This is a genomic window from Pirellulales bacterium, from assembly GCA_019636335.1.
Lineage (GTDB): Bacteria > Planctomycetota > Planctomycetia > Pirellulales > JAEUIK01 > JAHBXR01.
Genome location: JAHBXR010000028.1, coordinates 1 through 57,671, shown reverse-complemented (window position 1 = coordinate 57,671; position 57,671 = coordinate 1). Strand labels below are relative to the sequence as shown.

The following is a 57,671-nucleotide window of genomic DNA, read 5'->3' as shown; positions in this document are numbered from 1 at the left end:
GAGCGCATCGCGCCGACTCTGACGATTTCGCTCACGTCGCTCGTGCTCGCGTACCTGCTGTCGATCCCCCTGGGCCTCTACGCCACGGTGCGCAACGGCAAGACCGACGAACGCGCGTTCAGTCTCTTCTTGTACATGCTCTACTCGTTTCCGGCCTTCGTCGCCGCGCTGTTTCTCCAAATCATCTTCGCCGTGAAGCTCGGCTGGCTGCCGTTGTTCGGCATGGTCTCTGACGACTATGCACACATGTCGACTCTCGACAAGTCCTGGGATCTCTTCCGGCACGCACTGCTGCCCGTCATCTGCTACACCTACGGCGGATTGGCGATGGAAAGCCGCTTCATCCGCTCGAACATGATGGAGGTGATGAAGCAGGACTACATCCGCACCGCCCGGGCCAAAGGGGTCTCTCCCTTGCGCATCGTCGTGCATCACGCCTTCCGCAATACGCTCATCCCCTTCGTCACGCTGCTCGGGCTGACGTTGCCATCCCTCTTGAGCGGCTCGGTGATCCTGGAGCAGATCTTTTCCTGGCCCGGCATGGGCCGCCTCTTCTTCGAGTCGATCCGCGAGCGCGATTACCCGACGATCATGGGCCTGACGCTCATCTTTTCGTTGCTCACCCTCGTCGCGCAACTGCTGGCCGACATGCTCTACGCCATCGTCGATCCGCGCGTCCGCTACTCGTAAACCGTCTCTGGATCCTTCACGTTACGCTCGATGTCACCCCCCGCCACGACCCTCGAACCGCCTGCTCCCGCGCCCGCCCCCAGTGCGGCGCCGGTCGTGCGTTCGCGCGGCTTCTGGGCCGAGGCCTGGCTCCGCTTTCGTCGCCGCAAGCTGGCGATGATCGCGCTGGGCTATGTGATTTTTCTCACCATCGTAGCCATCTTCGCCCCCGCCATCGCCGGCACGAAGCCGATCGTCTGCAAATACAAGGGCCAGCTCTACTTCCCCGCTCTCGGCTACTTCAACCGCAACTGGGAAGACCCCGATGGCATCTTCTACAAGGACAAATTCCGCAAGATTTACCCCGAGAACCTGAAGAAGAACGATCCCGACAGTTGGGCCATCTGGCCACTCGTCTACCAGGATCCCTACCGCCGCGTGCGCGAGGGGGAATGGCCCGACCAACCGGGCAATCCCACCGGCGATCAGGGGCGGCCGAATCGCCACAACATGTTCGGCGCCGACCAGCAGGGCTTCGACGTCTTCGCCCAGATGGTGCATGGCACCACGATCGCCCTCTCCGTCGGCTTCGTCTCGATGGGCATCGCCGCCGCCATCGGCATTACCGTCGGTGCCATCGCCGGCTACTTCGGCGGCTGGGCCGATATGGCCCTGAGCCGCGTGATCGAGCTGGTGATGTGCATTCCGTCGCTGGTGCTGATCCTGGCGCTGATCGCCATCCTCGAGCGCCCCTCGATCTGGCACCTGATGGCCATCCTCGGCTGCACCGGCTGGACCTCGATCGCGCGCCTGACGCGCGCCGAGTTCATGAAGTTGCGCGACGCCGACTTTGTCATCGCCGCGCAGTCGATCGGCGTCTCGCGCTTGCGCATCATGCTCCGCTACATCCTGCCCAACGCGCTGGCGCCGATTCTGGTGCCGATCAGCTTCGGCATCGCGTCGGCCATTCTGACCGAGGCCGCCCTCAGCTTTCTCGGCTTCGGCGCCCCGCCGCCGAACCCCAGTTGGGGCACGCTGCTCAGCGCCGGTCGATCGAACTACCAGCTCTGGTGGCTGATCGTCTTTCCCGGCACCGCCATCTTCCTCGCCGTGTTGGCTTACAACCTGATCGGCGAAGGCATCCAAGACGCCACCGACCCAAGAATCCAAGACCCCGGCCGGTAGAGCCTTCTTCTCACCGCGAAACTAACGTGGCCGCGCAAACCCAGGGTGGCAACGATCATGTTGCGGAGTGACCTCCAAACTTGGCCGATCAAGAGTCGCAACATGGTCGGTGCCACCCTCGTCGTGCCATGCCCCTCGGCGTTGTCTTGGCTGCTACAATGGCGCTATGACCGGCGACCAAATCTATCTCGATCACAACGCCACGACCCCCCTCTTGCCCCAGGTGGCAGAGGCGATGGCCGAGTGTGCCGCCGCCGGCTATGGCAACCCGGCCAGTCAACATGCCGCCGGACGCCACGCGCGCCAAACGATCGAAGCCGCGCGGGAAACGATCGGGCGAATCCTGGGGGTCGACGTCGACACGCATCGCGGCGACCGCATCCTCTTCACCAGCGGCGCCACCGAGGCCAACAATCTCGCCCTGCGAGGGCTCAACCCCAACGTGACTGGGGCGATCTACGTTTCCGCCATCGAGCACCCAAGCGTCGCCGGAGTGGCCGAGCAACTGCGGCGGCGGGGCGAGCAGGTCGTCACGTTGCCCGTCACGCGCGACGGTATTCTCGATCTCGCGGCGGCCGCTGAGTTGATTCAGCCTGGCGGTCGCCTGGTGGCCGTCATGCTGGGCAACAACGACACCGGCATCCTGCAACCGATCGCCGAGCTCTCCGCACTCTGCCGTGCGCGGAACGTGCCGCTGTTCACCGACGCCGTCCAAGGGGTGGGCAAGATCGACGTCGACTTCCGCGCCTTGGGCGTGGCCGCCCTTTCGGCCAGTGCCCACAAGTTTCACGGCCCCCCCGGCGTCGGCGTGCTTGTCGTGCGGCCCGAGGTCTCGCTCGAGCCGCTGCTCTTCGGTGGTTTCCAGCAGGGGGGTCTTCGCCCTGGTACGGAATCGGTGGCGCTGGCGGTGGGGATGCGGTGCGCCCTGGAAGGCTGGCAACAGGAGCGATCCGCGCGGCAACAGCGCCTCAGCGAGCTGCGCCAGCGGTTGGAAGCAGGCCTGCGCCAGATTTGGCCCCAGGCCGTCATTCACGGCGAGCAGGTTGCCCGGCTCCCCCATACAACGTGCGTCAGCCTGGTGGGGCTCGATCGCCAGGCCCTGCTGCTGGCACTGGACCTAGCCGGGGTTGCTGTTTCGACCGGTTCGGCCTGTGCGAGCGGGTCGAGTGAACCCGCGCCGGCGCTCGTGGCGGCGGGCTGCGCAGAACCCCTCCTCGAGAGCGCCCTGCGGCTGAGCCTGGGGGGGACGACGACGGCTGCCGAGGTCGAGCAGGCGCTCGAGAAAATCGCCCAGGTTTGCCGCCATCTGCAAGGGGCGAAACGGGCTCGAAATTCAGCCGGCGCGGCTCGCCGGACGACCCACCATTCGCTATAATGCGGCGGCCTTTTTGAAGCGGTTTTTGTGGGTTCGCAGGGGGCTTCGAAAGACACCCAACGCGCGGTCGCGGTGGGGTGCCTTTCGCCGGTCAATCCAGGCATGCGAATCCTGTCGAAATTGGCGCCTGAACCAAGGCGCGTGGGACGGACCCGCAGTGACGAACGGTGTGCTTCGGATCCCCTTGTCGGGACGCGCCTCGGGCGCGGCTGCTGCGCGCGGCCGTTCTCGCGACGCCGCGATGCGCCCCTTCGTCGTCGGGAACGAGAACCGCGTCGCCGCCGTCGCCGTGCTGGCGGCGTTGCCTCCCGCGCGACAACCTTACAACCCGCTCGTCTTTTGCGGCGCGCCTGGACTGGGCAAGTCGCACCTGCTGTCGGGGCTCGTGGCCGAGCATCGCCGGCTGTTGCCCGCGACGCAAGTCGTGCAGATCGTGGCCGTCGACTTCGCCCGCGAATATGCCGAGGCGATCGACGTGCAATCGCTCGACGAATTTCGGCCGCGCGTGCGTGACGTGCGCGTGCTGGCCATCGAAGACGTACACCTGATCGCCGGCAAAAACATGGCCCAAGAAGAGCTTTGCCGCACGATCGACGCTGTGCGCGATGCGGGGGGGCTGGTATTAGTCTCGCTCCGTCATGCTCCGGCGGAGACACGGGGCCTCATCCCGGCGCTGGCCGCGCGGCTCGACGCGGGATTGGTCGTGACGCTGGCCCCACCTGACGAACCCTCGCGTCGCGAGTTGCTCGACGATCTGGCGGCCGAACGCGGCGTGCAGCTTTCGCCCGCTGCGCGTGATCTGCTGGCGCGGCAACTCGCTGCCTCGCCGCGCGAGCTCGAAGCGGCCCTCGTGCAACTTTCGGCCATCCAGCAAGAGCATGCGGTGGACGAAGGCGCGCCGATCGAAGAATCGCTCGCCCACACCTTGCTCGATTCGCGCGCCGAGACGGTTCCTTTGGCAATCGACTCGCTGGCGCGTGCCAGCGCGAAATACTTTGCCGAGCATCTCGAGCAGGTACGCGGCCCTTCCCGCCGGCGAGGGGTGACCTTGGCTCGCAGCATGGGCATGTACCTGGCTCGTCGCTGGAGCGGGGCGAGCTTGAGCGAGATCGGCCGCTACTACGGCGGGCGCGATCATACGACCGTGCTCCATGCCTGCGGTCGCATCGCGTCCGAGCTCGCCCAGGATCGATCGCTGGCCGAGGCAGCTCACGAGATCTGCAAGCTTGCCCGTCGCGATCAGTGGCACAAGCAAAATCGAAAGAATCCTCCCAGGGAATGACAATCGTTGTGGAAAACCTGTCGATCGATCGTCGACAAATGGCGGAAACCAACATCGAGATTCACCGATCGACCCCCAGCCTCGAAAAGCATCTTCACCATCGACGAACGACTGACAACCCAATCGACTCTCGACCAACAGGTTTTCCACCGGCGAGCAATTGGCTCAACACCTTGCGGATCAAAGAGTTTGCCTGCGGATGACGAGAACCATCAACAGTCGCTTGCCGCGGATCCTAAACACTGCTGTTTCTTAAAAAGAGTTTTTAGACAAGAGACCCCGACACCACGAGCCTCGCTCGAAGCGTGTCCCTGGCAAAGGCCTACCCAAGATGAAGATCACCTGCGAACGCGATCGACTGCTGAGTGCTTTCCAAGCGGCCGCTTCGGTAGCCCCTGCCCGCAGTCCCAAGCCGATCCTGCAAAACGTCAAGCTCGAAGTGCAGGGGGATAGTGCCACGCTGCTGGCGACCGATCTCGAAATCGGTATTCGTGTCGAATTGCCTGGTATCGAGGTCACGACCCCCGGGGCCACGGTGCTGCCGACCGGCCGCTTCCAGTCGATCTTGCGCGAATCGACCGATGCGAAGCTGCACCTCGAGGCGGACGACAGCGGCACGGTCGTGCGTGGCGAGCGGAGCGAGTTCAAGCTGCCGGGCGAGAACCCGACGGAGTTCCCGGCCGTGCAGTCCTTTGGCGAAGCCAAGTACCACGAGATTCCTGCCCGGCTGCTGCGCGAGATGATTCGCCGTACCGTCTTTGCCACCGACAATGAGAGCACGCGTTATGCCTTGGGGGGCGTGCTGCTCGAAATGGAAGAGAACAAGCTCACGGCGGTTGGGACCGATGGACGCCGTTTGGCCAAGATGGAAGGCCCCGCTCAGTCCGTGGGGGGGCATCGCACGGGCGATAACGCCACGATTGTGCCGACCAAGGCCATGACGCTCATCGAACGGGTACTCAGCGATGCCGAGACCGAGGTGGCCATCGCCGCCGGGCCGAACAGCGTGCTGGTGCGCAACGAGCGCACCACGATCTACAGCCGGCTGGTCGAAGGCCGTTTCCCGAAATGGCGCGACGTCTTTCCCCAGCGCGACAACGTCACCAAGCTCGATCTCGTTGTCGGCACGATGCACTCGGCGGTCCGCCAGGCGATGATCGTGACGAACGAGGCCAGCCGCGGCGTCGACTTCAGCTTCGCTGGCGGCGTGGCGACCCTCAGTGCCCGCAGCGCCGAGTTGGGGCAATCGCGGGTCGAGATACCGGTCGCTTACGATGGCCCGGAGATCGGCGTCACGCTCGACCCGCGCTATGTGAACGATTTTCTGCGCGTCCTCGATGCCGAGAAGAACTTCGCGCTCGAGTTGAAAGATGCCGACAGCGCGGCCGTCTGCCGCACCGAAGATGGCTACGGCTACGTGATCATGCCCCTGGCCCGCGAGAGATAGAAGCGGCGTAACAAACCTCGACACAAGCCCCCCCACCCTCGATGGACCGACCCAAAGCCCGACGACCGCAGGCGATCGGCGACGTGCTGGCCGAATTGATGGCCCGCCGCGGCTTTGCGCGGATCCACGGCAATCAGGCCCTCGCCGCGGCCTGGCGCGAGGCGGCGGGAGAGTTGCTCGCGCGTCACACGCGGCCGTCCGCCGTCCGCCGTGGGGTGCTTGAAGTGGTCGCCGCCAATTCCACGATCATGCAGGAGCTTACGTTTCAAAAGACGCAGTTGCTGGCCTCGTTGGCCCGACTGTTGCCCGAACAATCGATTACGAATCTGCGATTCCGCGTTGGGCCGGTGACCTGAGCGAACGACGCTCGCGGTCATCGCGTCGGCGCTCTCGAAGATCGAGATCGCAGCCACTGAACCAAGGACGCAGCCCGCTCCACGGAGGAGTTTGAACACCCGATGTCCGCACAGCCCGCCGAACAAGAGCCCACCAAGTCCACTCCGCGCGATCCCTCGTCGTCTGGAGCCGAACCGCAGCTTCCCACCGCGGCCGACGCTCCGCGCACGCCCGACATGCTCGATTACCGTCGCGTCGAAGGGGAATACGGCGCCGATCAGCTCGAGCATCTTTCGGACCTCGAGCACGTGCGCGAACGGCCGAGCATGTACATCGGCGATACCGGCCTGCGCGGCTTGCATCACCTAGTGTACGAAGTCGTCGACAATTCGATCGACGAATCAATGGCCGGCCACGCCAAGAACGTTGGTGTGACCATCAACAACGACGGCTCGGTCACGATCGAGGACGACGGGCGCGGCATCCCGGTCGAAGACCACCCCGACCTGGGTTTCTCCACGCTGCAAGGCGTGATGACGGTGCTCAAGTTCGGCGGCAAGTTCAGCAAGGGGGCGTACCAGACCTCGGGCGGTCTGCACGGCGTCGGCGTCACCGTGGTGAACTTTCTCTCGGAATGGGCCGAGGTGGAAGTCTGCCGCGGCGGGCACGTTTACCAGCAGGAGTACGCCCGCGGCATTCCCACGTCCGAGGTGCGCCGCATCGGCAGCACCGACAAGGTGGGAACGAAGACCACTTTCAAGCCCGACCCCGAGATCTTCCCCATCACCAAGTTCGTCTACAACACCCTCTACCGCCGCCTGCAAGAGCTGGCCTTCTTGAATCGCGGCGTGCGGATCAATTTCCGCGACGAGCGCACCGGCGACGGCGACACGTTCCACTACGAGCGCGGCATTCTGCAGTTCATCGAGTATCTGAACCGCGCCACCGAAGCGGCCCATCCCGACATCCTCTACCTGGCGGGCGAGTACGAAGGCATCGCGCTCGAGCTCGCCATGCAGTACAGCACCGACTACACCGAGAACGTTCACAGCTACGTCAACAACATCAACACGATCGAAGGGGGCACCCACGTCTCGGGCTTCCGCAACGCGCTCACGCGCACGCTGAACAACTACGGCAAGAAGATGAACCTCTTCAAGGATCTCGTCCCCACGGGAGACGACTTTCGCGAAGGACTCACCGCCGTCATCGCCCTGCGCGTGCCAGAGCCGCAGTTCGAAGGCCAGACCAAGACCAAGCTCGGCAACAGCGAGATCGAAGGCATCGTCACCTCGGCGGTGGTCGACTTTCTGAATCGCTACCTGGAAGAAAACCCCAAGAGCGCCAAGACGATCGTGCAAAAGGGCCTGCTCGCCGCCGAAGCCCGCGAAAGCGCCCGCAAGGCCCGGCAGCTCATCCGCGAGCGCAAGGGGGCCCTCTCCAGCGGCGGCCTCCCCGGCAAGCTCCGCGACTGCACCAGCCGCGAGGTCGATCGCTGCGAACTGTACCTGGTCGAAGGCGATTCGGCCGGTGGCAGCGCCGAAGGAGGCCGCCTGCGCGAGTACCAGGCCATCCTCCCCCTCCGCGGCAAGATTATCAACGCCTACAAGTCGCGCGACGACAAGGTGCTCGCCAACGAGGAAGTCCGCAGCATCATCTCCGCCATCGGCATCGGCATCGGCGAAGAGACCGACCTCTCGAAGCGGCGCTACGGCAAGATCGTCATCATGACCGACGCCGACGTCGACGGGTCGCACATCCGCACCCTGCTGCTCACCTTCTTCTATCGACAGATGTACGACCTCATGCAGGCGGGGCACGTCTACCTCGCCCAGCCCCCCTTGTTCCGCGTGAAGAGCAAGCGTGAGACCTACTACGTCCAGACCGACGAGGAAATGAAGGCGCAGCTCCTCGAGCTTGGCCTGGGAGACGGCGTCTTCCTCCCCGGCGACGGTCGCGAAATCGCCGGCGCCGACATGAACCGCCTCTGCCGCCTGCTGGCCGATCTCGAAGAACCGCTCATCGCCCTCGAACGGCGCGGCATCAGCCTCCGCGAGCACGCTACGCGACAAGACGCGGCCACGGGCCGCTTGCCGATCTACCACGTCTTCCTCGGCGCGCACGACCACTGGTTCAGCTCGCGCGAGGATCTCGATCGCTTCGTCGCGCAGGAAGAACAGGCCGCCGGCAGCGAGCTCCGCGTCACCGACCACGACGCGCAGTCCAACGGCAACGGCCAACCCGCCCCACGCATCCACATCGTCGAACTGCACGAGGTCCGCACCATCAACCGCGTGCTGGCCGAACTGGCCAGCATGGGCTTCGACATCCAAAGCCTGATCCCCCAGGAACGCACCGGCACCGAAGAGCCGCGCTATGTCCTCCGCCGCGGCGAGAACGAGATCGGCCTCGAGGATCTCCGCGGACTGCTCACCGCCGTCCGCAACGCCGGCGGCAAGGGACTTACCATCACCCGCTTCAAGGGTCTCGGCGAAATGAACGCGGAAGAGCTGCGCGACACCACGCTCGATCCCAACAACCGCACCCTCCTGCAGGTCCGCATGGAAGACGCCGGCGCCGCCGACGAGATGTTCCGCGTCCTCATGGGCGAAAAGGTCGAACCCCGCCGCGAGTTCATCGAAAAGCACGCCCTCGAGGTGCGCAACCTCGACGTGTAGCACGCGCTGCACAGGCGGTTTTTTCGCGTACCGTGTAACAACCCGGCAATGCCTGCGCTTATCGGAACAAGGTTCTCCATTCCTTGTGGCAAGCGCAGGTGCGAACATGTTCCTTCAATCGAAGCGTTGGAAGCTGATTGCGGCGTTCGGCTATGGCGTGATCTTTGCCTTGGCCTTCACGGGTGCCGTGCGCATCGGTGCTTACGTCTTCGGCACACCCTTGCCCAATGATACCGCCAACTCCATCTTTGCTTCCACGGCCGCCGTGGCGGGCACACTTTCGGTGTTGGTCTACGCTCGGTCTTTGAAGCAGAGGCAGCAAACGAATCCGCGCGGTCAGTAGCAAGCTCGTGTGCTTCGCTGGAGTTTCGACGTGGTGTGACCTTCCGGTCCCTCCGTCTCGAAGGGACTCTTCGTGGCTGTCGCCGACAAAGTTCGCCGAATTGCTCGCGCACGAGCTTTGCCAGTGCCACCCCAAGAGATCGACTGCTGGAGCAGCCAGCGGAGACGTGGCTTCGGCGCGGATATTAGCCACCCGCCGCATCGACGGCCTGTTTCGCGTCCAACACGTGCGTGATAATCGAACGCATGCGGTCGTCGTCTGAGAAGGGGGACAGCACGTAGCTCTTGAGCGCCACGATCGGTTCGCCGTAATCGGTTTTGCGGTAGCAGTCGGTCAGCGAGATGGCCACGCCATGTCCGGCCAGCGCCGCCTCGTTCACGCGCTCGAAGATACGGCGGTTGTAGTCGTTATGGGCGCGTAACGGCGCGGCGAAGCCGGCTTCGCTCCGCTCGCGGTCCTTGATGGTGAACGTATCGGTCCCGTGCGGATAGGCGCGAAACAACGTCACCGGGCCGACGTTCTCGCCATTGAGCACGACGAGATCAGGATGGGCCTCGATCCGCTCGCGTAGCACCTCGGCCATTTCCACCGCATGCCCCAGCAGCACGCGCAATCCTTCGCGGCCGAGCAAGAGCAGGTTAGCGAGCGCGGCCATCACGCCGGTGCCGCTACGTGTCGTTTCCAGCGTATACATGCCGGGATGATGTTCGCCCGACTGGAACAGGTAGGGCATCGACTCGCGCGGCCGCGCGATCCGCGCGAAGTCGTTGCCGTCGCGCACCAGCACGAGCGACGAGACATAGGGCACATAGCCCGTCTTGTGAAAGTCGATGCCGATCGAATCGGCGAGTCCCAGGTGCTGCACGCGGTAATGCGTGGCGGCCAGCGCCCGGACGGTGCGATCGCGAAAGCCCAGCTCGTTGGCGTCGAAATCGTAGTCGTTGAAGACCGACCAGGCCCAGCCGATCACGGCATCGGCGTGGATGTGCGGGTGGTAGTCGAGCGCATATTCTTCCACCAGCCGATCGCGCAGGGCGACGACGCCGGCGAGATCGTCGAGCCCGAAGGCGTCGGTGGTGCCGAGCGTGGCCACGATCGCGGCGATCGACTTGCCCGCGGCCAGCGATTCGCGCAGGGCGGCCTCGAGCAGATCGAGCCGCAGGGCGTTGTCAGTATTGGTCGGAATACGCACCACCTGGTCGGCGCCGATCCCCAGCCAGGACGACACGTTGAGCACGCTATAGTGGCTTTGCTCCGAGGCAAAGAGCACCGCGCCGTGCTCGACGCCGGCGCGCATCGAACCGGGCTGCGCCTTCTCGAGCCCGATCTTTACCGCATAGAGCAACGCGCCCGTGCCGCCGAACGTGAAGACGCCGGCCGACGTCGCGGCGTCGTAGCCCACCAGGTCGGCGGCCATCGCCGCGACGCGCACCTCGGCCTCGGACAAGCGCCGGCTTCCTTCGTCGCTCACCAGGTTGGGGTTGAACGTGGCCGGCAGCAGCACGCCGATGATGCTGGCGATCGACGGCGGCGGCACCACGTTCACCTGCGTGCGCGGATGTCCCCAGACGAACATCCCCTCGAGATAGCGCACCAGTTGCGGAATCACCAGCTCGATCGGCAGGCCCTGCGCGGCGATTGTTTCCGCCCGGGCATGCTGCCAGTCGGGCTCGACCGGGCTGCCCAGGATCGGGCTTTGCGATTTCAACGCGTCGACCTGGTCAAGCGCGCGGCTGATCGAATACACAACGTAGGCATCGTGAACCGGATCGGAGACCGGCGGCGGGAAGGCCTTGCGCAAGTCGTCGAGCAGTTGCTGGCAACGCGGACGCATCGAGCGTTCTCCGGGCGTCAATCGAGCTTGAAGACCCGCGCCGCGTTGCCGCCGAAGAAATCGGCCGCCACCTTGTCGGGCAGCTCCAGCTCGCGGGCCTGTTCCATGCAGCGCTCGAAGCCCAACATGGGAAAGTTCGTGCCGAAGAGTACTTTATGCCGCCCCTGTGTCCGCATGAACTGCACGAGCTGCGGCGGATAATAGCGGGGCAGATAAGCCGAGGTGTCGATGTAGACGTTGTCGTGCTTCCACACCTGGCCGATCATCTCGTCGGTCCAGGGGTAACCGATGTGACCCCCCACGATGCGCAGCTCGGGAAAGTCGAGGGCGACCCGTTCGAGATAGGGCACCGGACGGCCCGGCTCCGAGGGCATGCGCGGCCCCGTGTGACCCACCTGCGTGCAGAAAGGGATATCGAGCTCGATGCACTTCACGTAGAGGGGGTAATAGAGCGCATCGCTGGGAGGACGGTTCCACAGCCAGGGGAGCAGGCGCAAGCCCTTGAAGCCGAGCTCGTTCACGGCGCGATCGAGTTCGGCGATGGCCCGCATAGGGCGTTCGAGATCGACCGAGGCGATGCCGACGAAGCGGCCGGGATAGTCGCGGACGATCGTTGCGACCTCGTCGTTCGAGATGGCGAAGCCCCCCGGACGGTGCCAGGCCGAGAGCAACACGACGTCGATGCCCGCGGCGTCCATCTGCCGCAGCATGTCTTCGGGCGAGATGCCGGTTTCCCACAGGGCGCCGGAACGCTGCATCAGGGGAGCCACCTCGGGCAGGCGCGCGCCCATGTGCGACAAGGCGGGTTGCGCCCAGGCATCGATGACACGCGTCGCGGCGGCCATGCTAGTTCCCTCGATAATCGCCCCAGATCAATCGTGATAGGTGGGTGGCACCGATGATTCTGCGGTGCGACTCACCAACCGATCAAGCGCAATTCGCAGAATCGTCGGTGTTGCGAAGCAACAAGAGGAATAGTGGAAACTCGAACGAGCCTTTTGTCGCTGCGCGACACTGACGATTCTCCGGCTGAGTCGTGCCTGCTCCCACTATTTCACGCGGGAGAATCGTCTGCTACCCAGACTTAATACCTCGACCCTACCCGCGGCGCTTGGCGAGCAGGGGTCCACCGTAGATGGCCGTATCGCCCAAGTCTTCTTCGATGCGCAGCAGTTGATTGTACTTGGCGGTGCGATCGGTGCGGCTGAGCGAGCCGGTCTTGATCTGGCCGGTCCGCAGGGCCACGGCCAAGTCGGCGATCGTGGCGTCTTCGGTCTCGCCGCTGCGATGGCTGGCAATGCTCGTATAACCGTTGCGGGCCGCCAGCTCGATGGCGTCGATCGTCTCGGTGAGCGAGCCGATCTGGTTCACCTTGATGAGAATGCTGTTGGCGATGTGGCGGTCGATGCCTTCCTGCAGGCGCTTGGTGTTGGTCACGAAGAGGTCGTCGCCGACCAACTGCACCTTGTCCCCCAGGCGCTCGGTGAGGGCCTTCCAGCCATCCCAGTCATCTTCGCTGCAGCCGTCTTCGATCGAGAGGATCGGATACTTCGCGACCCAGCCCGCCAGCAAATCGACCATAGCGCCGGCCTCGATATCGCGATCGTCGAACTTGTAGAGCTTGGTCTTGGCGTCGTAGAACTCGGTGGCGGCGACGTCCAGGGCTAGAAAGACCTGCTTGCCGGGCTGGTAGCCGGCCTTCTCGATCGCGGTGACGATCAGATCCAGCGCCTCGGCATTGCTCTTCAAGTCGGGGGCGAAACCCCCTTCATCACCGACCGAGGTGGAAAGCCCCTTCCCGTGCAGCACCTTCTTCAGGTTGTGAAAGATCTCCACGCCGCAGCGCAACGCGTCGCTGAACTGTTCGAAGCCCAGCGGAAAGACCATGAACTCCTGCACGTCGACCTTGTTGTCGGCGTGGCTGCCACCATTGACGATGTTCATCATGGGGGCGGGCAACAGTCGCGCGGTCGGGCCACCCAGGTAGCGGTACAACGGCAGTCCGCAGTAATCCGCCGCCGCGTGGGCCGCGGCCAGCGACACGCCGAGGATGGCGTTCGCACCCAGCTTCTTCTTGTTCGCGGTGCCGTCGAGATCGATCATCTGGCGATCGAGGCCCACCTGATCCAAGGCGTCGAGGCCGATCAACTCCGGGGCGATCTCTTCGTTCACGTTCTCGACCGCTTTCGAGACCCCCTTGCCGAGGAACTCGCGATCGTTGCCGTCGCGCAGCTCCCAGGCCTCGTGGCCGCCGGTGCTGGCGCCGCTGGGAACGGCCGCGCGGCCAAACGAACCGTCGGCCAGCTTGACGTCGACCTCGACCGTGGGGTTGCCGCGGCTGTCGAGGATCTGTCGGGCATGAATATCCACAATGGTCGAGTTCATCGCGCGCGGAACCTTTCCAAGAAGTTGTCGTCACCTTTCGTGACCGCTCGTGAGCGACTATGCACCACGGCTTCGTCGCATATTGTGACGGAATTGGCAGCGCTTGACTACGGGGTAGGCGACACGGATTGGGCGCGATGGAAGCCCCTTCCACGCGGGGTCTTGCCACGCCTGGCGGCGGCAGATTCTACGCAATCGCGCGTCTCGCTGGCGCGCAAGAAAATGTCGCCGGCAAATTGCTTGACAATGGCCGCCCATGAGCAAGATATTGGCTTCTTGCTTGTGTGTCGCGCCACGTTCGCTGGCGCGCGATGGCGGAATCTTTCGTCGTACTTCTCCATCTCGTGGCGACAGCTTCCTCAGGGTATTTGCCGTGAATACATCGGTCTTGGATGCGATTAAAGAAGGTGTCTGGGATTTCGAACCGGAAATGGTCGAGGACACGCAGTACGCGCCCACGCAAGCCATTCCAGGTTCGGTGCAGAAGGTGATGGTCCTGGCCGAGCGTCTCGAGCGCGGCCTTCCCCTGTGGCATCCGGCGGATCGCATCCATCATGCCGATCCGGCGCTTTTAGCCCTGGCCGACATAGGGTAATGCGCCCCGCGGCGTTCCTGTGTCTCGCCTTGAGCGGGCGGAAGCTTCCATTCGGGCGCTTGCATGCTTGGCAACCGGAGTGCAACAAAATCGAATTGCTGCAACCGTTGACCACCCTGAGCGGTACAGACTAACATAGCTCGTGATGAGGAACGAGCCGTCGGTCCGCTTGAACTGCCGATGAGCTCCCGCCAAGCAATCCGCCGCTCTCTCGCCGCCAGCAAATTGCTGCTCGTTTGGGTAGCTATTGTGGCGTATTGCGCCTCGGCCATCGGCGTTGCCATTCCCCTGCCGGCGGCCGGGCAGAAGGTTTCGAGCGAGCCCTTTCCCTGCCAGCACCATCGCTGCGGATGCCAGTCTGCCGAGCAGTGTCGCCGCAGTTGCTGCTGCTTCTCCGACGAGCAAAAGATGGCCTGGGCACAAGCCCACGGCGTTTCCGCGCGGTCGGTCCTCAGCGAACATCCGGCGGCTGCTTCCGCCAAGAAGACGGGCAAATCGTGCTGCCACCGCGGGGGCTGCGAGCGGCCAAAAACAGACACCACTCATGATTCGGCGTCCTGGATTCATTTGATTTCAGCCGCGAAATGCCAGGGACTGGCCACGCTGTGGATCACGATCGGCGTTGCGTTGCCTCCCGCGCGCGACGAACAAGTCGCGGCGAGCGTGCTCGTGCCGCGTGAGACCGTGGCGTTATGGGACAGTGCCTGGTCTTCCACTTCTTTCCCGCCACCAGTTCCACCTCCGCGGAACGTCTAAAGGTGCCCTCTTGCGCCACGGGCGCTTGAAGATGGCCGGGTGGCGGCGCTGCGCGCTGGGGTGCGCATCGCGTCCCCCGTGTCATCGCGTGGCATCTTGTGCGCTCACGTCGCTTACGGCCGGCTCGTTCCTCATCACGACGTGTCGGACGGGCGCCGTGGGCGCGCTGGATCGCCACGTATCTCCGCGAGCACCTGTGGCCTGAACGGATTCTAAAAGCTGCGAGAGGGCAGTGGCGCCAGCGTTGCGCCTTGGCACGGACTATTTTTCAACCCTCTTTCGCCGGAGCATCATGAGATGCGAACTCGACATGGTTTCACGCTGGTCGAGCTGTTGGTGGTGATCGCGATCATCGGCATTTTGATTGCGTTGTTGTTGCCGGCCGTGCAGGCGGCGCGCGAAGCGGCGCGTCGCAGTTCCTGCACGAATCACCTCAAACAGCTCGGACTGGCCTTGCACAACTATCACGAAGCGGTGGGCTGCTTCCCACCCGGCCGTCTGACCTATCCCGTCGTTTATTCGCCGCAGGCGCACCTGCTGCCGCATCTAGAACAGGCCAACCTGCAGAACTTGATCGACTTCAACGTCTCGTTCGTCGGCGCCGATAACGCGACTTGGGCGAACGCCAACGCGGCGCGCATCCCGATCGAGACCTATACCTGCCCGAGCGACGTGGGCCAGGTGCCCGCCTCTCCTTTCGGCGCCGCCAACTACGTCGGCAACGTTGGTAGTGGCACCATCGACAACGGAAACCTGAACATCAAGGTAGACGGCATCTTCTTCAAGGATTCGCATGTCAAATTCCGCGATATCGTCGACGGCACGACGCACACGGTGGCCTTTGCCGAGATGCTCTTGGGCAACGGCAGCACCGATGTGACGCCGACGGGAGAGTCCTCGCACGACCCCACGCACGAGGTGCTCGTGTTGCCGACCGGCACGCTTACGACGCCGGAAAACTGCACGAATCCGGCAAAGGGCTCGTGGTGGGGAGAGCGCGGCGTCCGTTGGATGCAGGGATCTTACGGCTACTCGCTCTACAACCACTACTACACTCCGAACTCGGAGACGTGCGATTGCAATGCCTCGTCGCGTGCCGCGGCGCTCACCTCGGCGCGGAGTAACCATCCGGAAGGCTTGAACGTCGTACTCTGCGACGGCAGCGTCCGCTTCGTCTCCGACAGTGTCACGCTCGAGGTGTGGCGCGGCTTGAGCACGCGCGCGGGCAAAGAAGTTCCCACCGAGTTCTAAGGGTCGCGCATCGTTCCGCCCCGTGCCTTCTGGTCCCCTCCTGTTTAAGAAAGCTCTCATGATGTGGCGCATGCTTTTTCTGCTGTTGTTTCTGACGTGCGCGGCGCCGGTACTCGCGCACGATACCTGGGTCGAAACGAATACGAACCTGGTCCGCACGGGGGACGCCGTGCATGTGGATCTCCGCCTGGGGAATCACGGCAACGACCACCGCGATTTCAAGCTGGCGAGCAAAGTCGATCTCGCGTCGTGTACGCTCGAGATCCTCGCCCCCAACGGCACGCGCTACGATCTGCGCGAGCGACTGGCCGACTTGGGCTACGCGCCGAAGGAAGGCTATTGGTCGGGTAAGTTCGTAGCCGCCGAGCCGGGACTCTACGGCGTCAGCCACACGGTCGACAAGCTTGTCAACCACGGCACGCCGGCGCGCTCGATCAAGAGCGGCAAGACCTTCTTCGCCGTCAGCCCCTCGCTCGATCACGTCACCACCGAGCTCACCGCGTTCGATCGACCGATGGGGCACGCCTTCGAGCTGGTGCCCCTGGCGAACCCCGTCCTGCCGATGGGACCCGGCCTGCCGATCAAGGTGCAATTGCTCTGGAAGGGGCAACCCCTGGCGAATGCCCGCGTGTCATTCATCCCGCGAGGCGAAACGCTGCACGAAGGTTTCGACGATCGCTATGAGCGCATGACCGATGCCGATGGTCGCGCCTCGTTCGACCCCACGACGGGCAATCAATATCTCGTCGTCGCGCACCATCGGGCGGACGAGGAGAAGGGGGAGGGTTACGAGCAGACCACCTACTCGGCGACGCTCACGGTGTTCGTGCCCGAGCTCTGCCCCTGCTGTCTCGAATAGTCGACGAGCCGGAGGCAGGCGCCAGCGATCGCGCGCGTACGCCGGAGGGTTTTCTCGCTCGAGCTACGCTAGCGACGCTCGATTTCCTCGCTGCGCGGCAGCTCGTCGAGGCTGGCGAGCCCGAAGAACTCGAGAAACCGCTCGGTCGTGGAGTACTTGGGGCGGCGCGGCTTCTCGTCGCCGCGCTCGACGCGCAAGAGTTGCCGCCGGACGAGTTGCGCCAGCAGATGGCCGCTCGGCTTGCCGCGCAGATGGTTGATGTCGTCGGCCGAGAGAGGCTCGTTGTAAGCGACGATCGCCAACACTTCGATCGCCGCGGGCGAAAGCCGCGCCTGGCGCGTCCGGCCATACAGCTTGTCGCGCACGCGATGGAACTCATCGCGCAGCACGAGGCGATAACCGGCGCCGATGCTGGCGATCGTATAGGGACAGCCGAGCGTCGCGTACTGCTCGTTCAGTTCGCGCACGAGCTCGTCGATCTCGGCCGCCCGGATGCCGCGCATCATGCCGGCCACCTGCGCGCTCGTCAGGGGTTCGCCCGTCGGATCTCCCACGAAGAGCATCGCCTCGAGAATGCTGCGCGGCGACAGCGGGCAGGGGTCGTTCGGATCTTCGTGCGCCTCGTGAGGCGATTCGGGCTCGCCGGCGATGACGCGCAGCGGCCCCAGTGCCGGCGAGGAGGATTCCGGTGCGTTCGTCTCGGCCGCATCTCCGCGATAGGGATCGTGCCCGCGCGAGATCATCGACGCGAACGAGTCGGAGAGCTTTTCGAGCGAGAGGCCTTCGTCGGCGGCCGATTCGCGGAACGCCGCCAAATCGAGCTTTGACTCCGCTGACACAGGCCGAGCGTCACTGCGTTTTGCCAATTTTCGGACTCCCCAGTGGCGCTGCTTTGCCGACAGCCAGAAGGTATGATTCCTGTATCAACGCAATTCACTGCGTTCGATCGTGGGGCTATGTGGACATGGTAAGCGAACACAAGAAGAATCGTCGACCTTCATCTCGCGAAAAGCATCAAAAGGGACAGCAGCGCAAGCAGAAGAGGCGGGAGACAAACGCCGTGTTCGGCAGCAACGCCGACGTCAGCGCCCCGAAGACTGACTAGGGGAAATAAGATGGCCATTGACGAACGAATCGAAGCGCTGCTCGCGGCCGAAAAATGGGATGCGGCGCGCTCGCTCCTGGAGCAAGAACTAGCCAGGGCGCCGGAGGACCACTGGCTGATTACCCAGCTTGGTGTCGTCAGCTATGAACAACGGAAATACCCCGCCGCCCTGAAGCAATTCGTACGGTCGCTGGAAATCGTCGCCGATTGCCCATTAACTCTCTGGAATCTGGCGGGAACGCTGGATGCGCTCGGTAAAGTTGAGCGTGCGATCCCGATTTATGCAGCGCTGCTCCGGAGCAAGAAGTCATCCGCCGATGACCCGTGCTGGGAAAGCCCCCGATGGACCGATTCGCTGAAGGCAGACTGCATCTATCGCCTTGGAGTATGCTTTCAGAAGTTGGGGAAACTCAAAGAATCGGAGGCGTACTATCGGCGCTATCTAGATCTTTTGCTGGCGGGGGTGGTAGGCACCTATACGGCAGACGAGGTAACCCAAGAAATTCGTCTGGCCCATGCGTCGCAGGCCAAAGTCGATCTTGCAGCCGACGCACGCAAGACTTTTCGTTCGGCAGTGCGCGGTCTGAAAGCGAGCGACGATATGTTCAGCCTCACGCAAGCCCTGCTTTATTCCCATGACAATAAGAAGCTGAATCGCCTGCAGCTGCGTCGTGATCGCAAAACGGGTCGGAAAAGGCCGGCGTCCTCTAAACGCGGCCTTTAGCGCCTCGCCGTGATCGACGACTCAAATTCCGTTGAGATCATTCGACTACGTGCGATTTGCCAGTGCCAGCGTCACGACCGACGTGCCGAGCATCCCTTGCTCGTCGTCGAGCAGGCAGCGCGTCTGGCCGATCCCGTTGGGGAGCCACGACGTCGAAGGGGTCATGCGCACCCAGGCGCTTTCGGGCTGGCGGACGAGATAAACCGTCAGGTCGGCGTTCGGAAAGAGGAGCCCCGGTCCCGGGGGCAGGGGGGCGCCGATCGCATTGCCGTAGTCCGCCGCCGCAACCACGGCCGCCGCCGGCGACAGGGGGATGCCAGGCAACAGATTCGCATGCACGTTGATCCACGCCTCGGTCGGATCGCGCTCGAAAAGGGCCGAGGCACGAGGCGTGCGCAACTCGGTCGCGTGGTGCAGAAAAGGGGCCGGCACGACCTTCATCTTCTCGGGATCGAAGGCCACGAAATCATCCGGGCAGTCGGGGGGCGGAATCAACCGCACGCGGCTGTTCGACAGGTCCGGCAGCTCGACCGGCTGCCGCAACGTCCGCTGCACGCTCGCCAGCGCCACCGTCTTCCCGCCACTTTGGATTTCGATCTCGGTCAACAAAACGCGGCGACCTTGTTTGTAAATCTCGCCCCGCACCTCGAGCGGCCGCGTGGGAACCGGCTTCACCAGGTCGAGCGTGAGCCGGGTGGTCACGAAGTTCGGCTCGGGCAGCAGTTCTTCTGCCACCGACACGCACAACGCCGCCACCGGACCGCCATGCAAGGCATCGGGCGACCAAGGGCCAACGCTCAACTGCTGCGGGTGCCAGACCGAACCATCGCGGTGGAACAGGGCGTTGTCTTGCGGACTCAAGGAAACCGACCTCGGCGGAATTGCGGACGCGGGGAACAAAACGAGACACAGCCGATGTTATAGCCGATCGGCCGGGCTCGCCGGGACTCACTCGTCCCAGACCCCTTCGGGGATCGGTTTCGCTTCGACCACCTCGACCAGCACCTGGTCGGGCCCCAGGACCTGAAAGCCTTTCAGCTTGAGGCGCTCGTCGAACGTGATCGGTTGCACGATCTCCACGCCGGCGGCTTTCATCCGTTCGAAGACCGGCTCGATCTGCCGGTAGGAGAAGGCCACGTGATCGATCGGCCGTCCCTGGGTCGGTTGGATCTCCTTCAGCGGCGGATCGGGCCACCAGGGGGGTGATTTTTCCACGTCGGGCTTGCCGAAAAAGATCATCGTCACGTTGTCGCACTGGATCGTGTTCATCCAGATGCCCGCCAACGTCGACATGTCTCCCTTGGGCTTGGGAACTTCGCCCGCGCGTGGCCGCAGCCCCAGGTGCTGCGCATACCAGCGGACCGATTCGTTCACGTCGGTGCAGAAGTAATGGACGTGGGCGAAGCGATGGTGCCCCATGGTGTTGATCTCGATCAACTCCTTGTCGGGTCCGCTGACGTACATGTAGTAGTTGTCGCGTCCCGGCAGGGGAGAAAGTGGTGTGTGGATATCGACGCCGTGCGATTTCCACCACTCGTATTCATTCTTCACGTCGACGCCCCCCCAGCCGATGTGCCAGATGCCGGTGTTGAGCCTGGCATCGGGGGCTTGTTCCACCTGGTTGAAGAGGATGAACGAGCGCTCGGTGAAGAGCGCTGGCGCGACGCCGCGGAAATCGACCGGCACGGCGCCGAAGACGCGCTTGTAGAAGCGAATCGACTTGGCGGGGTCGGTCACGTTGAGCCGTACGTGATGAAAACGTGCCGGCTCTGGCACCGAGGTTGCCTGTTCGTCTGCCCGACCGCCCGTGTGCCACGCGACGGCCGTCAGCAGCGTCGCCCAGAGGAAATTCCGCCCGAGTGCCATAGCGACATAATCCGAGGTTCGAGAGTTGTCTAGGGCCGGACCGAGCGTCGGGTCCGGAATTCTGCTTCCACCGGTCATCCGGTGTAGCGCACGGCGCGGCGCGAAGCAAGCGGAATGGTGAAGATTTTGTAGAGCCGCAAGGGGCCGCACCCATTTGGATTCGCCCCCGAGCGACTAGAATGGGGTTGGTTTCCTCCGCCAGCAGCACTGCCACATCGGGTCAGCGAGGAAACTGCGGCATCCGTTCTGGCATCCGCTTCTCACCTTTTCAGCAGTAGTGATATGAGCCGGCCGATCGTGCATCTATGCAACGCCCCCACGCCGTATCGCATTGCCGAGTCGGATACGGCGGTGCGCGCGTTGGGCAAGGAGAGCCTGACCCTCATTTTCGCGGACGACTTCTACCACACGGCCTGCTGGTCGAAGCTCTTTCCCCGCGAGTGCCCCTACTACACGCTCGGTGGCACCCCCGAGCAAAACGGCGTCGGCGTGAACGAACTGCCGGCGCTGCTCGAGCGGCTCGACCCGCTGATGGTGATTCTGGCGGGCTATCGCGACAAGCCGTACGAGATCGGCGCGAAATGGTGTCGTCAGCACGGCGTACCCTACTGCATGCGCAGCGCCAGCAACTATTGGTCGGACAAGGCCACCGGCCTGCACAAGTTCATCGTGCGCCGCGCGCTGTTGGGGCGGTTCGTGCGCCATGCCGATCTCTGCCTCGTCACCGGCATGTCGAACCGCTGGTACTGGCAGCGCTATGGCATGCGGCCCGAGCAGGAGGGTTGGTTCCCGCAATACATCAACTATCCGCTCTACAGCCAGGCCCGACACATGCGCCGCACGCAACGTGACGAGCTGCGCAAGAAGTTCGGCATTCGTCCGGAGATCGCCGTGTTCACGGCCGGTCGCATTCTGCCGCTGAAGCGCGTGGACCTGATGTGCGAGGCGATGCTGCGGCTCGACGAGCGGATCGGGCTGGTGGTGGCAGGGCACGGCGTGGCCGAGGCCGAACTGCGGCAGAAGTACGCAGCGAAGCTGGGGGATCGGTTGGTCTTTCTGGGAGACATCGAACCGGATCAGTTGCACGAGTGCTACGCGGCGACCGACATCTATTGCCTGGCCAGCGGCTCGCGCGAGCAGTGGGGTCACGTCGTGACCGAATCGTTGACCGGCGGCATGCCGATCGTGATTCACCGCCTGACCGGCGCGGCTCCCGACCTGGTTCACAATGGCGTCAACGGCTTTGTGCTAGACTCGTTCGATCCGGATGCTTGGGCGGCGGCCTTCCGGCGCTTCGTGGATGATCCTTCGCTGCTTGCGTCCATGGGCGAGGCGTCGACGCGCATCGTCGACGTGTGGCAGGCGCGGAGCAATCCGGCGGAATGCCTGCGTCGTTTACGCGCACGGTACGAGCGCTAGCGTATGGACGAATCGATTCACTAGACGCGCTATTGACCGCTGCCACTGGCAGACGAACTTCGAGAGGTAAGTGCCTTGCACGCTTCGTTGCTTGCCGACATTCAAGAGCGCCGCGCGCGCGTCGGGATTCTCGGATTGGGTTACGTCGGGCTCCCGTTGATGCGGGCCTTCGTCGCGGCTGGGTATAAAGTGCTCGGCTTCGACGTCGATCGCACCAAGATCGAGCGCCTCGAGCGCGGCGAGAGCTACATCGAGCACATTCCGGCCGCCTGGATCATCGAGCATCAGCAGTCGGGCACGATCGAGGTCACGGCCGACGCCGCGCGGCTGGCCGAACCCGATGCCCTGGTGATCTGCGTCCCCACGCCGCTGGCAGAAAATCGCGAACCCGATCTGCGCTATGTCGAAGACACCGGGCGCCAGATCGCCAAGGTGCTGAGGGCAGGTCAGCTCATCGTGCTCGAAAGTACCACCTATCCCGGCACCACGCGCGACGTGCTCTTGCCGATCCTCGAGCAAGCCGGACTGCAAGTCGAGCAGGACTTTTTCGTCGCCTATAGCCCCGAGCGCGAGGATCCAGGCAATCCGCGCTTTGCGGCGGGCAATATTCCCAAGGTCGTGGGGGGCGTCGGCCCGAAGAGCCACGAGTTGGCCGTGGCCCTCTACACGGACGTGGCGGCGCAGGTCGTGCCGGTGTCGAGCGCCGAAGTGGCCGAAGCGGCCAAGATCCTCGAGAACACCTACCGCGCGGTGAACATCGCGCTGGTCAACGAGCTCAAGGTGCTCTTCCTCAAGATGGGGATCGACCCCTGGGAGGTGATCGAGGCCGCCAAGACGAAGCCGTTCGGGTTCCAGGCCTTTTATCCCGGCCCAGGCCTGGGGGGGCACTGCATTCCGATCGATCCCTTCTACTTGAGCTGGCTCGCGCGGCGCTACGACGAACCGACACGCTTCATCGAGCTCGCCGGCGAAGTGAATACGCGGATGCCCGAGTATGTCATCGAGCGCCTGAGCGAGGCGCTCGCCGCGCGCGGCAAGACACTCTCGGGCAGCCGGGTGGCGATCTTCGGCATCGCCTACAAGCGCGACGTCGACGACACGCGCGAGAGTCCTTCGCTCGATCTTTTGATGCGGCTGCGCGCGGCGGGTGCGGAGCTGTCGTATCACGACGCACACGTCCCCCGACTTCCCCGCGTGCGGAAATTCGACCTGCCGCAACTCACCAGCAGCCCGCTGACGCAGGAGTTTCTAGCCTCGCAAGACGCGGTGCTGATTGCCACCGATCACTCGAATGTCGATTACGACTTCGTGGTGCGCCACGCGCCGTTGGTGGTCGACACGCGCAACGCCACGGCGCGCGTCGCGGAAGGTAGGGAAAAGATCGTGAAGGCCTAGAATTTCGCCGCGCAAGGTGCCACCCGGCTGGCGTCTCGGTGGCCGTTTAATGCCAGTAGCGATCGTAGAACGCGCCGTATGCCGGATAGCCGTAGCCATAACCGGTGCCATAGGGCAGGTAGGGGAACTGTTGCGGCGTACCCGACTGCTTTAATTGCGTGTTGATGCGGCTCTGTTCTTGATTGGCCGCGTCGTTCAGTTGCTGCGTGTAGTCTTCCTGTTCTTGATTGCGCTGCGCCTGATCTTGCTGGTAGAGCGAGAGTTGCTGCTGTTGGAAGCGCTGGTAGTTCGCCTCGCGTTGCAGCGCCAGATCGTGCTTCTGCTTATAGACGTCGACCAGCGTTTCGACCTGCGTGGGGGTCATCTGGGCGATGCGCTTCTCGAGCATATCCATCTGGTCGATCCGATAGCCCTGGTGCGCGATCAGGTAGGCGACCAGCCATTCCCGATCTTTTTGCACCTGGGGGGTATCGGCCACTGCCGGCGCCGAGGCATTGGCCGGTGGGGTTTGAGCCGGGGCGGGGGCCGTCGCTGGTGTGGCGGCGGGGGTTGGATTCGCCGGTTGCGGCGCTTGCGCCTGGGCCAGGCCCCCCATCAGGAACGTGACTGCCAGGCAGAGCAACGCGGTCCGGTATCCTGTACTCACGGCAAGCTCCTCTCGGGTCGTGGCGACGGCGTGAACGCGATTTTCATAGGATCATCCGCGCGGTCCATCGGCCGCGCGCAGATTGCCTAATTATAGGCCAGCAAACCGTGCGAGACGTTTCCCGAACTGTAGACCAGACGCGTTCCAGCGGCAACTTGCGGGAGGTGCGCACGATGGCCCCCTTTGCAGGCCGGCTGTGCGGTTTCTTTCGCCTGGGGCGCGTGGTGCGATTCGGCTAGTGCCTGTGTCGGGCTGCGGCGTCCGAAATAGCGTGCCTGGCGGAGAACACCGAACCCGCGTTGGGGGGTGAGCTAGAGTTTTCTGTCCGCAGGCGGTTGGACTTAACGTTCGAAAGCTCATGAATCCGCAATCCACGTTGCCGTGCGCCGGGAGCGACGCCGTCGACCACGGCTCACGGTCTGCGCCCGATTTCGATTCGGACCTCGGCCCGCGCGCGAGTCAGGAAATCTACTCGCGCGAAGAAGCGGTCGAAGCGCTCCGCCGCGCCGAAGAGAAGTACCGCAGCATCTTCGAGAACGCCGTCGAGGGCATCTTCCAGACCAGCTCCGATGGTCAGTATCTGAGTGCGAACCCGGCGCTGGCGCGAATCTACGGCTACGACTCTCCCGACGAGCTCATCGCGGGAGTCAACGACATCGAGCGGCAACTCTATGTCGATCCCAAGCGGCGGCTCGACTTCATCCGCTTGATGGAACAGCACGGGCGGGTCACCTCGTTCGAAGCCGAGGTCTACCGCCGCGATGGCAGCGTGATCTGGATCTCGGAGAACGCTCGGGTCATTCGCGACGAGCAGGGCTGCGTTTTGTACTACGAAGGCCTCGTCGAGGACATCTCCGAGCGCAAGGCCGCCGAACAGATGCAACGTCAGCGCGACGCGGCCGAGGCGGCCAACCGCGCCAAGAGCGAATTCCTGGCCAACATGAGCCACGAGATCCGCACGCCGCTCAATGGCGTGATCGGCATGCTCGACCTGCTGCTCGGCACGACGCTCACGCCGCAGCAAGCCCGCTACGCACATATCGGCAAGTCGTCGGCCGATTCGCTGCTGGCGGTGATCAATCAGATTCTCGATTTTTCGAAGATCGAGGCGGGCAAGATCGAGCTCGAGCAGGTCGATTTCGATCTGCATGCCCTGATCGAGGAAACGGCCGACATGTTCTCACAGCGCGTGGCCGAGAAGGGGCTCGAGCTGGCCTGCCTTATTCCGCCCGAGGTGCCGTCGTTCGTCATCGGCGACCCGGAACGTATGCGACAGATTCTCATCAACCTGGTGAACAACGCGCTCAAGTTCACTTCGCAAGGCGAGGTGGTGGTTCGCGCGGCGGTCGAACGCCACGAGGGAGACGAGATCGTCTTTCGCTGCTCGGTGACCGATACGGGGATCGGCATTCCCCCCGATCGGCTCGACCGCCTGTTCCAGTCGTTCTCGCAGGTCGACGCCTCGACGACGCGCAAATACGGCGGGACGGGCTTGGGGCTGGCCATCTCGAAGCGGCTGACCGAGTTGATGGGGGGGGAGATGGGGGTCGAAAGCCAGGCGGGGCAGGGTTCGACCTTTTGGTTCTCGGCGCGACTCCAACTGTGCGACGTGCCGCGCCGCGAGCGCATCTTGCCGGTGGCGCTGCGCGACTGCCGCATCCTGATCGTCGACGACAACGCGACGAATCTCGAAATCCTGCGCGAGCAGTTGCGCGGCTGGGGCTTCGATCCGGTCTGCGTGTCCGACGCCCGTGCGGCCTTGAGCGCCTTGAGCGAGGCGGCCCGACGGGGCGCACCCTTCGATCTGGGCATTCTCGATCACCAGATGCCCGAGATGGATGGACTCGATCTGACACGCGTCATCAAGCAAGACGAGTCGCTACGAGCGATGTCGCTGATCGTGCTGACCTCTTCGGGCGAGATCATGGATCCGCCGCGCCTGGCGAGCCTCGGGCTGTACGGCTGCATGACGAAGCCGGTGCGGCAGTCGCGACTGTTCGACGCCATCGTCGGGGCGGCCACCTCGGACGACGCGGGCGAAGAACAGGGCAACGAGATCGCTCCTCCCGCATTGCCACTGGACATGGCCAAGAAAGCGAGCGCCCGGATCCTGGTCGCCGAAGACAACGAGATCAATCAGATGGTCGTTTCCGAACTGCTCGAACGGGCCGGCTACGAGTGCCGGGTCGTCTCGAACGGACGCCGCGCCCTGGAAGCGGTCGAGTCGGGCATTTACCAGCTCGTCCTCATGGATTGCCAGATGCCGGAGATGGACGGCTTCGAAGCCACGCGCGCCATCCGCCAGCGCGAGTCGCGAGGGACCGCAGGCGAATCGTCGGCTCGCTTGCCTATCGTGGCCCTGACCGCGAACGCCATCAAGGGAGACCGCGAACGCTGCCTGGCGGCCGGCATGGATGCGTATCTCAGCAAACCGATCAATCCCGACGAGTTGATCGCCATCGTCGGCTCGATGCTCGAATCGCTCGAGCTGGAACCAAACGAATCGCCCCCCGTCGCACCGCTGCCGGAAGACGACCTTCTGCCGGCGGCGGGGCATGGCCTGGCCTTCGACATCGCGGCCCTGCTGCATCGCTGCATGGGGACGCCCGAGATCGCCGTCCGCGTGTTGCGCAAGTTCCAGGCGCGCGGGCCACAACTGGTCGAAGAACTGACTTCGGCGATCGCCTCGGGCAACGGCACGGGGGCCTCGGCGGCGGCCCATGCCCTCAAGGGGGTGGCGGCGAATCTTTCGGCCAACCGGCTAAGCGAGGTTGCCGCCGTGATCGAATCGCTCGTCTCCGATGGTCAGGCCTACGAGGCCCAGCGACGCATCGAGCCCTTGCGACACGCGCTCGACGACTGCTTGCGCCAGATTCCCGAGGTATTGCGCAGCCTGGCGGCCGATGCCGGCCGGCCGTAGAGCTCCTACAAGAGGTAAGAAATGCGAGTTCTGATTGCCGATGACGACGAGATCACGCTCGACCTGCTCGAGCATGCCCTCGTGCAGGCGGGCTACACCGTCGAGCGCGCGACCAATGGCCGCGAGGCGCTCGAGCACCTGCGGCAAGGCGAGTGCCGGTTGGTGATTTCCGACTGGGACATGCCCGAGCTGACCGGCGTCGAGCTCTGCCGCGCCATCCGCGTCGAAGATCTCGGCGGCTATATCTACGTCGTGCTGCTTACCAGTCGACACAGCGCCCGCGATACGGTCGAAGGCCTTTCGGCCGGGGCCGACGATTTCGTCCCCAAGCCGTTTCATCCCGACGAGCTCATCAGCCGCGTCCGCTCGGGCGAACGGATCCTTTCGCTCGAGACGCGCGAGGTGGCGCTCTTCGCCCTGGCCAAGCTGGCGGAATCGCGCGACTCGGACACCGGCGCGCATCTAGAGCGCGTGCAGTGCTACTCGCGCGTGCTGGCGCAGGAGTTGGCACAACTGGAAAAGCACCGCGCGGCCATCGACGCCGAGTTCATCCGCCTGATCTATCTGACCAGCCCCCTGCATGACATCGGCAAGGTGGGCATTCCCGACGGGGTGCTGCTCAAGCCGGGCAGGCTGAGCGACCGCGAGTTCGAGATCATGAAATCGCACGCCACGATCGGCGCGCGGACGCTCGAAGCGGCCCTCGAGAAATTTCCCGAGGCAAAGTTCCTCGTCATGGCCCGCGACATCGCCGCCGCCCACCACGAACGCTACGACGGTCACGGCTATCCGTTGGGCCTGGCAGGGGATCGCATCCCCCTGGCCGCACGCATCGTGACGGTGGCCGATGTCTACGACGCGCTAACGAGCCGGCGCGTCTATAAGGACGCCATGCAGCACGAGGTGGCGCGGTCGATCATCATCGAGGAGTCGGGCAGCCACTTCGACCCCGACGTGGTTGATGCCTTCCTGGCGCGCGAGGCCGAGTTCGTGGCGATCCGCGAGCGGTTCCAACCGCACCACCTGGCTGCGACGACGTAACGAAGCGGGGCAATAGTCGGCCGTCCGCTAGGTCGACTTGCGATAGACCACGCCGCGATCGACGATATTGAAACCGAGCGATTCGTAGAGGGCGATGGCGGCCTTGTTGCGCTCCATCGTCTGTACCTCGACCAGGCTCACCTGGTGGTCGCGGAGTTGGCGGAAGGATTCGCCCAGCAGGAAGGTGGCCAGCCCTTGCCGGCGATGCGTCTCGGCCACTTCCAGGTCGACGAGCCCCACGGTGTAGACGCCCCAACTGATCGACCGCGCCTCCATGTTCCAGAAGGTCACGGTGGCCAGCTGCTCGTTGCCGTTGCGGGGCAAGACGCGGAAGGTCGTGCGGTCGAAGCCGCCAGTCGTACACGCCTCCCACCAAGTGCGGCTGCAGGGATCGGTGATGATCTCCAGGCGCATCGTGCGGCGAAGTTGAAGCTGCTTGCGATCCACCGTGGGGCGGAACGTGCTCAGGTCGCGGTGCATGATCACGCAGCGATCGATCCGTTCGTAACCCGACGATTCGTACCGCCGCTGGGCATCGGCGTCGGAATCGAGCACGCCAGGCAACTCGCTCCCGCCGTACAAGCCCAGGTAGAAGGGATTGAGTGGGCGGATGCCGCCGGCATAGAGCACCTTAGCCCCATGCTGGCGCAGGTACGTCTCGCTGCGCTTCAGCAGTTCGCTGCCGATCCCCAGGTTGCGGTAGTCGGGATGGACCAGCAGCATGCAGACCACGCCGAACTCGTGGGAGACCGATTTTTCGTCTTCCGAAGGGCCGAATGCGCCATGCACGAAGCCGATGGGGCGATCGTCGTCGAGCGCGACGATCAAGCCGTGCCGATCGAAGTAGGGTTTCGACAGCACCAGATGTTCGAACAGCGCGGCCGACATCGGCTGGGCCAAACCGCGCTCGAGCGATCGCGAGCGCCAGATCTCGGCCAGGGCCGGCAGGTCGGTGTTACGGAACGGTCGGTAGTGAATCACGGCTGTGGACATACTTCGACCAGGATCGCCTCTCCCTCGACACGAACCGGAAAGACAGGTTGACGTAGCGACGGACTCAACTGGTGCTGACCTGTGCGGACATCGAACTGCCATCCGTGCCAGGGACAAGTCACGATCGTACCCGTCAGGCATCCCTTGCCGAGCGGCCCTCCCTGATGGGGACAGACGCCGTCGAGGGCGTGGTATTCACCCGCGACATTGAACAAAGCGCACACGCGATCGCCCGCCACGACTTCGAGACACGCGCCCGGCGGGCAGTCGCTCGTGTTGGCTACTTTAACCCACTCTGCCATGCGTACGGTAAGCCCCGATCTTTAGTACGTAACGATTGCCCGAGAGGTGGACGTGTGGTGGGAACGCGGCCCCAGAGCGATTATAGGTACGCGCTGCGGCGCGCACTAGCTTGGGCGCTCAGGCGGCCTCGCTCTGGGGGGGAACGGTCGCAGTCGTTTGGGGAGTCGCGCGCTTGCGTTTGGCAGGGCGATGATCCTTCCAGCGCCGGTGCAGCCACCAATATTGCTCGGGCGAGCGCCGCACCGCCGTCTCGATACAGGACGTATACCACTGGGTCAGCTCGCGCACGCCGCCGGGCATGGCGGACACTTCGTCGGGATGTAAAAGTCCATCCAGACGCAGCTCGTACCTCAACGGGCGCCCGAGCCGCCGCGCGTGCCCCACGGCCATCCACGTGTGGTGTTCGAGTGCCAGCAGCCCGATCGCCTTGTGGGCCGAGGCGGGACGGCCGAAGAACTCGACCCAGCACCCTTTGGTGCCGGCGTACTGATCGGCCAGGAAGGCCATCGTCCCCCCGGCTGCGAGCACGCGCAAGATTTGATCGTAGCCTCCCTGCTTCGGAATGATGAATTGTCCGGTCGCTCCGCGGAATCGGTTCACGAAGCGGTCGAGGTAGGGGTTATCGAGCGTGCGGGCCACGGTGTGCGTCGGAAAGCCCAGCAGTCCCAGGAAGTAGCCCGCGATTTCGAAATTGCCGAAGTGGGCGGTGACCAACGCCACCGGATGCTCGTCGAGCAGCGAGCGCATCAACGTGCCGGGGTCGCACAGCACGAAGTAATCGCGCCAGTTGGTGCGGTGCAGCTTGCGCGGCACCAGGGCCACCTCGACGACCAGCAGAAACAGGTGCTCCCACATCTGCCGCGCCAGGCGTCGGCGCGCGAGAGGCGCCAGGTCGGGATAGGCATGTCGGAGATTATCGTCGATCACTCGGCGGCGGATGCGCAGCACCGAGTCGAAGAGCCACGCCAGGCTGACCGTGGCCGAGTGGCTGGTCTCGACCGGCAGGGCCTGCACGATGCAGATGAGCAACCGCAGACCAAGGTAGCCCGTGAATTGTGCAAAGCGTTGGAAGGACACGTTCGAGCGAGGCTCCATCATCGCGTGCGGCCCGAAGTGGGCACGCCGGGCCGCATTTTGGCCGGAACGCCCCAAACGGCAAAGATCGATTGCCTGAGGAGGAAACGTCCCCGCGGGCCGGCGGTCACCCATCCGCGCGTCGTCGGGTGCGTGGTATCTTTGCACGCACAGGTGCTCGAGACGGGCTTCGCCGGAGTCCGTTCCCCCCCAAAACTCCCCCCGCGAGGCTGGAATCGTGCTGTTCATCGAACCACCCCCGACGCCCTACGACCTGCGTTTCAAGCTGGGAAGTCTGCCCGTCCGGGTACACCCGATGTTCTGGCTCGTGGCGGTGCTGCTGGGCATCCGCGCGAAGGATCCGAAGCTGGTAGCGTTGTGGGTGGGGGTCGTCTTCGTGTCGATCCTCGTCCACGAACTGGGACATGCTCTGGCGGCGCGCGCCTGTGGATGGTATCCCCGCATCGTGTTGCACGCGATGGGTGGACTCGCCATCTACCAACCGACGTATCGCAGTCGCGCGAAGCAGATGATGGTGACCGCGGCGGGACCGTTGGCAGGATTCATTCTTGCCGCGCTGCTCGTCTTGGTGTTGTTGGCCAGCGACCACGTGGCGGACATTTTCGGTTTCGAAATCGGAAATGGAAAAAATATTTCCAATCCCTACCTACGCTTCGCCGTGCGACAGGCGTTGTGGTTGAACATCGTGTGGGGACTGGTCAACTGCTTGCCGATTCTGCCGCTCGACGGAGGGCAATTCGTGCGCGAGATCTTTACCGGCGTCAATCCGCGCGACGGCATGTTGTGGTCGTTCCAACTGTCGATGCTCGTGGCGGCGCTGGTCGCCGTGGCGGGCATGCTTTTTCTGAACGACTTCTTTATTGCCCTGTTTTTTGGGTACTTGGCGTATTCGAGTTATCTCGGCATGAGCTCGTTGCAGGGCAATCGCTTCGGCGGTTGGTGAAGCTCGCTCGTTCTGTTTTGCGCGCCGGCACGATGCTGGCAGCGCCTGCGCGGCGCGAGAAGGCGCGCGCCTTGCGCGAGCAGCGGCGCGCGAGCGCGTCACGTGGCGAAGCGCGCTCGATGGCGCGCCCTGCGGCGAGCAGCGCAGTGAAGGCAGAGGGGGACGAGAGGCGGTTCAGGCAAGAAATAGTGTTGCACAAATTTGGAGAATCCGTACAACTACGCCCAGAGTTTCCAGCACCGGACAAGTCGGTTGTCGCGTGGCGGAATGGCTGACATTCAACCACGACAACCGTTCGCGAAGGATGTGAGGTTTCTTGTCAATGGGTGGGACTCGCTCGTAGCCTGCCACGCTTGTGTGTTGCAGCCGAGACGGATCTCGCCGGAATTTTTTTGGAGGAAGAACTGTGGCAAAGAAGAAAGCCGCTAAGAAGGCTGCTGCGAAGGGCACGAAGAAGAAGGCCGCGAAGAAGAAGAAGTAGCTCCTAGCGGCGCTTCCGACCGCGTCACCTTTGGTGGCCGAACGCGGTCGCGACCACAACGAGAAAGGGCCGTCCTCGCTACGCTGCGAACGGCCCTATTTTTTTTGCGCCTGGGGTTCCCCCCCTTGGCCGCGAGCCCGAAGGCCTTCGGACAACGCTTTTTTCACGGCTAGCCTGCTTCAATTGACCAAACTCGCGCAGCCTGCTACGGTTACGCTGAATCGCACACATGCCCTCCCCCCAGGTCCACGACGCGGCCATCGAGCCGTCGGTGCTAGTTTGAAGTCGGAAGACCAACCTCGTTCACGCCAGGCCGAGCCCGCCGCTACCGGATTCGCGGCGCTGGGACTATCGGACACGATGCTCGCCGCCATCGAGCAGGCGAACTACATCGAGCCGACCCCGATTCAGGCCGGCCTCATCCCCCGCGCGCTCGCCGGAGTCGACGTCCTCGGCCAGGCTCAGACCGGTACCGGCAAGACAGCCTCGTTCGCCATTCCGATTCTCGAACGCGTTGGCGGGCACGACAAAACGTCGGGACCGCGGGCTCTGGTGCTCGTGCCGACGCGCGAGTTGGCCGTGCAGGTGCGCGGCGAGTTCGACAAGCTCGCGCACGGCAGCCGGCTGCTCACGGTACCGCTCTACGGCGGCAAGCCGATCCGCAGCCAGATCGAAAAACTGAAACGGGGCGCCGACGTCGTCGTGGGAACACCCGGGCGCGTACTCGATCATATCGGACGCGGCACCCTGCGGCTCGACAGCCTGAAGATGGTCGTGCTCGACGAAGCCGACCGCATGCTCGATATCGGCTTCCGCCCGGACATCGAGAAGATTCTTCGCAAGTGCCCCACCGAGCGGCAGACTTTGTTGCTCTCGGCCACGGTGCCGCCGCCGGTCGAACGCCTGGCGCGGCGTTATATGCGCGAGCCGGAGTCGTTGAACTTCTCGCCCAAAGAGATCTCGGTCGAGACGATCACGCAGTATTACTTCACGGTCGATCCGCAGCGCAAGTTCGACCTGCTCGTCAAATTGCTGCGCCGCGAGGATCCCAAGCAGGCGATCATTTTCTGCCGCACGAAGCGGGGGACCGACCGCGTGCAGCACAACCTGCAGAAGAAGTTCGAGGGGACCGCCTGCATCCACGGCGATCTGCAGCAGCGCGCGCGCGATCGCGTGATGGAGCATTTCCGCCAAGGGAAGGTCCGCATCCTCGTGGCCACCGACGTCGTGGGCCGTGGGATCGACGTGTCGAGCATCTCGCACATCGTCAATTACGACATCCCCGAATTCTGCGACGATTACGTCCATCGCGTGGGACGCACCGGCCGCATGGGACGCGAGGGAACGGCCTATACCTTCGTCACGCCCGAGGAAGGCAACGAGCTGACGCGCATCGAAATGCGGATCAACAAGCTTCTCGAGCGGGCCGAGATGGAAGGTTTCGACGCGGTTGCCCGGGTGGCCGCGCCCCCGCCTCCCCGTCCGGCCGCCAATGCCGAAAGCGAGACTCCGGCAGCAGCCTCGGCCGCGGCTGATGAGTCGCCATCGGCCAAGGCGCCGCGCCCCACGCCTCCTCTGGGACGAGGCGGCCGCTCGCCGCGGCGCTTCCGCCGCGCTCTCTAGCAGCCTGGGGAAGAAGGCCCTCGTGGCATTCTTCCCTCTCGCTAGGTTCGCAGCCAAGCTGCTCACGGCTCGCAAAATCACGACGGACGTCGCGATTTTGGGATCGCATCCTGCGATCCGCGCAGGCCGAGGAATACTTCCCCGGCCTGCTAGCCGGACGCGATGCGCTGCCGCGCATACATTTACTTCAGATCGGGGAAGTCGAGACCGTACTTCTTCGACATCTTGTCGCGCAGCGCGTCTCCCTTGCGGTTGATCTCCTCGCACTGCTTGCGATGCTCGTGCTCGCTCTTCTCGTACGACTTGCCCCGTCCGCCGCGCCGCGTGTCGGCGTCGGCCTCGTTGAGCAGGTAGGTCGCCTCGCCGTTGTTCGCAGCGCCCGCCTCGTACCAGGCGGCGATTTCACCCCCCAGCGCGACCACCTGGGGATCGACGTTCTTCGTCGACAGACCGCGAATCTCTTGCGCGGCGAACGTATTGGCTGCCGCCAGGCTATTCACGAAGCCGTTGGCGTTCTCGGCGGTGACCTTGCCGGGCGTGTTGCGCAGACCCTCTTCCTGGGTCATGATCGAGTTGAGCTGATTCCAGTATTGCAGCGTGGCGGCCCCTTCGTTCGCTTTGGCCGAGCGTGGCTGCTTCGCCTTCTTTTTCTTGGTGGGTGCCGGGGCCGCGTCTTGCTGCGCGGTCTCGCCGGCGTCCGCCACCAGTTGGCGCAGCGCCGCGGCATCGAGGGGCGGTTGCGATTCGGCGGCCGCATCTTCGGCGTCGATCTCGGCCTGGGGATCGCTCGTCGAGGCGACTACTTGACGCAACTGCGCGCCCACCGGGTTATTGATCTGGCCGATGTACGGTTCGACATTCACGCCCGAGCGTTGTGCCAGGTCAATCAGCGCGGCGCGCGCCTGGGGCATTTCGAGGCCCCCCGTGGCCCACAGTCCCAAACCCGTTCCGACGATGAACACGGCGACCATGGCGATCCATTCGCCGGCAGCCAATCCGCGACGTTCCCGCGCGCGGTACTTCAGAAGCGAAGACATGAGCGTAATCCCCAGTTGAGCGTCGAGATGAGTTGTCGGATTGCCCGGCCTGCGACCAGAATCGGCGCCGGTTCGAGCGAACCGAGCCCGGGGCAATCGAGATTGAAAGTCTCTGAACTCTAGCTCATTGCCCCCACCGGAGAGCGGCACCTGCGTGCAAAGTTCGCTCGTACGGGCAGCCGTCGAGCCAGCAAAGTGCCCTGCGAATGGCGTTTCGCCGCGTGTTGTTGCCAGAAGGCAACGTGGCGATCAGGGACGTGTTGCTCGAAGACATCCCATCACAAAATGGCACGTGCAGGAATCGCACCTCGCGCGGGAGATCGTTGTCGGCCAATCTCCGCGCGGGGCGATTTGATTCCTGCACGTGCCAGGGTCTCATCTCGAGCTTTCGCTCAAGCCACCTCTTGTTGTTGTTCCCGTGGAAAGACGGGGGCATGGCGTGGCGACCACTCCAGCGCGTCGCTGTCTCGATCGTCGTCGCGCGGTCGCGAGACGAAGGGCACGATGCAGCCATAGAGCACCAGTGCCGAGAGCACCCCGGTGAGGAAATCGGTCAGCGGAACCATCACCGCGGTGTAGAGCATGAGGCCGGCGTGCAGCCGGCCGCTCTTCCACACCTCGACGATTTCGGCCGGTTTGATCATGTTCGACGCCACCCACAGCAGGATGCCCGCGATGCAGGCCATCGGCACACCGCCCAGGTAGCTGGCCAGAAAGAACGCCAGCGTCAGCTTGAGCACCCCCTTGAAGTAGCCGGCCAACGGCGTGACGGCCCCCGCCTTGATGCTGGTGGCCGTGCGAGCGAGCGCGCCCGTGCAGGGAAAGCCGTTGATGAGGGGAGTGACAACTTGCACAAGCCCCTGGCCCCACAATTCCTTGTCGGGATCGAAGGGAGTCTTGCGATTGTTTGCCATGCGGTCGGCCATCGACGAGCAGAGCACGCTCTCGACCGCCGAGACGAAAACGATCGCCGCCACGAAATAGGCGATGTCCAGCATCACGCCCCCCGACAACTCGGGGAGGCGAGGCAGGGTCAACTGAAAGAAGTCGGTCGGGATCGCGCCGAAGCGATCGGTGATCAACTGCACCTGCCCCGGCACGAGAAAGAACCCCGCGAAGCACGAGGCGGCCCCCAGCGCCAGCAGCGGCGCGGGGATGAAGACCGAGATCTTCAACAAGTGTTTCGTGGCAAAGAACGTGAAGAGGGCCAGGCCCACCGCCCAGAAATTGATCTGATCGATCTGGCCGAGCATGGCGCTCAACTTGCCGAACAGACCTCCCTTTAACGGGAGCTGCATGCCGAAGGCCTCGCCGATATTCGACAGCGCGATGGTGACCGCGATGCCGACGGTGAATCCGACGATGATCGAGTTCGGCACGTAGCGGGCCAGCTTGCCCAGGCCGAAGACGCCCATCAGCATCAAGGCAATGCCCGCGGCGATCGACACGAGCACGAGCATGCCGTGCCCGTCGGCGAACGACCCGCCTCCCGTTTCGCCGTATTTGGCCATCAAGGCGGCGATCAGAGGAATGAAGGCGGCCGTGGGGCCGTAGACCTGGTACTTCGAGCCACCGAATGTCCGCCCCACCATGCAGGAGATGGCGCCGGCGATGATGCCCTGCTCGGGTCGCAGTCCCATGGCAATCGCAAAGCCCATGGCCATGGGGATCGCCGTCATGGCCACGATCAGGCCGGCACTGAAATCGCGGTAGACGGTCGTCTTCCAGCTTTCGCGGTTCAGGTCTTCAAAGCGACTATCGAAGAACGTGAAGAAGCTGCGCAATCGGTTCCACATCATCGTGGGAATCTCGGTCGGGGGTGGGAGTGGGTATCTTTGGCTTGCCTGGCGACGGACCGCAAACCTGTCGGTGGCGCGTCGCGCAACGCAACTTCTTCGCAGGGCGAGCAACAAGGGCACGAACGCGAGGCTGCCAGCCTGCGCCGCGATGGACCGGACGGGGCACGACGAACGCATCGTTCGACGGCTCTCTACCGGCGAGGCATGAAGCGAGGCATCGAAGGTGCTTTTCGCCCGGCGGCACGCTCATGCGGCCGACGTATCAACCCAGGCAAGGCACACAACGAGCGCAGCGCCATCATCCAACGCAACGAGGGGGAGGCAGCGAGAAACTTCGACGCGCAGCAAGACGTCGAAGCGGGCCCCTTAACAGCGCAGAGGCGCTCTCAGGCCATTCGCAAGAATATGGCCGTGCGAACAATCACTTTCGGCCAGGCGCTGGGCCGTCGCCACGGGGGCGCGGCTGGCGATGTGCGAAACGCAGCGCCGCTCGAGCGCGCCGTTGCGGCAACGCGTGTCGGTCGGAGATACGACCAGCAGACACTCTTCGGCGACCGTTTTCGAACTCTCGGCCGCGTCCGACCCCGAGGCCTCGGTGGGGGTCTGCACCATCGCCAGTAACAGGGCCAGCTTGCACATCACCGGAAAGACCAACCGTGCCAGCTTCCAGGCACAGCGGCGGGGCGAGGCCATCCCTTGGGCGATCTGCCACGGGCGCGTACCGGCAGGGAACGACCCGAAGGTCGAGTCCAGCAACGGTAGACTGTTCGCCTGAGACAGCATTGCCCTACTCCGTACTCCGTGTGGTCCACCCTACTTAATGCAGGAAAACCAGCACTGTCAACCCCGCCGCTATTGTCGGCGGATTGGACAGGGTCGGTTGAGCCTGTTTGCGACGATTCCCGAATTTGCGCCAGGTTTCTACGAAACAGGATACAGTTTGGGATCGCGCCGGCCTCCGGTTTTTTCAAAGTTTTTCCTCGGGCGAAGGCTTTCGTACGGAGTCGTCCGCGTGCCACGCCAGAACACGGCTTCGCCGTGGGACTGACCCCGTCGCGAACGATCGCCCCCCGCCCCGCGGCTAGCAGGCTGCTGAAAAAGGTCCGTCGTGGCCTTTTTCAGCCTCGCGAAGTGCGGAGTTGAACTCCGCACCGCTCGCAAAAGAACGACTTCCGTCGCTATTTTGTGATCGCATCCAGGCGATCCTAGCAGGCTGCTGACTTTTTCAGCAGCCTGATAGGACGCTGCCACCGAGCCGGGTTCATTCGCGCCTCGCGCATGCTTAGAATGTCCGGCCGTCCGACAAGCTGCCGGCAAGATGACTTACCAGGAGTACCAGCGACGATGGCGCGACGAGAAAGCTGCGTAGCACCGGGATGGTGGGATTACACGACGCTCGACGAGAAGCTGCTGGCCGACGCCGCGGCACTGACGGCGGAGCAGGTACTGCAGCTTTCCAGACCGGGTTTCCGCGTCGTGGCCTACGACACGCTCGAGGACTTTTATCTGGCCGAGGCGCTCGAGTACATCGACGCCTGGCGCCAATCGACCGCGGATAATCCCGTGGGCCTCTGCGGTCCCATCGGTCCGACCGAGCAATTGCCGCTCGTGGCGCGGATCGTGAACGATCTCGAGCTCGACATCCGCAGCGCGCACTTCTGGGGCATGGACGAATGGTTCCTCGATGGCCGCGAGGCACCGGAGAGCCACCCGTTGTCTTTTGCCCGCGCCGACCGCGAGCTTTGCTTCGACCGCATCGACAAGAAGCTCCGCATGAGCGACGCACAGCTCCATTTTCCCAAGGCCGACCCGCGCGAGTACGTGGCCAGTTGGGAGGGGGTGCGCTGCGCCGTGATGCAAGGGGGGCAGGGAGAAGTGAAGCACTGGGCCTTCAACGATCCCCCGCGCCGCGAGGGGCCGTGGATCGACGCGCCACCACCGCCGAGCGAGTATCGCCAGCTCGGCACGCGCGTCGTCGAACTGCACCCGATGACGCTGATTCAAAACGCACGCACCAGCGGCGGCGGCAATGTGGCGGGCGTTCCTTCCAAGGCGATCACCGTCGGGCCCGTCGAGACTTGGAAGGCTGAACGGGTGAGCATCTGGCACGCCGGCACGCACGACAACCCCTTCGGGCAGCGACTCACCACGCTGATGATCAGCCAGGGCATCGCCGACAGCGCCGTGCCGATGTCGCTGCTGGCCGAGCATCCCAACGTGCAGTTCAACTTCTACCGCCACGGCATCGGCACCTGCCAGGCGGAGATGCACTGAGTCGAGCATCGCTCGGTCAGGAAAAATGAAAAGTGGCACAAACTGCCAGCCTGTGCCACTTTCTACCGCTTTCAGTCTGCTCGCATCACAGCCCGTAAAACACCTTGGCTACTTCTTCCGCGTGGAAGAGCAGCCACTCGCGGCGGGTGTAGATGGCGTGGCCGGCGTGATGTTGCGTGATATCCCCCGGCATCGGGCCATAGTTGACCAGCAGCGTCGTGCCGACGTCGGGGACGCGGCGCCCCGATCTTAATCGCGCGATAAGGTCACGCGGCGAGACCGCCCCCTCGAGCAACCGATCCAGACGCCAATCGGCCCACCAGGTGCGCCAGGCCAAGAGGCTAGGCATCAAGTTCGTGCCCGCAATGCCGAATTGTTGCACGTAGTCTCCCTGCTCGGCCGCGAGCACCTCGTCGAGCGTGGGCGGAAACGTGGTGCGATAGGGAGGCACGCCAGGCTGCGGCCGATGGTGGACGACGTGCATCAGTTGCGTGTAGCCCGACTCGTTCCAACCGTAGCGAATCGGCGTACCGAACGTCACCAGGTCGAGCTGCGGAAACGGTGGCGGCTCGCTCGGGCTGTGGTCGTAGCGGCGCAGCAGCCATTGCCGCACGCGCTCCCACTGTGGCAGGTCGATGGTGCCGAGGATCGGCCAGCGATAGAAGGGCTTCGCCGCCGTGAAGAAGGCCTCCACCGTCTGGCGATCGCGGGCCAGCAATTGCGAGACGATGGCAAACACGTTGCCCGCGTGGCTATGCCCCCACAACAACACGTGTGCGTCCGCGGGCAAGTTGAGCGCCGCGAGCTCGTCGATCAGACGGACGGCGGCCTCGGCGCGGCCGAGATGGCTATTCTCGCTCGACCAGTGAAACAGCCGGACGGGGATCGTGGCGGCGGGGTCATCCCCCGCCAGCGAGCGCTCGAAGAGCCGAGCGAATTCCTCGGTATAGTTGCCCGTCTCGCCGAGCGTCTGATCGACGAGCTTCTTGATGACTTCGCGCAGCGTCTGGCTGGCGGCGGGAAAGATTCGCGCGAGATCGGCCAGCATGCCCAGGGCGTCGGTGCCGACGAAGGTCCCATGTGCGAGGATGATCTGCCGCACGCCCGCCGCGCGGTAGGCCTGGCCCACCGTCTGCATGCGGCGGGCGAACTCGTCACTTCCGACGGGCGGGTACGACCGGGGCGCCAGCAGGCGGGGTGAGGAAGTGGGGGCGGTGTCCGTGTAGTGCTGGTGGTGAAACAGTCTGCCGCGCGCCATGGCTTTCTCGTGTGGTATCGAGCCGCAGGAGCGAGGTCTCGTGCGGCGGAATGCCCAGCATGCCCGACCAGGTCTCGAACGAGCGTCCGGCTCGTTCATCCGCCTGGAAGAAGGCGAGATAGGTCATCACGTCGCTGGCGATGAACTCGTGTTCGGTGGCGTCGAAACGCGTCGGTTGAAACACGCGGCGCCACGTGCCCGAGTTGAAATACATCTGGTTCAGCACGTAAGTGTCGGCGTAGCTGGCGTCGAGCGGAACCCCCTCGGCGCTGTGCGTGTGTCCGTACACGACGTGCTTGGCGCGGCGGTTGCGGAAGTCCTGTTCGAGGAGGGCGTGCCGCGCGAAAGAGGAGTTGTCGTCGCCGCGCAGTTGATGGAACCAAGAGGAGATCGAAGCGGCCCAGCCAAACGAGAGACGCTTGCTGAACTTGAGCACCGCCTGCAGGCCGTCGACCAGGTCGTTCGGGTTCCAGGTGTCGCGCTGCCGCACGTAGTTCAGGCCGAGAAACTCATCCGCCATTCGATCCCAGATCCGCTTCACGGCGATCTTCTGTGTCGGGTACGCCACGGTGCGCTCGAGCAGGCCGTCGATCCACACCGGCACGGTGACGACCGGGCGCACGTTGTCGATTTCGCGCAAGCCCAGCAGCGTTGTCGCGGGAAGCTCGTCGGCCATTTGTTCTTCGACCGACGCCGCGAAGCGATTGATCAACTCGATGACGATGGCGTCCCCCAGACTGCTCGCGTCCCGTTCTCCCTCGAAGTTGAACGGATCGTACAGGTCGCCGTGCCGCGCGAAGACCTTGTGCCGGCGCTGCACGTCGAGCAGCTCGTCGCACTCGGCCGGGTCGTGGGGGAAGGGGTGGTCCGCGCGATTCGACAACCCCAGGCTGCGAATGATCGACTGGCGCAGCAGGTCGTACTCGGGCCCCCGCAAGTGAAAGAACCAGTCGTGGTTGCCCACCATGTACCAGATGCGCACCGGAACGGCTTGCTCGGCGCCATCGCGCGCCGGGCGCCCGCCGGAGAGCGCCGCGGGAATGCGCAGGCCACCATCGGACGCCAGCTCGCGCAGGACCGCGAACGAGCGATCGTTGTGCTTGAGAATGTCGTTCGTGATGCTGGTGACGAGCTCGATGAATTCCAAGCGATGCGGATTGGTCCAGGGGCGCACATCGCGGCGCGCGAGCCAGTGCGACGAACGAATGACGTCGAGCACGTCTCCCAGCAGCACCAGATCGATGCGCTCGATGGGCCGATAGCGCCCGTCGGCGCGCCACGAGGCGCTGGCCGCCAGGTCGTGCAGCCGCTCGGCAAAGATCTCGAACGCCCCGGACGAGATCGTCGTGCCGCTGGTACCGTCGGTCAGATGTAAGTCGCTGATGATGACGAGCATCGCAACGTCCTTGTTGCTCGCTGCTGGGGCGCTCGTGCGCGGCAAATCCCTGCCGGAGCGCGTGCGCGCCTGATGAGATACGTCGGGTTTATCGGCCGCGCGCGAGGGTAAACATAAGGCGCGTTACGACTTCGTAAGTCTGCCTCCGCGCCGCAGCCGCCGCGCGCGTGAGCAAAGCTGCTAGCAATGGGATACTAGCAACAGGTGCGTTCGATCAGAATGGACCAGTGGCACGACCGCAACATCAAGGGGCCATGGCGCAGAGTGATCGGCCGGCTACGCGAGCAGGTCACGTATGGGCGAGCCGGGGCAGACCACCAGCGGACGGCCTTGCGAGTCGTGCAGCACCAGATCGTTCGGCACGCCCAGGCAGTGGTAGACCGTCGAGATGAGATCGACCGGCCGCGTCGGCAGCGAAGCGGGATACGCCGCGTAGCGATCGGACGAGCCGTATGTGATCCCCCCGCGAATGCCCCCGCCGGCCAGCACCGTGCTGAAGCAGCCGGGCCAGTGATCGCGGCCGTCGGCGCCGGCGCCGGCATCGCTGTTGCGCTGCCCCACGCGCGGCGTGCGGCCAAACTCCCCCGTCCAGACGACGAGCGTTTCGTCGAGCATGCCGCGCTGGCCGAGATCCTCGAGCAATGCCGAGAAGGCCTGGTCCGCGGGGGGCATCAAGCGCTCCTTGAGATCAATGAAATTGCGGCTGTGCGTGTCCCAGTAGACGCTCACGTTCTTGATGCCATCGCTGGGCCAGAAGATCGTCACCAGCGGCACGCCGCGCTCGACCAACCGCCGTGCTTGCAGCACTGACTGACCGTGTGGGTTCATGCCGTAGCGCTCGCGCACTTTGACCGGTTCTCGCGTGAGATCGAACGCCTCGCCCCCGGCCGATGAGTCGAGAATATCGAACGCCCGGGCGTAGTGCTGCGACATGGCCGCCACGCGATCGTCGGTGGCAAACAGCCGTCGCTGTTCGTCGATCGACGACACGAGCGCGCGGCGATCGTCGAGCCTTGCCGCGGTGATCTCCGGCCGGCGGTCGAAGTCGGCCACGTGGTAATCGGCGCGGCTGGGGTCGTGGTCGATCGTGAGGGGATCGAACGCCTTGCCCAGCCAGCCGGAGAACTGGCCGTGGCTCTGCTCGACGAAGCGCGGCACGTCGTTCTCGAGCTTGGGGCGCATCGAGACGAACGGCGGCAGTACTCCCCGTCCGTGGCCGAGCTTGGCCAGCACCGAGCCGAGATGGGGCCAATCAAGCGCAAGATCGTCCGACACGGGGGGCGGCTGGCCGGTGAGCAGAAAGTGCGTGGCGGTCGTGTGGTTTACGTCGCCATGCGTCATCGAGCGCACGATCGCCAGCTTGTCGACGTGGCCAGCCAGGCATGGAAAGTGTTCGCAGATCGAGATACCCGGCACGTTCGTCGCGATGGGGGAGAACTCGCCGCGAAAATCCTCCGGGGCGTCGGGCTTCATGTCCCAGGTGTCTTGCTGCGCCGGCCCACCCCACATGAAGAGCAGGATGCACGCCTTCGCGCGGCCGAAGCTCGACGCGGCGGTGTTTTTGGCGGCGCTCTCATTGGCCAGCGCCCGCGCGCGCCCCGCCAACAGGCCCGGCAGCGATAGTCCGAGGAGGCCCAGGCTCCCGGCGCGCAACAACTCGCGCCGCGGCACGGCGCCGCGTTCGAGTTCTTGGAAGTTATGGCAGGCAGTTCGTCGCGCCATGGCGGGGCAGTGTTTCTTAGGGCAATTCCGACCCTTTGACTATACCAGGGATCGCAGGCCTCAGAAAATGTCGGCCGTGGCGGTACTGATTGAACCTCAATGCGAGGTTTCTCGGAATCGCCACCGGCGACACGGTAGAATCAAGGAATGGAACGGCTGTCACTCATCTTTGAGTTGCTACCTGTGGCGATACTTGCCGCCACCGGTTTTGGAGCCCTGTTTTTGGCGAGGTCGCCGCTCATTAACCAAACGAGAGGGTGTCTTGATACTTACGCTGCTGGCATGCATCGTCATCGCGCCGATTCTTTCTGTCCTTTTCGCACCGATCGACCTAGTGCGCGAGCATGCGAGACGAAGGAGCGAAGGAACCTGTTCCGGCGCTAAACCATAGCAAGCGACCACGAACGTCACCGGGACACGAGATTCCGCGCGGCGAGTATTGTCTACGGCGTCAGCAGGCCCCGCTTCGCCATCCATTCGGCGCAGACCTTGGGCCATTGCGTCAGGGCCGGGTCATCCTTTCCCAGGCCGAAGCCGTGTGGGCCTTGTTCGAAGATCAAGAGCTCGCCCGGCACGCCCGCCTTGCGCAGGGCTTGAAAGAACAGGATGCTATTCTCCGGCGGCACCGGCTTGTCGGCCGCGCTGTGGACGAGGAACGTTGGCGGTGTCTCGGCCGTCACCTGCAACTCGTTCGAGAGGGATTTTATTAGCTCAGCGTCGGGATTCTCGCCGAGCAAATTCTTGCGCGAGCCGGAATGGACCGCCTCGCTCGTGAACGAAATTACCGGGTAGCAAAGAATCGCAAAGTCGGGACGCGACGATTGCCGCTCGACGGCGTCGGTCGAGTTCGCATCACCGGCGTCGAAGTGCGTGGCCGCGGTCGAGGCGAGATGTCCCCCGGCAGAGAAGCCGAGCACGCCAATACGGTCGGCCTTCAAGTGCCATTCGCTGGCCTGGGCCCGCACCGTGCGTAGCGCGCGCTGCACGTCCTGCAAAGGCGCCGGATGGTGGTAGCGCGGCGCCAGGCGATACTCGAGCACCATGCCCGCCACGCCAAGCGTGTTCAACCAGCGGGCGACGTCGTGTCCTTCGTAGGTCACGGCCAAATGTTGATAACCGCCGCCGGGGCAGACAACGACCGCGGCGCCCGTCGCCTTGTCGGCCGGCGGCAGGTAAACCGTGATCCGCGGCTGATCGAGCGGCTCGTTGCCGACCGCGCCGGGGGCGCCGTCGGGCCAGAGATAGACCACCTCGGGGGTGACTTCGGAGACAGGTTGATCTTCGGCATCGACGGGAGCATGCATGGCCAGGCAGACGAGCGGGAGTACGATGAGCGCGGCAAGTTTCATGGTGTGGTTCTCCAGGGGCGTGTCGCAGCAGCTTAATCGCCGCGGCGCGCGGCTTCAAATCGAGGCCCGCCGGCTGCAATGGACGGAGATCGCGACTAAGATCGAAGGACTTCGCCCCACCGTGAGAGAGCACGCCGATGAGTAGAACTCGCTGCGCCACGCTACTGCTATTTATCTTCGCCCTGACTGCGGGTTTGCGGTGGACGCAGGCCGCCGAGGAGGGACCGGAGCGCCGCCCGCCGAACATCGTGCTGCTCTACACCGACGACCAGCGGTTCGATTCGATCCACGCTCTGGGCAACCCGGTGATCGAGACGCCGGCGCTCGATCGACTGGTCGCCGAGGGGACGGTTTTCCGCAATTCGTTCGTCACGACGGCCATCTGCTGCACGAGCCGCGCCAGCCTGTTCACGGGGCAATACGCGCGGCGCCACGGCATTCACGATTTTTCCACTCCGCTCGTTCCTGAAGCGCTGGCCGAGACATTTCCGCTGCAATTGCGCGCGGCTGGCTATCGTACGGGCTTTGTCGGCAAGTGGGGGGTGGGCAATGTGATGCCCGAGGAGTCGTACGACTACTGGCGAGGTTTTCCAGGTCAAGGGAAGTTCTTCGACGACGATCGACCAGGACTGCATCTGACCGATCGGCAGGGAGAGCAGGCGCTCGAGTTCCTCGACGGCTGCACGGCCGAGCAACCCTTCTGCTTGCAGGTCAGCTTCAAGGCGCCTCACACCGAGGATCCGGCCCAGCGGCAAATGCCCCCGTCGGCGCGCTACGAGTCGCTGTACGAAGACAGCGAGATGCCGATCGTGCCGACGGCGAACGAGGAGTCCTTCGCGCGGCTGCCGAAGTTCTTGCAAGATTCCGAGGCGCGGATCCGCTGGGCGAAGCTGTTCGATACCCCGGAGAAGTATCAGGCCTCGGTGCGAGATTACTTCCGGCTAATCACCGGCGTGGACGACGTGGTCGGTCAGGTCCGGGCGCGGTTGGCCGAACGCGGACTGGCCGAGAACACGGTCATCATCTTCACGGCCGATAACGGTTATTGCCTCGGCGAGCACGGACTGTCTGGCAAGTGGTTCATGTACGAGGAGTCGATCCGCGTGCCGCTGGTGATCTTCGATCCGCGCCACGCGGCGAACGAGCGGGTCGCCGAGCGCGACGAGATGGCGCTCAATATCGACATCGCGCCAACGATCCTCGAGTTGGCTGGCGTACCCGTGCCCGCGTCGATGCAGGGGGCGAGCCTGGCGCCGCTCGTCGAAGGGAGGCGCGATGTCGCCTGGCGCGATCGCTGGTTCTACGAGCACCTGTTCGAACACAAGGGCCTGCCCAAGAGCGAGGGCGTGCGCACCGAACGGTGGAAGTACGTGCGATTTCTGCTGCCGGACGGACGCTACGAGCAGTTGTTCGATCTGCGGATGGATCCGCGTGAAGAGCAGGATCTGGCGCGCGACGCGAAACATGCCGGTCGCCTCGAAGAACTGCGCACCGCATGCGATACGATGCTCCAGCGCGCGGAATAGCTCGTCGGCGTCCGATCGTGCCAGGCCTCCTGAACGCCGCTAGCCTGATTTGACCCGCTCGTGGTGGACGGTCATGTAGATCGAATCGCCCCGCGCGACCTCTTTGCCTTGCTCGTTCAAGACGATGCTTTCGCCGTGAATGATGTGCCGGCCGAGTCGCGGAATGCTCGACTCGCAGCGGATCGTACCGCCGGAAACGGGGCGCAGGTATTTGATCCGCAGGTCGACCGACACGAGGATGTGCCCCTCGGCGTGCAGCTCGCGGTACATGTCGGTCAGCAACAAGGCGTGCGCGATCCCCGTATCGACCAACGTGGCGATCATGCCGCCGTGGATGATGCCGGCCGGCTGGCAGAGATCCTCGCGCCAGGTGATCTCGGTCTGCGACCAGCCCGGCCGCATGTCGACCACGCGCAGGCCGATCAGGTTGAAGAAGGGAAAGTCACGGGTGAAGTCGAGCAGGCGGTCTCGGTCCGCCTCCCAGGATTGAGCGTCGCTCATATCGGTACCTTCGAGTGTGGGGTAAGGGGCAGTGCGGGCGGTTTCTGCGGCGCTGCGCGGGTACGTCGGATGCTTGAGCCAGTGGCACACTTCCGCCAGACGGGGCAGGCCGCGTCGCGGACCATCTCTGTGCCGGCTGCGGCGCCACGGGCCGCTCGCGGGGACGAAGCATGCCTCGGGGTGGGACCGATGATGATACCCGGAACGGGCTTTTGGCGCGACTGGACGCGCGGCGGCCGAGTGGGCTAAGCTGCCCCGACCCAAGATTCTTGCCGCGCGAACGAAGTGTCAGGGGCGCCAAGTCTTGCTTCGCGCCGACGCACGGCCACCGCGCGTTCGTCCAACTGCCACGACTCCGGGATTGCCGATGGCTCGTAAGAAGACCAATACGTTCGTGCCGCGGGGGGCGCAGACGGCCCCGGTCAAGGTTCCCAAGACGGCCACTCCAGCGGTCCACGCCAGACACGCTAAAACCCCCCCGGTCGATGGCACCCGCGAGATGATCGAGGCGATCGCCTTCGCCCTGATTCTTGCCTTTTTGTTCCGGACCTTTGCCGGGCAGGCCTTCGTGATTCCCACCGGCTCGATGGGGCCGACCTTGATGGGGCGCAACAAGGATCTCGTCTGCCCCGAATGCGGGCACGAGTATCGCGTCGGGGCCAGCAGCGAGGTGAACCAGGCGACGGGCGCGATTATGCCCGACTGGCTCGTCGAATCGGTTACCTGCCCCAACTGCCGCTACACGGCCAGCGTCTTCGAGGACCCCCACACGAATACGCTGCCCAAGGAAGTCTATCCGTCCTATGGGGGCGACCGGCTGTGGGTCTCGAACGCCACCTATGAAGTGGCCGATCCGTTGCGGTTCGACGTCGCGGTGTTCAAGAATCCCGAGCAGGCCCGAGAAAACTACATCAAGCGCATCGTCGGGTTGCCGGGCGAGACGGTGCGGATCGAATCGGGCAACTTGTTCATCAAGGGGCCCGGTGAAGCCGATTTCGAGATCGCGCGCAAGGAGCCTAAGAAGATCCTGGCCGTGATGCAGACCGTGTACGACCACGATCAACCGGCGGCGCGTCTCGAGGCCTGGGGCTGGCCCGCCCGCTGGCACTCGACGGACGAAGGGAATGCCTGGGTCGCCGAGCCCGAGCAGCACAGCTTTACCACGCAGGGGCAAGGGGGAGCCGAGAGTTGGCTCCGCTATCGGCACCTTCCTGCCAGCTTCGACGATTGGAAGCAACTCGAGGCCGGCAACGCCTTGGCCCGGCAGCCGCGTCCGCAGTTGATTACCGACTTTTGCGCCTACGACACCGGCTCGCCCAGCCCCGAATACCCTCATTTCGAGCCCAGTCCCCGCTCGCTTGGCCTGCACTGGGTGGGGGATCTGATCCTCGAGGCTGAAATCGAATTGCTTGGCGAGGAGGGGGAGGTGGTGTTCGAACTGGTCGAGGCAGGGCGACGATTTCAGGCCCGGATCGACCTTGCCACCGGCAAGGCCACGCTGCGCGACTCGCAGAACGAAAAATTCGCTCCCACGGCCGCCACGTCGATCTCGGGTCGTGGCCTGCACGAGGTGCGATTCGCCAATGTCGACGACAAGCTGTGGCTTTGGATCGACGGCAACGTGGTCGAGTTCGACACCCCTACCACGTACGTGGCTCCGCCGGCGGAACGGCCCACGCCCGACGATCTCGCGCCGGCGGGCATCGCCTCGAAGGGTGCGGAACTGCGCGTGCGGCACCTGCGTCTCTCGCGCGACCTGTATTACATCGCTACCCGCATCGATGGTGGCGCGTATGCTCAGAATCTCATGGCAATCACCGATTTCGACGCCAATCCGTACCTGTTTGGGGCCGAACGGCTGACCGAGAGGAAGTTGGCCGATTTCATGTCGAATCCGGAGCAGTGGGAGAGCTTCGACCGGCGGCGGCGGGTCGAATTCGGTCCACTGGCCGACGATCAGTTCTTCGCCTTGGGAGACAACAGCCCCAACAGCAGCGACAGCCGCTATTGGAGCGACCACTATTTCGAGCGGGATCTCCTGATTGGTAAAGCCTTTTTCGTCTATTGGCCCCATGCCTGGCCTACCCCCTGGCACGTAAGCCTGCGTCCGTTGGGCTTCGACTGGCAGGTCCCCTTCTACCCCGACGTGCGTCGCATGCGGCTGATCCACTAAAGAGGGGTGTCGGCGGGGGGCCGCCCCGACGGGGGCTACTTGCCGCCAATGGGGGCGATTTTTCAAAAAACCGTTTGACTCATCCGCGACCATTTTCTAGGCTCTGAGAATCGAAGGGGAAGTCTAGGTAAATTCCCCGCACCTGATTCTCATGAACCGAGGAGCCGCTCGTGAACGCCGAGTGAGGGTCTAGCTGGCCCTCGCCGAGAAGTTCTACGCTCGGTTCGTTCGTGGCTTTTCGGTGAATGCTCGTCGTGGAAGCTCGCTGGCTTCCCCTCTTCACGAGCCTTTCAGCCCGCACACCAAACGGCTTGCCGTTGGTCCGCTGCTGACTGCTTCACCGCACGATCAAGCACGCTTCGTTGCTTGAGCCACTTCTGCCGGATCGGGCGCGCGGTATCCGTCTGTGTGACGCGACTTCTTGGTGAGCTTGGCTTGGTCTCTCTGCTCGGCGGCGGCCATTCAGCCCTTAGTTGCGAGACGCCAAGATGAAAACGTTGCACATTGCGATCCATCGCGCGAAGCAGTTCGCCCCCGTTGCTGTCCGGCGAATGACGTATTTCGCGGCGCTGATGTTGGCCACGTTGGGCCTCGCGCCGCCGGCTCAGGCAGCGCCCGTCGTGCTGAGCGACACGGGCCTCAATAGTAGCGTCACGATCGATCCCACCTCGCAGTCGGGCATTTCGAGTTGGGTCGTCGATGGCGTCGATCATCTCTACCAACAGTGGTTCTGGTTGCGCATCGGGTCGGTCGGCGGCGAAGCGTCTCTCGATACGCTCGTCCATAACAGTCTGACCGACATGATCGTGGCCAATACGAACTTCACGCCGGGCGACGACACGCTCGTCGCGCGCTACTACGATCCGGAGCCACTGAGCCGCTTCGAGGTCGAACTGCGCATCACGCTGCAGGCGGGGGCCGTCGGTTCGAACAGCGCGAGCCTGACGCAGCAGATCACGGTCAAGAACACGAGTGGCGCCGCGCTCCCCCTGCGGCTCTTCATGTTCTCCGACTTCGATATGAACGGTACCGTCGACTTCGATACCGTGAACATCACGGGAGGCAACACCGCCACGCAGAGCGATGGCGAAACCCTCATCGAATCGCAGATCGTGACGACGCCCGCCCCGTGGCGCTATCAGGCTGACGATCGCAACGACCTTTTGATGCTGCTCAACAACGCCACTCCCACTACGCTCGACAACACGGCCACCTACGCGGGGCCGGGCGATCCGGCCTGGGCCTTCCAGTGGAATGCCAGCATCCCGGATGGTGGCAGCTTCATCATCTCCAATTCGCAGAGCGTGCAGGCCTCTTTCCTGGTGCCGGAGCCGGCAACGATGGGCGTGGCCCTCATGGGCGGCTTGGGCTTGTGCGGCTTCGCCTGGCGGTCTCGTCGCCATCGACGCGTGGCCGGCTGAGCTGATAGTCCGCCGTGGGCAAACCCTTTCACCAGGGCGGAAAAACCCCTCGGGCGGTTGAATCCCCCGCCGCCGGGCACGTACACTCTAGCTTTTCCGTTTCTCGACTTATGTGGCGCGCCAGGGCTCAAGCTGCCGGCGCGCGGAAAGGGTTCCCTCATGCAGATCGACAATTGCAAGCAGATCTTCGACGAACTCCCCAATCGTTTCAATGCCGCCGCGGCCGCGGGTTGGAACGCGAAGATCCAGTTCAACATCGCCGGCCCCAAGGGTGGCAACTTCGTGGTGAACGTCGACAACGGCAGCCTGACCACCAGCGAAGGCACCGCCGACAGCCCGACCGCCACGATCAACACGAACGACGACACCTGGATCGGCATCGTCAGTGGCACCACGAACCCGATGACCGCCTTCACGCTCGGCCAACTCAAGGTGCAAGGCAACATGGGGGACGTCATGAAGATGCAGACGCTGCTCAAGGCCTAGTCGTCGTCTGCCCGCGCTCGACGAGCTCGGCCGCCCGCGTAGCACTCAGTCGAAAGATGGCCCGATGAGTACCGAAGTCCGCACGGGTCAGCTTCGCTGCGCGGCTGCCGTTTCGACGCAGGCCGATACGGCCTCCGCGATCGAAGAGGCCTGCGAGCGCGCTCTGGCCGAACTGCAAGCGCCACCCCACCTGGCGCTCGTGTTCGTCTCACCGCATCACGGCCCCGATTTCGCCCCCTGGGCGGCGCGGCTGCGCGCGCGATTGGGAAGCGCGCACGTGCTGGGATGTACGGGCGAGACCATCGTCGGGGGCGCCCTCGAGCTCGAGGAACGCCCCGCGCTCTCCGTGTGGCTGGCGCATCTACCGAACGTGGACGTCGTGCCGATGCACCTGACCTTCGAACGCACACCCGAGGGGGGCTCGATCATCGGCTGGCCCGAGCGCCTGGATGGCGAGTGGCCCGACGACGCGACGCTCCTCTTGCTGGCCGAGCCGTACAGCTTTCCGGCCGATGTGCTCTTGGAGCGGCTCGACGAGGATCGACCGGGCGTCCAGGTTATCGGGGGCATGGCGAGCGGAGGGTTTCAACCCGGGCAGAACCGCTTATTTCTCGACGGCGAAGAGCTGGCCGAGGGGGCCGTCGCCGTGCTGCTGTCGGGGGCGCTGCGCGTGCGCAGTGTCGTCTCGCAGGGCTGCCGCCCCATCGGTCGCCCTTTTGTCATCACCAAAGCCGACCGCAATATCATCGTCGAGCTGAGCGGTCGTCCGGCGCTCGAGCAGTTGAGCAAACTCTACGGTGAGCTCCCCACGGCCGACCAACTCTTGATACGCCAAGGCCTGCACGTCGGCACGGTGATCAACGAGTACCAGGAAACGTTCCAGCGGGGCGATTTCCTGGTTCGTAACGTCATCGGCAGCGATCCGGCCAGTGGCGTCATCGCCGTGGGCGATTATGTGCGCGTCGGCCAGACGGTGCAGTTCCACATTCGCGACGCTGACACGGCCGATGAGGACCTGCGGGAGCTTCTGGCTCGGGCCCGCGAAGACGCCCCCGCTCCGCCCCGCGGCGCCTTGCTCTTTTCCTGCAATGGTCGTGGCACGCGCATGTTTCCCGAGCCCCACCACGACGCCGGCGCGATCCAGCGCGACCTGGCGGGGCTGCCGCTGGCCGGCTTCTTCGCCCAGGGTGAACTAGGACCCATCGGCGGTCGCAATTTCGTCCACGGCTTTACGGCCAGCGTGGCGCTGTTCGAAGACGCCCGTTGATTCTGGCCGGGGTCCGGGGCGCCAGTAGCCTGGGGAAGAATACCCTCGTGGCATTCTTCCCCCCTCGCCCATCGGTCGGGGGACGCCAGGCCACGGCGTCGCTATACTAGGCGGCCAGACGCCTGATCTGGCCGCTCACGTCCGTCGCACGTCACGTCACTATGCGTATTCTGCTGGTCAACGATTCTCCTCTCGTCGGGAGTGGTTCCGGTACGACGACCGAGGAACTCGGCCGCGCGCTATTGCGCGCGGGGCACGACGTGCGCGGCTTGTTGTTGGCCGATCGGAGGGACATCGCGGCGCCGTTTCCTGTGCGAGCCGTTGTTTGCTCCACGAGCGCGCCAGCGGCGGAGCTCCCTTTCGACTTTCCGGTCTGGACGTGGCATCCGGCGTCTCGGGCGACGTATGCCATGCTGGCGGAGGCGGAGTTTCATCGACTCCGCGAGGTGCTCCGGATCGAGCTCGATCGTGAGGTAAGCGATTTCGATCCCGAGGTGATTCACTGCCAGCACTTGGGGCTCTGGGCGCATCTGGCACTCGAGTCGGGGGTGCCCTATGTAGTCAGCGCGCACGCGGCCAGCCTGCAGGTGGCGTGCGAGGATGCCCGCCTGCAACTCTTGGCCGAGCAGGCGGCGGAAAACGCCGCGGCCTTGATCGCCTCGAGCGAGGATCTGTCTGCCGAGATTCGCCGCCGTCTGCCCGGCGTCGAAACTCGCCTCGAGCTTGTGCGACCCGCGTGGGATCGCGCCGCCATCGCACGATCGCCGCAGCCGGGCGAAGCTCACCTTCGGGGGGAGCTGGGCCTGCCATCGGGCGAGAGTCCCCTTGTCGTGTTCGCTGGCACGCTCGTTCCGCGCCATGGCGCCACCACACTCATCAACGCGGCGGCGATCTGCGAAAGTATGCACCCGACGCTGCGGTTGTTGATCGTGGGGGACGGCCCCCAGCGTGAGGAGTTGCACCTGCAAGCCGGTCGGCTATCGCTCGAGCGAACCCACTTCCTGGGCTGGCAGCCGCGTGCAGCCGTGCAGCATTTGCTGGGCGAGGCGGCACTGGCCGTGGTCCCTTCGCATGGGGCCCCATCGACTTGGGCGATGCTCGAAGCGCAGGGGGCCGGCGCGCCGATCGTCGCCAGCGCGGGAGACGGTCGCGAGGAGCTGCTTTCGCTCGCAGCGCGCGAGCTGGTTCCCCCCGACGATCACGAGTTACTGGCCGACGCCATCCTCCGCGGCATCGCCGAGGGATGGAAAAAGAAACCGTCGGCGATGGTCACCGCACAAGAACTCGATCCCGCACGTTGGGCCCGCGAGAACATCGCGATCTACGAGCGAGCGCGGCGCGAACGCGGGCCGAGGGTTTAGCCTCGGTGTTTTTAGTATTGTCGCGGCGGCGCCACCTGCGGCGCCTGCGAAATCTGCGTCTGCGGCGCGTAGATCGGAGGCTCTTGCAGTCCATGCTGGACGGCCGTGGCCAGGGACGAGCCGAGCGGACGTCCGTCTCCGGGTGTGGGCTCGGCTTCCGCAGCGAGTCGACGGGCAGAGAGCTCGCGCCAGGCCACGACGCTCGCCGGGGGCGCGCCCTGCGGACGGTAGCCGGCCGGCCGATCCATGGCCACGAGCTGCCCCTGGCTGCGTACGCGGACCATCAACTGGTCGAGCTCGGCCGATTGATCCCAGTCTTTCGCGACCTCGCGGCCGTCGAGCGTCGTGGCCACTCGCACGCCGGCGCCGCGCTTGGTTTTCTTTTCGAAATAGCCGGTGGTATTCAGCTTCGACACGATGCGATCCAGCTCGGCCCGCGAGATATCGAGTTCCCAGGTCTCTTTGATCGGCGCGCCACCGGCGGCTAGTCGTGCGGCGGCGGCGCGGTCGGCCGTGGCTGGCGCCTGCGTGGGAGCGGGCAGCTTCGACTCGATCGTGACCCGGGCCAGGGCGAGGTCCGTACGTCCGCTGGGATGAGGATAGACGAGCTTCAGCGTTCCGGTCGACTCGCCCGGCTCGGGATTGCTCGCCGTGCGGTCGTACGAGACGAGTTGTCCTTCGACGTGCGTAATCGCCAGGGGCAAATTCAGGCGGCTGGCGTCGAGACGGTATTCGAGCGAGGCTCTTTCATACAGACCGGCCGCCGAATCGCGCCGGACGATCGACTGAAAGGGTGACGAGCAACCCAGGCATGCCAGCACCAGCATGGCGGTCACGGCCAGCGAGCGTACGGCAGGCGACGGCGACACGATCACTTGTAGTCCTCGCGAATCGGATGGAACACGTCGAGAGCGCGGACCGGCCGATCGCCGGCGATCACCTTATGCTTCACGCCCCCGGGAATGCGCCACATCTCCCCCTGTCGCACGATGCGCGACTCGCCGCCGACGATGAACTCGGCCTCCCCTTCGAGCATCAATCCGAGTTGCTCGTGCGGGTGACTGTGTTCCTCGACCACGGCGTGCGGCTCGAATTCGACGAGCGAGAGCATCACGTTCTCGCCGTACGTCGTATAGATATCGACGCCCGGAAAAATACGGTGGTGCGCACAATCTTTCTTATCGACGAAGTAACGGAACATCTTGATCGATCCCCAGCGTCGCGGTGGATTGCCTAGTTTGACTCGCCTCGTCATTCGCCCAGTTCTTCGGCGATGCGGAGCAGGCGATTGTACTTCACCAGCCGCTCGCTGCGGACGATCGAGCCGATTTTGATCTGCTCGCCGGCCGCCCCGACCGCGAGATCAGCGATGGTCGTATCCTCGGTTTCGCCGCTGCGCGCCGAGACCACACGCGTGTAGCCTGCTTCCTGGGCGATGCGCATCGTGTAGAGAGTCTCGGCAAGCGTCCCGATTTGATTGACCTTGATGAGCACGGCATTGGCGGTCTGTTCGCCGATCCCACGTCGCACGCGGCGGGGGTTGGTGGCGAAGAGATCGTCGCCCACCAGTCGCACACGATCGCCTAGACGGCGGGTGAGTTCCTGCCAGCCCGACCAATCTTCTTCGGCCAGGCCGTCTTCGATGCTCACGATCGGGTACCGATCCACGAGCGCCACGAGTTGCTCGATCATCTCCTGGTTCGTGAGCCGTGCATCGCCGGTCGCCGCCAGGCGATAGTGCGAACCGTCGTAGAAGTGAGTGGACGCGACATCGAGGGCGATCGCAACGTCGGCGCCAGGGCGCAGGCGTGCCGCCTCGATCGCGCGGGTGACCATCTCGATCGCCGAGTCATTGTCGGGCAGTCGCGGACCGAAACCTCCTTCGTCGCCGACGAGGCGCCCCTCGTAGCCGGACGCTTTCAGTAGTTCGCCGAGGCGACGATAGACACGCACGATCCATTCCAGGCCCGTGCGATAGTTCGGCGCGCCGACGGGCAGGATCAGCACGTCTTGAAAGTCGAGATTCCCCCCGGCGTGCAGTCCGCCCGAGATCATGTTCGTCATCGGCAGCGGCAGGCGGGGGCCGAATGTCGTGGCCGGGCTCCTGCTTACACGGTGCATGGTCGGTGCCGGGATGGCCAATTGCCGGCAGAGATCACCTTCATCGGCTTGAAAGAGTTGAGTGGTTAGCTCGTGAAGGTGCCGATAGAGCGGCACGTCGCGGCTGGCGGCCGCCGCATGTGCCGCGGCCAACGACACGCCCAGCAGCGCGTTCGCCCCGAGACGCGATTTGTTCTCCGTGCCATCCAACTCGATGAGTCGCGCGTCGAGCGTAAGCTGATCTTCAACCGCATGGCCGACCAGCGCGGGACCGATCGCGGAGCGCACGTTCTCGACCGCCCGCGACACGCCGCGGCCGTCGTAGCGGTTCGCGTCATCGTCGCGTAGCTCGAGTGCTTCGGCCGTGCCGGTGCTGGCGCCCGAAGGAACACTGGCCCGGCCCCACGCGCCGTCGTCGACGCGAATGTCCACCTCGACCGTAGGCAACCCGCGGCTGTCGAGGATTTCGCGGGCCTGAATCTCGGCAATGCGTGACAAGCGTGAGACTCCTTCGTTCACGAAACGCGGGCTAGCTGGCTGGCGAGCTCGTCGCGGAATTGGCCCCAGGTCGTGGAGCCGCGTCCCAGCGTATCGCGACACAGCGCGCGAACCGCATCGCATTTCGACTCGTCGGTGAGATACTCGATCTTGCTCTTGCCGTCGAGCCGCGCCCAGGCACAGCCGGCGAGATTCTGCACGCCGCGCCCGATGAGATCCTCGTACTCAGGCTGGCCTACGCGCGGCTGTATTTGCTGGGCATATTGCTCCAAGAAGCCCTCGATCAACATCAGCATCGCCTCGTGCCGCGGCGCCCTATAAAACGCCTTGAGCACGAGATGCGAGAGGAAAAACCCAAGATCGAAGGCCGGATCGCCGTAGTGGCCCGTCTCGAAATCGACGAGCATCAGCCCCGTTGACCACACGAGCAGGTTTTTCGGGCTGAAATCGGCATGGACGAGTGAATGGCGATGCTTGAGCACCGACGCGATCAACCGCTCGAAGGCATCGCGTACGTCCGGCACGTTGCGCGCCACCTGGCGGTAGTAGGGATCGAGGCGCAATTCATCGAAGTAGCGGCGATCTTCCAGCCGACGCGCCACGTCGGCGTCCTGCCAGGTGCCGGCGTGGAGTTGGCCGAGCAGCCTGCCGCAGGCGGTCGCGATCGCGCGATCGAACTCGCCGGCCAGCAGATCGGCTTTCCAAACGCGATGCTCGCGCGGCGCGGCCGTCATCGCGAAAAGATGGTTCTCGCGATCCTCGCGCAGGATCTCGGGCGTGCGATTGGTCACGCCGTGACAGACGCGCAGCACCTCGACTTCGCGCCAGATGCGCTCGGTGCTGCAGAACCAGGGATCGGCGGTGCGCAATTGGGGCCGCGCCTGTTTCACGACGAAATCGGCCGCCGAGCCATCGACGAAGCGGATGTACAGCACTTCATTCGAGACGCCGCCGGCAAGGGACTCGACCGTGATGTATGACGCGCGCGCAATCCATCCCTGGCGTCGTAGATACGCTTCGGCATTCCCCGCGTCGATCACCTCCATGCAGCCAATATCGAGGTGGCGGGGAGGAGGGTCAAGCGGCCGACGTTTCGATGACCACCTCTCCTACTGAATCAATGTGTTCAGCTTTCCGATCGGGAACGTAGGCCATCAGTCGATCTGTTCCTTCCCGACACGAGCTCCCGTGGGAACCTCCGCGTGCAGATTGTCGGGCGTGATCGCAGCGAGCAAATCGTCCAGTCGATAGACATGCTTGCGGGGCGTGATGACAAGCCGATCACCGCGCAGATCCATATCCGCCACGGTTCCCGGCAGCACGCCGAGCGATTCCACCAGCTTGCTCGGCACGCGAATGGCGAGGCTGTTTCCCCATTTGGCGAACTGCACTTTCATGGTCGCTCCTTCCCTCTTGGTGTTTACGATTTCGATTCGGTCGACAGGCGATGGATATACAAATCCCCATGACGACCGAGTCAAGGATGCTCTCCCCTGGCAGAATGGTGGTCACGGAGCGACAGGGAATAGGCCCTCACGCTGGATTATTGGTCGAGAGTGGCGTTACAATAGAGCGCCAGAACTACTCGTTCGAGTTCGAAAAGTGGCAGGGAGATTCTGATGAACAACACCGATAAATCGCAGCAGGCACAGTTACTCGCCGATATTCACTACAGCGTCGAGGAGGGGATCACCGGTATTTTCCTCATCACGAGCAATGCGGAAGTCGAGGCCCAGCCTCAAGAGCCGATCAAGCTACTCGAGGTGAATCGCAACACCATTCCCACCGGAGTGATGCCTCTCTATTTCAGTCCGACGCCTGCCAGCGGCGTTCACTACTCTTCCGTGATCGTCGAGGTCACGCCAGAAGAGTTTGCGAAGATTCAATCCCAGGAACTTGCGCTTCCCAGCGGTTGGAAAGTGAGCGACGAGCCGCTTCCCCGGCCTTTGGGGAG

General features: G+C 64.2%; 50 protein-coding genes (1 of these 50 running past the window's edge). 27 read left to right on the top strand and 23 right to left on the bottom strand.

Annotated features, from left to right (window positions below):
• The 8 genes from KF708_21595 to KF708_21560 form a co-directional block, all read left to right on the top strand.
• Positions 1-690 carry the 3' portion of an ABC transporter permease gene (locus tag KF708_21595; protein MBX3415294.1) on the top strand. The gene continues 291 nt to the left of window position 1, outside the view, so only the last 690 of its 981 coding nucleotides appear in the window; its start codon lies off the left edge, out of view; the stop codon is at positions 688-690.
• A gap of 30 nt (positions 691-720) precedes the next feature.
• Entirely contained in the window at positions 721-1,854 is a 1,134-nt protein-coding gene (locus tag KF708_21590; protein ID MBX3415293.1) for an ABC transporter permease, read from the top strand.
• Positions 1,855-2,020: 166 nt separating this feature from the next.
• Complete coding sequence (locus tag KF708_21585) at positions 2,021-3,229, top strand: cysteine desulfurase (GenBank protein MBX3415292.1); 1,209 nt, start codon at positions 2,021-2,023, stop codon at positions 3,227-3,229.
• Between the two features lie 169 nt (positions 3,230-3,398).
• Positions 3,399-4,511, top strand: a complete 1,113-nt coding sequence (locus KF708_21580) for a hypothetical protein (protein ID MBX3415291.1) — start codon at positions 3,399-3,401, stop codon at positions 4,509-4,511.
• Positions 4,512-4,842: 331 nt separating this feature from the next.
• Complete coding sequence (gene dnaN / locus KF708_21575; GenBank protein MBX3415290.1) at positions 4,843-5,958, top strand: DNA polymerase III subunit beta; 1,116 nt, start codon at positions 4,843-4,845, stop codon at positions 5,956-5,958.
• Between the two features lie 41 nt (positions 5,959-5,999).
• A complete protein-coding gene (locus KF708_21570) occupies positions 6,000-6,314 on the top strand; it encodes a DUF721 domain-containing protein (GenBank protein MBX3415289.1) in 315 nt (104 codons plus the stop codon).
• A 216-nt stretch (positions 6,315-6,530) separates the two neighbouring features.
• On the top strand, positions 6,531-8,972 hold the full coding sequence (locus KF708_21565) for a DNA gyrase subunit B (GenBank protein MBX3415288.1): 2,442 nt from the start codon (positions 6,531-6,533) through the stop codon (positions 8,970-8,972).
• A gap of 106 nt (positions 8,973-9,078) precedes the next feature.
• Positions 9,079-9,315 (top strand): hypothetical protein, encoded by a 237-nt coding sequence (locus tag KF708_21560; protein MBX3415287.1) that lies wholly within the window; start codon positions 9,079-9,081, stop codon positions 9,313-9,315.
• 184 nt (positions 9,316-9,499) lie between these two features.
• Here the strand turns inward: KF708_21560 and KF708_21555 are convergent, their stop codons facing one another.
• The 3 genes from KF708_21555 to eno (KF708_21545) all read right to left on the bottom strand — a co-directional run bounded on the left by KF708_21555 (position 9,500) and on the right by eno (KF708_21545) (position 13,534).
• Positions 9,500-11,149, bottom strand: coding sequence for an aspartate aminotransferase family protein (locus KF708_21555; protein MBX3415286.1), 1,650 nt, complete (start codon positions 11,147-11,149; stop codon positions 9,500-9,502).
• Between the two features lie 17 nt (positions 11,150-11,166).
• Entirely contained in the window at positions 11,167-11,994 is an 828-nt protein-coding gene (locus KF708_21550; protein MBX3415285.1) for an amidohydrolase, read from the bottom strand.
• Positions 11,995-12,247: 253 nt separating this feature from the next.
• Positions 12,248-13,534: a phosphopyruvate hydratase gene (eno, locus tag KF708_21545; GenBank protein ID MBX3415284.1), complete on the bottom strand. Its 1,287-nt coding sequence runs from the start codon at positions 13,532-13,534 to the stop codon at positions 12,248-12,250.
• 373 nt (positions 13,535-13,907) lie between these two features.
• Here eno (KF708_21545) and KF708_21540 point away from each other — a divergent pair, with 373 nt between their 5' ends.
• The 4 genes from KF708_21540 to KF708_21525 all read left to right on the top strand — a co-directional run bounded on the left by KF708_21540 (position 13,908) and on the right by KF708_21525 (position 16,995).
• Positions 13,908-14,129 carry a hypothetical protein gene (locus KF708_21540; GenBank protein MBX3415283.1) on the top strand — a complete coding sequence of 74 codons (222 nt, stop codon included), beginning with the start codon at positions 13,908-13,910 and terminating at the stop codon, positions 14,127-14,129.
• Between the two features lie 180 nt (positions 14,130-14,309).
• On the top strand, positions 14,310-14,885 hold the full coding sequence (locus tag KF708_21535; GenBank protein MBX3415282.1) for a hypothetical protein: 576 nt from the start codon (positions 14,310-14,312) through the stop codon (positions 14,883-14,885).
• Positions 14,886-15,182: 297 nt separating this feature from the next.
• The gene (locus tag KF708_21530) at positions 15,183-16,136 is read left to right on the top strand and encodes a DUF1559 domain-containing protein (protein MBX3415281.1); all 954 of its coding nucleotides are present in this window, start codon (positions 15,183-15,185) and stop codon (positions 16,134-16,136) included.
• Positions 16,137-16,194: 58 nt separating this feature from the next.
• Positions 16,195-16,995, top strand: a complete 801-nt coding sequence (locus tag KF708_21525; protein ID MBX3415280.1) for a DUF4198 domain-containing protein — start codon at positions 16,195-16,197, stop codon at positions 16,993-16,995.
• A 68-nt stretch (positions 16,996-17,063) separates the two neighbouring features.
• On the opposite strand, the gene KF708_21520 is transcribed toward KF708_21525, so the two are convergent.
• The gene (locus tag KF708_21520; protein MBX3415279.1) at positions 17,064-17,834 is read right to left on the bottom strand and encodes an SMC-Scp complex subunit ScpB; all 771 of its coding nucleotides are present in this window, start codon (positions 17,832-17,834) and stop codon (positions 17,064-17,066) included.
• Between the two features lie 276 nt (positions 17,835-18,110).
• Between KF708_21520 and KF708_21515 the strand changes: the two genes are divergently transcribed.
• A complete protein-coding gene (locus tag KF708_21515; protein ID MBX3415278.1) occupies positions 18,111-18,824 on the top strand; it encodes a tetratricopeptide repeat protein in 714 nt (237 codons plus the stop codon).
• A 45-nt stretch (positions 18,825-18,869) separates the two neighbouring features.
• Here KF708_21515 and KF708_21510 read toward each other — a convergent pair whose 3' ends face one another.
• A complete protein-coding gene (locus tag KF708_21510) occupies positions 18,870-19,685 on the bottom strand; it encodes a thioesterase family protein (GenBank protein MBX3415277.1) in 816 nt (271 codons plus the stop codon).
• 87 nt (positions 19,686-19,772) lie between these two features.
• Entirely contained in the window at positions 19,773-20,690 is a 918-nt protein-coding gene (locus KF708_21505) for a VOC family protein (GenBank protein MBX3415276.1), read from the bottom strand.
• Positions 20,691-20,972: 282 nt separating this feature from the next.
• Here KF708_21505 and KF708_21500 point away from each other — a divergent pair, with 282 nt between their 5' ends.
• Complete coding sequence (locus tag KF708_21500; protein MBX3415275.1) at positions 20,973-22,109, top strand: glycosyltransferase family 4 protein; 1,137 nt, start codon at positions 20,973-20,975, stop codon at positions 22,107-22,109.
• A gap of 45 nt (positions 22,110-22,154) precedes the next feature.
• Positions 22,155-23,504, top strand: a complete 1,350-nt coding sequence (locus KF708_21495) for a nucleotide sugar dehydrogenase (protein ID MBX3415274.1) — start codon at positions 22,155-22,157, stop codon at positions 23,502-23,504.
• A gap of 46 nt (positions 23,505-23,550) precedes the next feature.
• Here the strand turns inward: KF708_21495 and KF708_21490 are convergent, their stop codons facing one another.
• A complete protein-coding gene (locus tag KF708_21490) occupies positions 23,551-24,150 on the bottom strand; it encodes a hypothetical protein (GenBank protein MBX3415273.1) in 600 nt (199 codons plus the stop codon).
• A gap of 358 nt (positions 24,151-24,508) precedes the next feature.
• Between KF708_21490 and KF708_21485 the strand changes: the two genes are divergently transcribed.
• Together KF708_21485 and KF708_21480 are read left to right on the top strand one after the other, a co-directional pair.
• The gene (locus KF708_21485; GenBank protein ID MBX3415272.1) at positions 24,509-27,070 is read left to right on the top strand and encodes a response regulator; all 2,562 of its coding nucleotides are present in this window, start codon (positions 24,509-24,511) and stop codon (positions 27,068-27,070) included.
• Between the two features lie 21 nt (positions 27,071-27,091).
• Positions 27,092-28,111 (top strand): response regulator, encoded by a 1,020-nt coding sequence (locus tag KF708_21480; GenBank protein ID MBX3415271.1) that lies wholly within the window; start codon positions 27,092-27,094, stop codon positions 28,109-28,111.
• Between the two features lie 27 nt (positions 28,112-28,138).
• Here KF708_21480 and KF708_21475 read toward each other — a convergent pair whose 3' ends face one another.
• The 3 genes from KF708_21475 to KF708_21465 all read right to left on the bottom strand — a co-directional run bounded on the left by KF708_21475 (position 28,139) and on the right by KF708_21465 (position 30,484).
• Positions 28,139-29,104 carry a GNAT family N-acetyltransferase gene (locus KF708_21475; protein ID MBX3415270.1) on the bottom strand — a complete coding sequence of 322 codons (966 nt, stop codon included), beginning with the start codon at positions 29,102-29,104 and terminating at the stop codon, positions 28,139-28,141.
• Positions 29,089-29,406 (bottom strand): Rieske 2Fe-2S domain-containing protein, encoded by a 318-nt coding sequence (locus tag KF708_21470; GenBank protein MBX3415269.1) that lies wholly within the window; start codon positions 29,404-29,406, stop codon positions 29,089-29,091. The genes KF708_21475 and KF708_21470 overlap by 16 nt, the downstream gene beginning before the upstream one ends.
• 118 nt (positions 29,407-29,524) lie before the next feature.
• A complete protein-coding gene (locus KF708_21465; GenBank protein ID MBX3415268.1) occupies positions 29,525-30,484 on the bottom strand; it encodes a lysophospholipid acyltransferase family protein in 960 nt (319 codons plus the stop codon).
• 235 nt (positions 30,485-30,719) lie between these two features.
• Between KF708_21465 and KF708_21460 the strand changes: the two genes are divergently transcribed.
• Both KF708_21460 and KF708_21455 read left to right on the top strand, forming a co-directional pair.
• Positions 30,720-31,445, top strand: coding sequence for a M50 family metallopeptidase (locus KF708_21460; GenBank protein ID MBX3415267.1), 726 nt, complete (start codon positions 30,720-30,722; stop codon positions 31,443-31,445).
• Positions 31,446-32,286: 841 nt separating this feature from the next.
• The gene (locus tag KF708_21455) at positions 32,287-33,549 is read left to right on the top strand and encodes a DEAD/DEAH box helicase (protein MBX3415266.1); all 1,263 of its coding nucleotides are present in this window, start codon (positions 32,287-32,289) and stop codon (positions 33,547-33,549) included.
• A gap of 182 nt (positions 33,550-33,731) precedes the next feature.
• Here the strand turns inward: KF708_21455 and KF708_21450 are convergent, their stop codons facing one another.
• From KF708_21450 to KF708_21440, 3 genes are all read right to left on the bottom strand, one after another.
• Positions 33,732-34,586, bottom strand: coding sequence for a hypothetical protein (locus KF708_21450; protein ID MBX3415265.1), 855 nt, complete (start codon positions 34,584-34,586; stop codon positions 33,732-33,734).
• Between the two features lie 392 nt (positions 34,587-34,978).
• Positions 34,979-36,385: a SulP family inorganic anion transporter gene (locus KF708_21445; protein MBX3415264.1), complete on the bottom strand. Its 1,407-nt coding sequence runs from the start codon at positions 36,383-36,385 to the stop codon at positions 34,979-34,981.
• Positions 36,386-36,751: 366 nt separating this feature from the next.
• Positions 36,752-37,168 carry a hypothetical protein gene (locus KF708_21440; protein MBX3415263.1) on the bottom strand — a complete coding sequence of 139 codons (417 nt, stop codon included), beginning with the start codon at positions 37,166-37,168 and terminating at the stop codon, positions 36,752-36,754.
• Positions 37,169-37,729: 561 nt separating this feature from the next.
• Between KF708_21440 and KF708_21435 the strand changes: the two genes are divergently transcribed.
• Positions 37,730-38,659, top strand: a complete 930-nt coding sequence (locus KF708_21435) for a glucosamine-6-phosphate isomerase (protein MBX3415262.1) — start codon at positions 37,730-37,732, stop codon at positions 38,657-38,659.
• A gap of 85 nt (positions 38,660-38,744) precedes the next feature.
• Here the strand turns inward: KF708_21435 and KF708_21430 are convergent, their stop codons facing one another.
• The 4 genes from KF708_21430 to KF708_21415 form a co-directional block, all read right to left on the bottom strand.
• Complete coding sequence (locus tag KF708_21430) at positions 38,745-39,797, bottom strand: hypothetical protein (GenBank protein ID MBX3415261.1); 1,053 nt, start codon at positions 39,795-39,797, stop codon at positions 38,745-38,747.
• Between the two features lie 16 nt (positions 39,798-39,813).
• Positions 39,814-41,313 carry a hypothetical protein gene (locus KF708_21425; protein ID MBX3415260.1) on the bottom strand — a complete coding sequence of 500 codons (1,500 nt, stop codon included), beginning with the start codon at positions 41,311-41,313 and terminating at the stop codon, positions 39,814-39,816.
• Positions 41,314-41,589: 276 nt separating this feature from the next.
• Positions 41,590-43,035, bottom strand: coding sequence for a DUF1501 domain-containing protein (locus tag KF708_21420; protein MBX3415259.1), 1,446 nt, complete (start codon positions 43,033-43,035; stop codon positions 41,590-41,592).
• A gap of 443 nt (positions 43,036-43,478) precedes the next feature.
• Positions 43,479-44,339, bottom strand: coding sequence for an alpha/beta hydrolase (locus tag KF708_21415; GenBank protein MBX3415258.1), 861 nt, complete (start codon positions 44,337-44,339; stop codon positions 43,479-43,481).
• Between the two features lie 182 nt (positions 44,340-44,521).
• Here KF708_21415 and KF708_21410 point away from each other — a divergent pair, with 182 nt between their 5' ends.
• Complete coding sequence (locus KF708_21410) at positions 44,522-45,910, top strand: sulfatase (protein ID MBX3415257.1); 1,389 nt, start codon at positions 44,522-44,524, stop codon at positions 45,908-45,910.
• 39 nt (positions 45,911-45,949) lie between these two features.
• Here KF708_21410 and KF708_21405 read toward each other — a convergent pair whose 3' ends face one another.
• A complete protein-coding gene (locus KF708_21405; GenBank protein MBX3415256.1) occupies positions 45,950-46,411 on the bottom strand; it encodes a PaaI family thioesterase in 462 nt (153 codons plus the stop codon).
• 367 nt (positions 46,412-46,778) lie between these two features.
• On the opposite strand from KF708_21405, the gene lepB reads away from it, so the two are divergent.
• The 5 genes from lepB (at position 46,779) to KF708_21380 (ending at position 53,119) form a co-directional block, all read left to right on the top strand.
• Complete coding sequence (lepB, locus tag KF708_21400; GenBank protein MBX3415255.1) at positions 46,779-48,584, top strand: signal peptidase I; 1,806 nt, start codon at positions 46,779-46,781, stop codon at positions 48,582-48,584.
• Between the two features lie 488 nt (positions 48,585-49,072).
• Entirely contained in the window at positions 49,073-50,005 is a 933-nt protein-coding gene (locus KF708_21395) for a PEP-CTERM sorting domain-containing protein (GenBank protein MBX3415254.1), read from the top strand.
• Positions 50,006-50,164: 159 nt separating this feature from the next.
• On the top strand, positions 50,165-50,491 hold the full coding sequence (locus tag KF708_21390; protein MBX3415253.1) for an SCP2 sterol-binding domain-containing protein: 327 nt from the start codon (positions 50,165-50,167) through the stop codon (positions 50,489-50,491).
• 64 nt (positions 50,492-50,555) lie between these two features.
• Entirely contained in the window at positions 50,556-51,758 is a 1,203-nt protein-coding gene (locus tag KF708_21385) for an FIST C-terminal domain-containing protein (GenBank protein MBX3415252.1), read from the top strand.
• Between the two features lie 161 nt (positions 51,759-51,919).
• Positions 51,920-53,119 (top strand): glycosyltransferase family 4 protein, encoded by a 1,200-nt coding sequence (locus KF708_21380; GenBank protein ID MBX3415251.1) that lies wholly within the window; start codon positions 51,920-51,922, stop codon positions 53,117-53,119.
• An 11-nt stretch (positions 53,120-53,130) separates the two neighbouring features.
• On the opposite strand, the gene KF708_21375 is transcribed toward KF708_21380, so the two are convergent.
• The 5 genes from KF708_21375 to KF708_21355 all read right to left on the bottom strand — a co-directional run bounded on the left by KF708_21375 (position 53,131) and on the right by KF708_21355 (position 57,114).
• Positions 53,131-53,988: a hypothetical protein gene (locus tag KF708_21375; GenBank protein MBX3415250.1), complete on the bottom strand. Its 858-nt coding sequence runs from the start codon at positions 53,986-53,988 to the stop codon at positions 53,131-53,133.
• Positions 53,989-53,990: 2 nt separating this feature from the next.
• Positions 53,991-54,320, bottom strand: coding sequence for a cupin domain-containing protein (locus KF708_21370; GenBank protein ID MBX3415249.1), 330 nt, complete (start codon positions 54,318-54,320; stop codon positions 53,991-53,993).
• Between the two features lie 50 nt (positions 54,321-54,370).
• On the bottom strand, positions 54,371-55,717 hold the full coding sequence (eno, locus tag KF708_21365) for a phosphopyruvate hydratase (protein ID MBX3415248.1): 1,347 nt from the start codon (positions 55,715-55,717) through the stop codon (positions 54,371-54,373).
• A 17-nt stretch (positions 55,718-55,734) separates the two neighbouring features.
• Positions 55,735-56,763, bottom strand: a complete 1,029-nt coding sequence (locus tag KF708_21360) for an aminoglycoside phosphotransferase family protein (GenBank protein ID MBX3415247.1) — start codon at positions 56,761-56,763, stop codon at positions 55,735-55,737.
• A 108-nt stretch (positions 56,764-56,871) separates the two neighbouring features.
• Positions 56,872-57,114, bottom strand: a complete 243-nt coding sequence (locus KF708_21355) for an AbrB/MazE/SpoVT family DNA-binding domain-containing protein (protein ID MBX3415246.1) — start codon at positions 57,112-57,114, stop codon at positions 56,872-56,874.
• Positions 57,115-57,336: 222 nt separating this feature from the next.
• Here KF708_21355 and KF708_21350 point away from each other — a divergent pair.
• Positions 57,337-57,671: hypothetical protein (locus KF708_21350; GenBank protein ID MBX3415245.1), on the top strand; the 335-nt coding region annotated here is incomplete at its 3' end.

What these genes read in the sequence shown, in the direction of transcription:
- KF708_21590 (MBX3415293.1), top strand. Translation starts at nt 721, where the DNA reads ATGTCACCCCCCGCCACGACCCTCGAACCGCCTGCTCCCGCGCCCGCC.
- KF708_21585 (MBX3415292.1), top strand. Translation starts at nt 2,021, where the DNA reads ATGACCGGCGACCAAATCTATCTCGATCACAACGCCACGACCCCCCTC.
- dnaN (MBX3415290.1), top strand. Translation starts at nt 4,843, where the DNA reads ATGAAGATCACCTGCGAACGCGATCGACTGCTGAGTGCTTTCCAAGCG.
- KF708_21570 (MBX3415289.1), top strand. Translation starts at nt 6,000, where the DNA reads ATGGACCGACCCAAAGCCCGACGACCGCAGGCGATCGGCGACGTGCTG.
- KF708_21565 (MBX3415288.1), top strand. Translation starts at nt 6,531, where the DNA reads ATGCTCGATTACCGTCGCGTCGAAGGGGAATACGGCGCCGATCAGCTC.
- KF708_21560 (MBX3415287.1), top strand. Translation starts at nt 9,079, where the DNA reads ATGTTCCTTCAATCGAAGCGTTGGAAGCTGATTGCGGCGTTCGGCTAT.
- KF708_21555 (MBX3415286.1), bottom strand. Translation starts at nt 11,149, where the DNA reads ATGCGTCCGCGTTGCCAGCAACTGCTCGACGACTTGCGCAAGGCCTTC.
- KF708_21550 (MBX3415285.1), bottom strand. Translation starts at nt 11,994, where the DNA reads ATGGCCGCCGCGACGCGTGTCATCGATGCCTGGGCGCAACCCGCCTTG.
- eno (MBX3415284.1), bottom strand. Translation starts at nt 13,534, where the DNA reads ATGAACTCGACCATTGTGGATATTCATGCCCGACAGATCCTCGACAGC.
- KF708_21535 (MBX3415282.1), top strand. Translation starts at nt 14,310, where the DNA reads ATGAGCTCCCGCCAAGCAATCCGCCGCTCTCTCGCCGCCAGCAAATTG.
- KF708_21530 (MBX3415281.1), top strand. Translation starts at nt 15,183, where the DNA reads ATGCGAACTCGACATGGTTTCACGCTGGTCGAGCTGTTGGTGGTGATC.
- KF708_21525 (MBX3415280.1), top strand. Translation starts at nt 16,195, where the DNA reads ATGATGTGGCGCATGCTTTTTCTGCTGTTGTTTCTGACGTGCGCGGCG.
- KF708_21515 (MBX3415278.1), top strand. Translation starts at nt 18,111, where the DNA reads ATGGCCATTGACGAACGAATCGAAGCGCTGCTCGCGGCCGAAAAATGG.
- KF708_21505 (MBX3415276.1), bottom strand. Translation starts at nt 20,690, where the DNA reads ATGGCACTCGGGCGGAATTTCCTCTGGGCGACGCTGCTGACGGCCGTC.
- KF708_21500 (MBX3415275.1), top strand. Translation starts at nt 20,973, where the DNA reads ATGAGCCGGCCGATCGTGCATCTATGCAACGCCCCCACGCCGTATCGC.
- KF708_21485 (MBX3415272.1), top strand. Translation starts at nt 24,509, where the DNA reads ATGAATCCGCAATCCACGTTGCCGTGCGCCGGGAGCGACGCCGTCGAC.
- KF708_21480 (MBX3415271.1), top strand. Translation starts at nt 27,092, where the DNA reads ATGCGAGTTCTGATTGCCGATGACGACGAGATCACGCTCGACCTGCTC.
- KF708_21475 (MBX3415270.1), bottom strand. Translation starts at nt 29,104, where the DNA reads ATGTCCACAGCCGTGATTCACTACCGACCGTTCCGTAACACCGACCTG.
- KF708_21470 (MBX3415269.1), bottom strand. Translation starts at nt 29,406, where the DNA reads ATGGCAGAGTGGGTTAAAGTAGCCAACACGAGCGACTGCCCGCCGGGC.
- KF708_21455 (MBX3415266.1), top strand. Translation starts at nt 32,287, where the DNA reads ATGCTCGCCGCCATCGAGCAGGCGAACTACATCGAGCCGACCCCGATT.
- KF708_21450 (MBX3415265.1), bottom strand. Translation starts at nt 34,586, where the DNA reads ATGTCTTCGCTTCTGAAGTACCGCGCGCGGGAACGTCGCGGATTGGCT.
- KF708_21445 (MBX3415264.1), bottom strand. Translation starts at nt 36,385, where the DNA reads ATGATGTGGAACCGATTGCGCAGCTTCTTCACGTTCTTCGATAGTCGC.
- KF708_21440 (MBX3415263.1), bottom strand. Translation starts at nt 37,168, where the DNA reads ATGCTGTCTCAGGCGAACAGTCTACCGTTGCTGGACTCGACCTTCGGG.
- KF708_21435 (MBX3415262.1), top strand. Translation starts at nt 37,730, where the DNA reads ATGGCGCGACGAGAAAGCTGCGTAGCACCGGGATGGTGGGATTACACG.
- KF708_21430 (MBX3415261.1), bottom strand. Translation starts at nt 39,797, where the DNA reads ATGCAGACGGTGGGCCAGGCCTACCGCGCGGCGGGCGTGCGGCAGATC.
- KF708_21425 (MBX3415260.1), bottom strand. Translation starts at nt 41,313, where the DNA reads ATGCTCGTCATCATCAGCGACTTACATCTGACCGACGGTACCAGCGGC.
- KF708_21420 (MBX3415259.1), bottom strand. Translation starts at nt 43,035, where the DNA reads ATGGCGCGACGAACTGCCTGCCATAACTTCCAAGAACTCGAACGCGGC.
- KF708_21415 (MBX3415258.1), bottom strand. Translation starts at nt 44,339, where the DNA reads ATGCATGCTCCCGTCGATGCCGAAGATCAACCTGTCTCCGAAGTCACC.
- KF708_21410 (MBX3415257.1), top strand. Translation starts at nt 44,522, where the DNA reads ATGAGTAGAACTCGCTGCGCCACGCTACTGCTATTTATCTTCGCCCTG.
- KF708_21405 (MBX3415256.1), bottom strand. Translation starts at nt 46,411, where the DNA reads ATGAGCGACGCTCAATCCTGGGAGGCGGACCGAGACCGCCTGCTCGAC.
- lepB (MBX3415255.1), top strand. Translation starts at nt 46,779, where the DNA reads ATGGCTCGTAAGAAGACCAATACGTTCGTGCCGCGGGGGGCGCAGACG.
- KF708_21395 (MBX3415254.1), top strand. Translation starts at nt 49,073, where the DNA reads ATGAAAACGTTGCACATTGCGATCCATCGCGCGAAGCAGTTCGCCCCC.
- KF708_21390 (MBX3415253.1), top strand. Translation starts at nt 50,165, where the DNA reads ATGCAGATCGACAATTGCAAGCAGATCTTCGACGAACTCCCCAATCGT.
- KF708_21385 (MBX3415252.1), top strand. Translation starts at nt 50,556, where the DNA reads ATGAGTACCGAAGTCCGCACGGGTCAGCTTCGCTGCGCGGCTGCCGTT.
- KF708_21380 (MBX3415251.1), top strand. Translation starts at nt 51,920, where the DNA reads ATGCGTATTCTGCTGGTCAACGATTCTCCTCTCGTCGGGAGTGGTTCC.
- KF708_21370 (MBX3415249.1), bottom strand. Translation starts at nt 54,320, where the DNA reads ATGTTCCGTTACTTCGTCGATAAGAAAGATTGTGCGCACCACCGTATT.
- KF708_21360 (MBX3415247.1), bottom strand. Translation starts at nt 56,763, where the DNA reads ATGGAGGTGATCGACGCGGGGAATGCCGAAGCGTATCTACGACGCCAG.
- KF708_21355 (MBX3415246.1), bottom strand. Translation starts at nt 57,114, where the DNA reads ATGAAAGTGCAGTTCGCCAAATGGGGAAACAGCCTCGCCATTCGCGTG.